Origin of the sequence: Candidatus Nitrosopumilus sp. (genome assembly GCF_040878665.1) — an archaeon.
Taxonomy (GTDB): Archaea; Thermoproteota; Nitrososphaeria; order Nitrososphaerales; family Nitrosopumilaceae; genus Nitrosopumilus.
Map to the genome: position 1 here is coordinate 218929 of NZ_JBBDLU010000008.1, position 40523 is coordinate 259451.

Consider the following 40523-nt stretch of genomic DNA (forward strand, 5'->3'; position numbering starts at 1 on the left):
AAATGAAATTTTTAAAGAATTGGCTGCTAGTTTAAAATCTCAATCAAAATATATCAATTTAGAATCTAATAAAACCCAATGAATATTGAAGAAATAATAGAAAAAATTGAAATTTCCCTAAAACAAATTAAACAATATGAGCCTGATCCATATTACGTAAATTATTTTTTTAACCAATTTATGAATGAAAGAAATAATATAATTTCAGGAATTTTTGAAGAAGCTAACAGAGATTTTGGGTTGTTTGTATCAGGGCAAATTACTGAAAAAAAATTTTATGAGAAAGCAAAATTGAAGAAAGATAAAAATGCCATAAGATTTTCAGAATGGTTTACAACGACATTCATCGAAGAGCACAAAAATTCATATCCAAATTTTATGAACAGTATAGACAGTTTTAGAAATAAATTTGAAAAGTTACCTGAAATTAAAGTTATGATTAGAGCATCAAATAGATACAAAGATGACATTAGTCAACAGATTAAAGTTAGTTTGAGTCAAGAGAAAATACGTTTTAAAGAAGAATTAGAAATTGAAATTAAAAGACAGACATCGATATTTTTAGAGATTATTAATCATAAAAGACGTGGAAAGAATGAGCCTAAAGTTAAAGAAAATCAAATTGTTGCTGCAACATTTCTAGATATTGAAAATCATGAGAATATCGAAATTGCCTACACTGCAGAAATTTACATTCCAGTAATGAAACGATTGGTTGAGGAATCAAGGAAAAAAATTAAAGAATTAACACAATGGAAATAATTGTTCTCAGAAATAGTTGTTTTATTAGTTATAATCACAGTATGAATACCAAATAATACAAATACAAAAAAGAAAAATTTGTTCTCAATTAGTTATTTAGTGAGATTTTGGCCACATTGAAGTCCAAGTTTCAGCAAATTTTTTCATCATTTCACCATAAGCATTCATTTGTTCTAATCCAGATGAACTAAGTGTTTTTTGCCAATTTTCAGCAAATTGTTTGAATGTAGATGCATTAGTATCATTGAGAGCTTTTTGCCAATTTTCTCCAAATTCCTTGAATGTTTTAATTCCTACTTCGTTGAGAGCCTTTTGCCAATTTTCTCCAAATAACTTCATTGTTTCAGTACTAGATTCAATAGTTGCTTTATCCCAAACTTCATTGAATTTTGATTGCATTTCATTACTTGCAGTTTGGATTTGTTGAAAAAGAGATTTCCAATTTTCAAGTGATCTAGTGTATTCTTGCCATAATGAATCCCATTCAGTATTTTTTCCTTGGTCAGACATTAACTAAAGATAATTTTCATTATTCTTAAATTGATCTATGAAAAGTAGGTGTTATTTTTGACGATTTTTTAATCGTCTATCCATTCTAAGTTTACCTTCTTCAAACTTTATTCGATCATCATCTGTTTTTAGGGCTAATTTAGGAACATGTATGGGTTTTCCATGTGTGTCAAGTGCTACAAAGGTGACAAAAGCAGTTCCAGTTACAGTTCTAATACCAGTTACGATATCTTCAGCTTCTGCTTTGACTTCAATTTCCATAGATGAGTTATGCACATAATTTATTCGTGCATTTAATGTGAGAACATTACCAACAAAAACAGGTTTTAAGAAATTAACACTATCCATACATACAGTAACAGCATTTGATTGAGAGTGACGTTGAGCAACAATTCCTGCAACCATGTCAATATGTTTTAAAATTTCACCACCAAACACATTTCCTGCAGGATTTGCATCTGAGGGAAACATTCTAACAATTACTTCAGCATGGGATTCAGCGGGGCTTTTTTCACGAATGCTAGAATTTTCCGAGGACATTTTTTATCTTATATCATTTTGTAAATCATCTAATTTAATTTAATCAGTTAGTTTTCGATTATTTGAAATATTTCTTTAGGTTAATCTTGTCAATTCTTGGAATTTTAGCTAATTCAAATCCTTCTGGTCGTTTGGAAAAAGACCTGGTTGCATCAATTCCAATTTTTGCCGTTTGTAATTTTTGTTGATCACTGGAAGGATCAAGACTAGAACCACGAACGTTTTTGAAAATAATAAGATCTTTATCCGCTTGAAATCTTGTAGCCATAGCATATTCGACTGATTCTGCACTATTAGGATTAATATCTTCATCTACAACTGTAACTTGTTTTAATGAACGATGTGATTCGAATGTTTTTTTGATTATTTTTTTAGGATCAGAGTTATTTTTCTTTTTAATTTGAACAACAGCATGTAACCAATTACATCCACCATTAGTCATTGATACTTGTTTTGTTTGAGGAAATGATTTCTTCAATTCTCCATTTAATTTAGATTCAATTGGCATGCCCATTAACAATCTATGTTCAGAATAACCAGATAGAACATCATGAAAAATAGGGTTATTTCTAAAATAGAGTTGGTCAAGTTCAAAAACAGGTTGAGATCTTTTATGATCATATGTTTGAAGCATTTCAACCATCCATTCTGGATGTGTTTGATCACGAAGAATTTTTCCTTCCATTACAATTTCTGAACTAGATGGTACATTCAATCCGGTAAATGGGAGTTTTGCTAAAGTTAGTTTTCCACCTAAAAGTGAATTTGCTATATCAATTTCATCTTTTCCCCAGTCTGCTTGATATGCTCCAGCAATTGAAATTGCAGGATGAACTCCCACAGTAATTGCAATTTTAAGATCTTCTCCATGTTCTTTTGCATCAACAAAACATCGGTGAAGATGTCGACCTTCTACCATTCTAATAGAAAAATGAGTTTTATCAATAGGCATTAATCTGTGAAAAGAAGAATTTTGTTTTCCAGTTTCAGGGTTTTTAGCATATGCGATAGATGATGTGATAAATGGGCCAGATTCTTTTTCAAAATGAGTAACGATAGGCATAGAAAGTAGATTTTTTGACTTGTTTTCCATGAATTTTCCTGATGAGATGATTTTTGGTTTTTTAGCTGTTTTAATTGCTGAAATAATTTTTTCATGTATATTAGATTCTGTACCACCTACTGCAATTCCAAATCGTTTTCTCGTTCCAACCAAATTAGAGATTAAACGAAAGTTACTTTCTTTGATATTTTCAAATAATACAGCATAAGAACCGTCAACCTTGGCAGTGATTCCAGCAATTTCAAATTTTGTAGAAACTTTAGTTTTGATAGTTTTAAGTTCTTTAGTTTTCATAATTTGTGAAATATAATTTCTTAAATCACTCATTCTCTATCATCTCCATAATCTCAGACATTAAGGCTTTTGCAGTATTTGGTTCCAAAGGTTTTTGAATGAATGTTGAGACTAGAGCAATTCCCCTCATCCTAGTGCTGATTCGTTCAGCAATTAATTTTAAAAAAAGAGATTCTGATCTAGATGGAATAATAGTAGTTGTAATTGGAGTAGGTCCAGTTGCTAAAGAAACAACCATTGAGCCTAGTTTGTTAGAACCTTCAGTGACAGAAATAAAATAGCCATTTTCAAATTTTTGAATTTGTAAAGAAAAACTACGACTCTCCAAATTTATCATTCTATGGAAAAATCCATTTGGAGAGGTCAACAAGCTATGAACGAGTCTTATGCTTTTATTGCTATTGATTCATTTGATTGAGAAGACATAACTTCAGTATTCTTCTTGCAATTTTTTTCATGTTTATCTGGATAGATAAACAGTTTTTCACAGTATTTGCATGGAGTTTTTTCCTTAGTCATTGTTTTGGATTTTGTTGTTTTAGCTTTAGCAGTTTTAGCTTTTGATTTGGTTTTTGTTTTAATTTTAACCTCTTGAACTTCTGATTCAATATCAGTAGCTGCTTTAGCTTCAATAGAATCAGCCTCAACTCTTGCTCGTAATTTTGCTTTGTATTTCAAATTACGTGGTTTTGTTCTTAATCTATATCCACAACATGGACACCAAAGTCCTTCCCATTTGATGAATATTTCGCAAATTTGGCATCGACGTTGTCCAGAAGCATATCTTCCAGTGCCAACAGGCTTTTGAGCCTTATATCTAACACAAATTCCTTTACAAGTCATCTTAGTGATTTTATATAGAATTCATAACTATATAAGCATGGATCGATTGAATTTATAAAAAATGATCATAAATCTTGTAAAAATTTCATATTTTATACCGATCAAAATTATAATTTTCAAATAAAATCTTGAAATCTTCAATAAATATGTATAGCTTATTCTAGGATATTATATTTTGAAAAAATAACATGTAACAATATAGTTGTTTGATAAATTATTTCATATTTTTTAAAAAAAATAATAAAAATTTATGAGAAATTATACTCTCATTGTTATACCAATTGAGGAAAATCAATGATGAATTTTTCTAAAAACTGTAAAACATGATTTTGATAGAAAATTTACAAAAATAGGTTTTGAAAAATAAATTTTCAACCTGTAATTGATAATGGTAATATGGATTGTCTGAATCCCTCTCTTTGAGAAATATATTTTGCTGAAAGCATATCTCGTTTTCCTCTTTGATTGAAATTTTTAATTTTTAAACTAGTTTTATGTTCATCCACAAATTCTAATTCAAATGAAGAACAAAATTTCAAATTAAGCATCGTTGCAATTTGTTGAGCAATTTTCATATTTCCATTTCCAATTTTTAGAATTTTTCGTTTTGCTCGTAGACCACCAAAAACTCCTATAATATAAGAAACTAATTCTTCGATTGAAGAATGAAATGAGCTCCCAATTTCTACACCATAGTAAAATATAGACAATCCAATTCGTTGTCCTGGATCAACTCCTAAAATTAATATCTCTTCTTCAAAATCTAGATTAAGTTTTTGCATCATCATGCCTCGAATTACTATAGGGTGTAGTTCTAAGATATCTTCATGCAGTAATAATTTTTCATAGGTCTTTGGAGCTTCTTCTCTAGTAGTAAGTATAAGATGATCAGAATAATTTAGAATTTCTTCAGGCAATATAGAATCAAAAGAAAGTTTCATTGTCTTCAAAAAAGTTGAAAATCTATAGTACGGTTTACCGTAGGTAGTTGCAATTCCAATACGAGTATATTGTAAAGGATCGATATTCTATAAAATGGAATACAAGATTTAGGTTTATGCCTTCAAAACAGTTGACACCACATGTTTGACTGCTTCATCAAAATTAGCATCTATTTTAGACTGAATTTCAGACAATTTAACATCACCATCTTGAATAATTTTTGCAGATTCCGATATTGCTTTAGCTTTTGAAGCATTGATTAGAATTTCAGCTTCTTTTGTAGCCATCTCTCTAGTTTTTTCTAATAAAATATCAATTTCAGAGAGTGCTTTTACAGATAATTGTTTTTTCATGTCACCCACTTTACTGTTAAGTGAGTCCAGATCATCTTCTAAAGCATTCAAAGATTTTATAATTCCAGTGATTTTTGATTCAGCCATACTGCTCATTATACTTCAAATTTGATAATTCCATTACTTAAATCATTCATTTTTAGGCACAGAAATGATAAAAACTAGATTTAGCCAGTAGTCAAAAGTAAGATTGCTCGTGCAAGATCGCCTTCAGCTTCCTCTAGAGCGCTTTTAGCCTTTTCTTCATCTACGCCAGCTTGTTGACTAACTAATTGAATATCTTCATCAGAGAAAATTGGTACTTCCAATTCTCTTTCTTCATAACTATCAGAGGTTACCGTAAAAATTGAATTGTCTTTTGCTTTCATTTCAGTAACAGAAGGTTTGGAAATAATAATCTCTTTTTTATCTGTCTTAATTATAACCTCTTGAACATTTGTCAGTTCATTCATATCAAGACCCATTTTGTCCATCATTCTACGCATTTCACGATTTCCACCACGCATCATGATGTTATTTCCTCATTACGACTTTTTAAACTATCTCTGACCTTGATTGCCACGCCTCTATTGAAATCAGAGATCATATCAGAAGACAAGATCGCTTTTCCAACAGCTATCACTTGATTTTCAAATAAGATTGGAGTATCTGCTGAGATACGTACTTCTTTGCCACACCATGTAACATGTTTACAAAATACGGATCTACCTTCCTGTACATATGGGGCAGCATCTTTACTGATTTCTACACAATTTTCTTTGAATTTTTTGTTTTTTAATAGAATTTGAGCAAAGTAAGGACTAATGGCTAAACCCCCATCAATTCTCAAAGTACACAGTAATTTTCCTTGATGTGAAACTGTTCTTATTCTACCAGTCTTTCTAGAAAAAGTCATTTCAAGATCTTTAGGCAGTTGTTTAGATACGCCATTACCAAATAATGCGTCAAGAGTATACTGAAGTTTCAGAACATGATCCATATACATAGTACAATTTTTTCTAAATATTAGTTCAATGTTAAACCATATTACAAGCATTAAACTATATAGAATGGTTTTTTCTCTTTAGATTATGGAAGATGAAGGAGAGACAAGGAAAATTCAATTTACAGGAAAATCATCATACATAGTTTCACTACCAAAACAATGGATAATGGAATTAGGTCTAAAACAAGGAGATCAAATTAGAATGGTTAGAAAAGGTTCTTCAACATTAGAACTTTATCCACCAAAATTTGAATCACGAGTTCAAAAAAAAGAAAATGCAGTAATAGAAATCGATGGTGAAGAAGAATCATCTTCAATTGTTAGAAAATTAATTTCATTGTATTTTTTGGGATACAAAACAATCAATGTTAAACCAAAAAATGGTAGGCTTAGTGGACATCAAAGGAATGCTGTAAAAGAAGCTGTTAAGCGAATGTTAATGGGCTCTGAGATAATTGCTGATTCAAGTGTAGGAATTACAGTTCAGGTTCTTGTTAATTTATTAGAATTATCAGTGGATGGTGCATTCAAACGAATGATTCACTTAGCAAAATCAATGTCAAATGATGCGCTTTTAGCAGTAAAAGAGAACAATTTAGAATTAGCACAAGAAGTAATCAACACAGATGACGAAGTAGATAGATTTGGATTTTATATTATTCGTCAGTTAAAGATTGCAATACAAAATGAACATATGCTAAAAGAGATGGGATTTAGAAACGCAAGAAATTGTTTAGGATATAGACTGGTTGTAAAAAATATAGAAAGAACAGGAGATCATGCAGCATTTATTGCAAAAGACCTTTTAGAATTTAAAAAACCAGTTAAAAAAGAAATTTTACAAAAGATACAAGAAATGAATGAATTTTGTTTATCTGTTTTGGATGATGCATGTCTAGCATTATTCAAAGAAGATTATAATCAAGCAGAAAAAATTATTACAAAGACAGATGAAGTTATCAAATTTGAGAGAAAAGTCAGAGACGCTTCAAAATTACTAAAAGATGACGAAGAAATCTACAGAATCAGAAGAATGACTGAGAATATTAGAAGGATTGCAGAATATGCAAGTGATATAGCGGAGATAGTTTTGAATATGAACGTAGAAAAAGTACTAAAAAAAATGTAATAATATGACAAAAATGAGGATGAGATGAATTCAGCGATTTTAATTACATATGACCAAGAAGACGCCATAAATGAGGCCAAAGGATTATGCAATACTGCAGGATATGAAGTAGTCCATGTTATTACTCAGAACTATCTTCAAAAGGCAAAATATGGAATTAGTGGTGGCGTATTAGAAAGGCTAGAAGAAATAGCTGAAAAATTAAGACCAGATGTAATCATATTTGATGAAATTTTAAAACCAAGTCAAAACTATAATCTTGCAACCGTACTGCACAGAGAAGTTTTAGATAGAGAAGCACTAATTCTAGAGATTTTTGAAAGTCGGGCATCAAGTGCAGAGTCAAAATTACAAGTAAAATTAGCTCAATTAAGATATGAGATGGTTAGAGCAAAAGAAAAAGTTCGTCTTGCAAATATGGGTGAACAACCAGGATTCATGGGAATAGGAAAATTTGAGGTCGATGTTTATTATAACGACATCAAACATAGAATGCAAACTATAAAATCTAAACTGGAAAAATCTGGAAAACAAAGAGATCTTCACAGACAAGGAAGAAAAAGAATGGGATTCAAGACAATATCACTTGCAGGGTATACATCAGCTGGAAAAACAACACTGTTCAATAAAACAACAGGAGAAACTAAAACTCAGAGTGATACTTTGTTTACAACTTTAACCACTACAACAAGAAGATTAACAATTAATCAAGAACCATTTTTAATTGCAGACACAGTGGGTTTTATCAGTAAACTACCTGCATATATGATTGATGCATTCAAATCAACATTAGAAGAACTAAAACACACGGATATTATCGTTTTAGTTATAGATATCAATGATTCAGTATCAGAATTAAAAAAGAAATTCTCAAGTTGTATGAGAACATTAAGTGAACTGGGAGTTGAACAAGACAAGATTGTGTATGCATTAAATAAATCAGATTTGTTATCAAAAGAAGAAATCAAACGAAAAATTAATTTTTTAAATTTAGCTGAAAATAAAAAAATAATTTCAGTCTCTGCTAAAACAGGAGAAAATATCACAGAGTTAAAAGAATTGATCAGAGGGATTATTGAAAGTCAAAGTAACAGTAAACCAAACAAAACATACGGAGTAGAAGAAGGATTTGGTAATTGAGGTAGTTAGAATTGGACAACGATTAGTAAGAGATGATAGAGTTACAACACATGTTGCTCTAGTTTCACGGGCTTTTGGTGCAAAGAGAATTTACATGACTGAAGTTAATCCTGAAATCAAAGATACAATAGAAAAAATCAATAAAACTTGGGGCAGTAATTTTGAGATTGAATTTATTGATAAATGGAAACAAATTATAAAAAAGAAAAAAGATGAAAAATTTAAAATTGTACATCTTTCGATGTATGGTGAAAATATCAATAACGTACAAGAGCATCTTCGAAATGAAAAAGATCTTGTTATTGTAGTTGGAGCTGAAAAAGTTCCAAGAGAAATTTATGAGTTAGCAGACTATAATGTGGGAATTGGAAGTCAACCTCATTCAGAAATTAGTGCACTAGCAATTCTTTTAGATCGTATACAAAAAGGCGAACAGTTTGAGAGTGAATTTCCAGGTGCAAATAGAAAGATCATACCCACCAAAAATGGTAAAAACGTGCAGGTAAAAGAAACAAGGGATTAATAGTAGAAAATCAGGAGTGTTTAGAGTTGGTAGACAAATACGAAGATCCTTTTGTTAGAATAGCCTCAATGATTGGAGGAGATGAATATCTCAAAGTAGCAAGATCTCTCTTAAAAGCTGAAGATGCTACAGATGAAGAAATTGCAAGTTCAACTGGACTGAGAATCAATATGGTAAGAAGAGTATTGTATGATCTATTTGGAAAATCTCTCATTACAGGAATTAGAGTTAAAGATGAAAGAAAAGGTTGGTTTGTTTACAGATGGAGAACAAGAAGAGAGGAAGTAGAACATTTTATTGAAAATCAAAAGAAGAAAATTGAAGAGAGATTACAACAAAGATTAGATTATGAAAATGCTTCAGACTTTTATCATTGTGGAAACGAAGATTGTCCAAGAGTGACATTTGAAAGTGCACTAGATGGAATGTTCAAATGCCCATCATGTCAAAATGTATTGAATTTAAAAAAGAATGATAAATCTAAAAAAGCATATTCAAAGAAAATTGACGAGATAAAAAAAGATATGCAACAAACGTTCTGACTGAGTTTCAAATAAGATTTAGATAAAAAGCAATTTTGTGTATATTTTGAAGTATTCACTTTATAGTTTCATAAAAAATATTGAAAAATAAGTTACTAGATTAAATAGGAGAAATGAGTGAGGAGATCCTTGAGTCAAATTACTACAACAAATCCATCAACAGGTGAAGAACTTGCAAAATATTCGCCAATGGATAAAGATCAAGTATTTGAATTAGTTAGAAAGGCAAAAAGAGCATATCCAGAATGGAAAAAAGAGTATGAAAAACGTAGAAGTTACATTTACAATTTAGTCGAATATTTGAAGAAGCATAAAACAGAACTTGCAAAGATAGCAACATCTGAGATGGGTAAACCACTCAAAGAATCAATTGGGGAAGTGGAAAAATGTGCATGGGCACTAGAGTTTTATGCAGATCATGGAGATAGTTTTCTTTCTGATGAAGTGTTGAATACAGATGCCAGAAAAAGTTTTCTAACTTTTGAACCACTTGGAGTAATTGGTTCTATTATGCCCTGGAATTTTCCTTATTGGCAGGCATTAAGGTTTGCAGCTCCTTGTTTGATGGCAGGAAATGTAATTGTGATGAAGCCTGCTAGAATAACTCTACAATCAGGGATAGAGATAGAAAAAGCATTCACTGAGTCAGGAATGCCAGATGGAATTTTTCAAACAGTAGTAGGAAGTGTAGAATCTGCAAATCATCTAATTGATTCAAGTGTAAGTGCTGTCACTTTCACTGGTAGTACAAACGCAGGAGCAAAAGTAGGTGAAAGAGCTGCAAGAAATTTGAAAAAATGTGTATTGGAATTAGGCGGTAGTGATCCTTTCATAGTATTAGATGATGCAATTATTGAAAAAGCTGCAGAGGGTGCAGTGAAAGGCAGATTCATTAATTGTGGTCAAAGTTGCGTAGCATCAAAAAGATTTTTTGTTGGTAAGAACATAGCAAAAGATTTCATTGAATTATTTGTTAAAAAAGCATCACAACTAAAGGTAGGAGATCCAATGTTAATTGAAACAGACATTGGACCATTATCAAGTAAAGATGGGTTAGATACCATATCTGGAATTGTTGAGGATGCAAAACAAAAAGGTGCGGAGATTCTTTTGGGAGGTTCTGAAATAGATGGAAAAGGATACTTTTACAAACCAACAATTCTCACAAACATAAAACAAGATATGAGAATTGCAAAAGAAGAAACATTTGGACCAGTAGCCCCAATTACAATAGTTGAAAATGAAAGTGAGGCAGTAAAATTAGCGAATGAGAGTGAATTTGGTTTGGGTGCAAGTATTTGGACACAAGATCTAGCGAAAGCAGATAAAATGTCTAGACGAATAGAATCAGGGATTGTTAGTGTCAACAACGTAGTAATTTCAGATCCTAGAATTCCATTTGGAGGAATAAAACATAGTGGATTTGGGAGAGAATTATCAAGATATGGGATGTTGGAATTTGTAAACTTGAAATCAGTTAGATTTTATGATAATTTAACACATCATCACTACGTAGAATGATCATAAAATCTATGAAAGAAGATTAATCATCTTCTATAGAGTCGTCGTCATTGGAATCTTCATCATCCTCAAAATCATCATCCTCATCATCACATTCTTCCAGTTCTATATAGGTAGGATTACCATCATTGTCAAAGAAAATTTCAATGCAGATATCTTTAGCTAGAGTAGATGCCATGGTTTCAATCAGTTCTTTAGGAAAATTGCTTAATCTACTTGAATCTGACGAATAACGATATGTAGTAATTTCATCGTCATGATAAAAATCAACTTCAATGTCCTGATTGATAAATTTACGAACTCCAAATATTTGACCAAATAAACTATGAGACAAATCTAGCTAACTCCGTTGAGAGACATTTTTTGTAAGATTTTCAGCTAATTGTTCGTAATATTCTCTAGTTTTGCCAAGTTCAATAAATTTTGATTTTTCAATTTCATTTAATTCTTTGTCAACTTTCTCTGAAACATATTGTAATCGTGCTTCTGCCATCATAAACAATTTGTTATTTTCTTTCCATAGATGTTCAGTAATGTGTTCAACATATTGTTGCATGTCATTAATTAATTTCTCAGAATTTCCAGATGAAAGATATTCTTGTGCAGATTCCTCCATTTGAGTTCCAATTTCTCGTGAGCGTTGGTGATCAATTAACATCATAGCAATTGGTCCCATATTACTAGGTAAACCAGCTTGTTCTAATGCAGGAAATAATGATTTTTCTTCTTTACTGTGATGACACACATCTGTAAAGTTTTTTGTAAAATCAATTACAGGTAGTAAAATAGATTCAGGAATTTGTTTACCATCACTTAGTAATTGAATGGTAGATTCCATTGCTTTGATAACTTTTTCTATTAATTCATGATCTCGTCTTAATGATACAGTTGACATAATTATTTCAAATAAAGTCTGATATCTATATCTTGTCGATTTTAAAAAATAATTAAAAGATAGAAATTAGTTAACGATTATTCGTTAACAAATAGTTTTAACGGTTAGAAAGGCTTTTTGCTTTTACAAATGCCCAAATCTTTTTGGTCATTTCACTTGGTGCAATTGGTTTATTCCCAAATATTTGTTCTGCAGTTTCTTTACGACCTGCAAAATTGATTGCATATCCACCAAATGCTGGTTTCCTAGATTTTGATTTAGTAACCTTCTTTTTTGGTGCTGCTTTCTTTTTTGGTGCTGCTTTCTTTTTTGTTGTGGTTTTTCTTTTGGTTGTAGTTTTCTTTTTTACTGCCAATTTCTTGTAATTTTATTTGAAATAAACTATAATAACTTACACTTTTACATAATTCAAAACAAGATGATTTTTGAGCCTCTTGAATGATTTAAGTCTTAGATTAGGTGATTTTGAAATTTTGGAAATCCCATCGCCCTGAACAAACGATATAGCGTCATTGCCACCAATCAGATAAGGAGATATTGTTAGGATCAATTCATCGAAAAGATTTTGCTTAATGAATTCCCAATTAACAGAACCTCCCCCTTCTACCAAAATTGTTGTGATTTTTTTCTTTGAAAGTTTTTTTAAAAGCGATTTGATGTTTACAGAATGTTCTCCCATAATGATCACTTCAACAGGAAAACTAGATAATTTTTTGAGATTAGATTTAGAAATTTTTTTTGAAACTGCAATAATTGTTGGAATGTCATAAGATGTTTGTAATATTTTAGATTTTGAGGATATTTCCCCTTTAGAATCTAAAATTATTCTGACAGGATTTTTTCCTTTAACGTAACGTACAGTCAACAAAGGATTATCTTTCATTACTGTATTTTTTCCAACAAGAATGCCATCAACAGTTGATCGTAGTTTATGAAGTCTAATGAAATCTTGATTTGAAGAAAGTTTTGAATCTCCTGTTTTAGTAGCGATTTTTCCATCAAGAGATATTGCGGCACTTAGAATTACATATGGTCTAGATTTTTCCATGTATGATTTTACCTCCTATCATTACTGCTTTAATTGAAGATTCTGACGCTCTATGAACAATTGATGCATATGGATCATGCATTGGTTCTAAATCTAATGAATGTTTATCTAGAAAAATACAATCAGCTAATTTTCCAGACTCTATTACTCCGATATTTTTTTTCAAAATTTTTCCACCATTTACAGTAGCCATCTTAAGAATTTCTTTGGGATCAATTCTTTTTTTATGAATTCCCATTGTTACTTTCCAGATAAAATCCATTTCTCTAAACATATCAGGAGAGTTGATCATTACGTTATCTGTGCCTAAGGCTATCGTACAACCAGATTTTTGCATTAATTCTATATCAGGAATTCCTTCAGCTAGAGATGAATTAGCTCTTGGGCAAATTACTATACCACATATTTGCTTAGATGCAATTTTGAGATCAGTTTGTGAAGCATGAGTCATGTGTACTAAAAAATCAGGTTTTAATGAAAGAGCCCTGATTGTTTCTGATTTTCCAGTAGTCTTTTTTGATTTGGTGATACTTTGTTTAGTTTCTGAAGAATGGATAGCTTTGAGTTTGGATATTTTTGAGTAATAATTCAACACTGAAGTGCTATTTTCATTAGCCCCACTAATACCAATTCCATCACATTTTTTGAGTAATGATGAAAGTTCTAATGATTTTTCTTTGGGAAATGGTAAATTTTTTTTAATTTCTGCAGTCCCTTGATAAAATTCTAAACGACCTAGAATAACTGAACGTAAAGGAATATCATTTAGCGCTTTTTTTAGCAAAAGAATCCCTTCTAATCCACCTTCTCTAAAATCAACAAAAGTTGTGATACCTTTACTAATCATTGAATGACATGTACTCTTCATAAAATCACTCAAATTTTCTTTGGGTGTATTTTTTAGAATTTTTGATTTCACACCAAATACGGGATGAATTTTTTCATCAACAGATCGATTTAAAGTGAAATCTTTGCCAATAGAATCTCCAATATGGGTATGAGCATTTATGAATCCAGGAATCATTAAAAGTCCTTCACAATCAATAGATTCATCTTTAATATTGGATTTTATTTTTGGTTGAATTGTTTTGAAAGTTTTATTTTCAATTTTGACATCAGTATTTGAGATAAAATCTAATTCAGTTCCTAATAATACACTGATATTTTTAATTAACATGATAATTCATAAACTTCAGGCTTTTCTTTTCCTGAATCTCGAATTTCCCGTATAGTATCAAGAGATTTTGTGGCTAATTTTACCGCCTCTCTACCTGTGCTAGCATTACCTATACCACAATTCAGTGAAATTTTATCATTACTTTTGATCATGCTAATAAAACTATGCACGGATTTTTTTGCTTCGTCATTTGATATCACCATAAAATTGTCACCACCCATAAAAAATGTAAGTGAATTCTTTTCTTTAAAAAAATTTAACATTTTAGAATACAATTCAAAAATTATTGCAGAAATTTCATAAGGAGAATTAGTTTGTCTACTTGAAGTAAGATTATCTACATCTAAATGCATGATTGAAACTTTTGAATCAAACTCTCCGTTAATAAAACCAAAAATATCATGTTCAGCATTTAGAATAATTTTATTTTTCTTTCCTTCATATGCTTTTAAGTTTGCTGCAAATGGAGAGTCTCCATAACCAATTGAAATTGTTAATCTAATATCAAATAATTTGTCAAGAGTTTTTTGAATTTGGATGTGATCTTCTAATGTTAAACCATTAGAAACTACAAAAAATTCATCGGCTCTGTTGAGAAAAACTATACAATTTTTTTCAGAAAATAGTTTTTGTACTTCTTTGTAAAGTGAGGCTTGAAGCATTTGAAGTTCATGTTCTCTATCACTGCCTAGAGTTAATGTCCAAGGACCATATCCAGTAATTTTTAAAATACTGAGTTGAATCATTTTTCAATCCTCTTTAGCTCATCAGAGATTTTTACTACTGCTTCTACGGCACGCTCTGCAACGGGTCTGATTCTAGCATATGCATGTCTTTCCTGCATTCCTGGACCAGATATTCCTAAAGAGACAGGTTTGTGGTATTTGAGTGATAATTCTGTAAGAGTTTTAGCAGTAGAATGAGATATTACTTCATCGTGTTTGGTTTGTCCCTTTATGATAGCACCTAATGTAACTACTGCATCTACATCTTTTTTCTTCAATAATGAATCAACAATTATGGGCATATCATAGGCTCCAGGAACCATACAGGTATATGATATTTTTAACTTCATCAAATTTGCTTTTTCTTGTGCTACAGAAAGCATTCTAGATGTCACTTCCTCATTAAATTCCGAAACTACTATAGCAATATTCAAAATTAATGCACCTTAGCGTATTCTAAAAGTTCTTTTCCATCAATTAATGGAATTCCATTTTGGTTTGCAAATTTAGTTGCTTTGTCTACTGATAATGCAGTATATGTTTCAGCATCCATCATTTCACATATAGCAGTTACAGGAGTTAGACCTGCAATCTGGGTTAAGTAAACAGACATCTCTGTATGTCCTTGACGTGCTGCTAACAAACCTTTGGATGCAATCAATAATGGAACATGGCCCGGAGTTTTAAATGACGATGCAAATTTTTTTTGTTTATTTTCAACTTTATAGATTTTAGCCATTTCGTTAATTGTTAATGCTCTATCTTTATCAGTAATTCCAGTGTAAGTTTGATAGTGATTTATTGATAATGAAAAAGTAGGGTGATCACCGTAAGGAGCTAATCCCATAATCATTTCTTTGTTTGAAATTAAAGCATCAGAAAGGATTTCGTGCATATATTGTAACTTAAGTGATGTTGCAAAATTATTATCAATTGCAATACATAATAACCCACCAGCATGTTGACGCATTCTGGCAACATGTTCAGGAGTAATGAACTCTGCAGCTACTACCATGTCAATTTCATTTTCTCTACCAGCAGAATCAAACAATAAAACAAATTCTCCACGTTTTAAAGATTGTAATGCAGATTCAAGTGACATTACAAAAAATCTTTTTAATCTAATTATAAAGTTTACTAAAAAATTGGTAATTACCACTAAAATTGTAATAGATTGGCTTTATTTTAGAATATATTTTCCAAGAATGTCAGTTTCAATATTAACTTTATCGCCTACTTTCTTAGTATGAAAATTTGTGACCTCAATAGTATGAGGAATCAATGAAACTGACGCAAGGGTATTTTTCACATCAACAAGAGTCAAGCTAATGCCATCAATTGCAATTGAGCCTTTTTTCACTACATATTTTGATAATTCTTTTGGAATTTCAAACCAAACTTGAACTTCCTTTGGTTTTTTTAGGATTTTTTTGATGATTGCTACTCCATCTACATGACCTAAAACAAAATGACCTTCTAGTCGCTCACCAGCTTTTAAACTTCGTTCAATATTTACAATTCCACCTACTTTTAAATTTCCAAGATCAGTTTTTTTTGTTGTTTCTTCAATCATTTCAAAAATACAACTTGACTTGGAAAGTTTGGTAGCAGTAAGACAAACTCCATTTAATGCAACGCTTTGTCCAATTTTTAGTCCCTTGGCATGTTTACCTAAATTCACAGTCATTTGTATCGCACTTCTGTTCTTTGTATTTTTTGAAATTTTTTCTACTTTACCAATACCTTCAACAATTCCAGTAAACATTAAATTAATTATAGACGATATGTATAAAATTCTTCAGATCATCCATTGTTAGTTTTTTTAAATTCATCTTCACAAAACTGGTGAAAAACAGAACATTTGTTTTCTTTAGCATCGTTTTTGATTTTTTCCATATCTTTGTTAAGAACACCCTGAGCAGATAAGAAGGCATCATCTTTCATATCTAATTTTTCATATAATCTAGATTTAGCCAACGATAATTCTTTTAATGTAGAATCAATGGTTTGAGCTTTATCGTAAAAGATAATTGAATCTTTATAATTTCCCAAATGACTAAGAGAAATGGCTTTGTTCATCAAAGCCGTTACATCAGTTGGATCTATCAAAAGAGCAGCATTATAACATTCCAAGGCTTCATGATGACGATCTAATTCATTTAAGGATAATCCCATACTGTTTATCGTCCAAATATCTTTTGGATTAACTGAAAGTATTTGTTTACATAATTCTAATACTTGTTCATATTGTTTTAGACTTTCAAGAGCATAAATCTTATTTTTAAGAGCATAAGTATCAGAATTTTTTATTTTTAAAACTTGATCACAATAAACAATTACATCATCATATTTTTTTAAATAAATCAATGCTAGTGAAATATTCTGTAATGCGACCATATCATTAGGAGTTTTTTCTAACAGTTTTTTACAATAGTTATACATATCTTCATATTTTGCTGCATTAAACATTCTAGTAATTACGTTTGAGGGTTCAAGTAGATCAATCATTTTATTGCAAATTAATTAAAAATCGTCATATCTTAATCTATTTGGATTAAAAGATGAAAATAGCAATCTAATTTATTTTAAAACTTTACGAAGTGTTTCGTTTAATACCTTAGAATAGCTATATGATGTCTGTTCTTGTTGAATTAGTTTTGCTTGTCGCAATCTAAGTTTCTTATCAAGATCTTCATCAATCATGATTGTAACACGTTTACTCATTTGTATCACAATACTTTATGAAGTTTACAATATAACATTATATGAAAAGTTCCAAAAATGGGAAAAAATTAGCCCTTGATAATTGAGATTATTTGATCCATTTTAAATGGTTTTTGAATAAGAGGAATGTTTAACTTCTCTAATTTTTCTTCAGTTGCAAAACTTCCATCTGCGGTGACAGCAATTATGCGTGCTTTTGGATTAATATCTTGAATTTTTTTAATAGCATAAAATCCGCTGCCATTTGGCATATTAAGATCAATTAATACAACATCAGGTTTAGTTTCTTTGAATAATTTAACAGCAGTAACTCCATCAAATCCATTACCAATTACATTGATATCATGTTCTTCAAGAAATTCACTGAATAATCTGACTGTGTCTTCATCATCATCTATGACTATCACTGATTTATACATACTAGCCATAGTACAGATAGCAGTGCTTTAATATTTTCCATCATTTACATCTATTACATGGGTGGTATTGATAGAATGATTGCATCTGCATTATCATCAGAAATCAAAAAACAGCTTCCTTTGGATGTTTTAAAAAAAATTGAACGTGAATTATTTTTAGAGCATGGAATGTCAATAAAATTATCAATAGAACATTTCCATAGGTTTTCAAGTATTCTTAGAAAAAATTCTACATTAGACGTTAAAAAATTTGAGAAAGATTGTATCAATAAAATCATCAAAGTAAAGAAAAAAGATGGTAAATATTTAGTAACTATAATCAATTCAGAATTAAGCGATTTAATTTTAGAACTATTTGGAGAAGTTGAAACAAGAAAACTAATTTCTTCTCTTTTAGAAAAAGAATATACCATTCCGCAAATTCTTAAAGAATCCAAAGTTCCTAAAACATCAGGATACCGAAAAATAGAAAATTTGATTCTTAATGGATTAATTATTGAGTCAGGAAAAGTACTCAGTGAAAGTAAAAAAATATCTAAGTTACAGTGTGTTTTTCATGAAATAAAACTAGAAGTAAAGAAAGAAAATGTTACAGTGACTGGAATTGTAACGGAAAAAATGATTGAAAAAAGTACCAGTATGAAAACAATTCTAGACGTATAAGATTAATCAGAAAAGAATTATTTCACAAGTTCTAAAAGTGCTTTTGCCTGTTTAAAGTGCACCTCATCTATCATTTTTCCATCAACTGTAGTAGCACCTTTTCCTTTCTTAGTTGATTCACTATAGATTTTACAAACTTTTTCTGCCCATAAAATTTCACTTTTATTTGGATGGAATAATTTGTGGACAACAGAAATTTGATCTGGATGTATGATACTTTTTCCTGAATAGCCTAAACTTTTACCAATTTTACAATCTCTTTCCAATCCTTTAGAGTCTTTAAGATCCTGCCAAATTGCATCTATTACAGGTATTCCAGCTGCACGTCCATCAACAGGTATTTTTCTTCGTGAATATTTTGCTCCTTCAGAATCTTTTGTGTATTCTACTCCAAGATCATTTAACAAATCAAAAACACCAAAGACCATAGCAGAGATTCGTTTTCCAAATGACGCAATGCTATACGCGTTTACTACTCCTTCTGTGGATTCAATAGAAGGAATGATCTGAATGGGTTTTAACTTTCGTATTTTTTCTAATTTTGATAAAATTTTTTCAATCTCTTTCATTTCTTGAATATTGTTTACTTTGGGAATAACAATGCCGTCAATACCATGCTGAATGATTTCTTTAAGATCTGAAGGAATTTTTCCTGAAGAAGGAGAATTCGTACGTACAAAAATGGAAGATGTGTAAGTCTTTCTGGATTTTAGTGCAGATTTGATTAGTTTTCGTGCATTAATTTTTTCATTATCAGGTACTGAATCTTCCAAGTCAAAACAAACAATATCGGCTTGTAGATTCTTTGCTTTTTCTAGAAATCTTTGATTATTTCCTGGAACAAAAATGAGACTACGGAAAAGCTGTGTCATTAAATGACTAGACGCCCTCTGGCTTCATTAAGATTTTGCCAAAGAGACCTTTTCCGGTTAACATCTTTGTGTGGGCTTCTGCAGCTTGTTCAAATGTATATGTTGAATCAATTGCAGCTTTGATTTTACCTTGACCCATCCAATAGAGAGCTTGATCTAATTCTGCTTTAGTTCCTTGTGTAGAACCTAAAATGTTAGTTCCTTTGAAGAATACGTGTCTAAGATCAGTTTGTGCATTATAACCAGTTGTTGCACCACATGAAACTAGTGTTGCACCATACTTTAACAACTGTAATTGTTGATTCCAGTGTGTTTCACCAATATGATCAAATGATAAATCAATTCCTGGTGCTTCACCTTTTTTCTTTGCAAGTTCTTTTGAAATCTTAAAGACTTCTTTACTCCAATCGTCTTTTCTATGATCTACTGCGTAGTCAGCTCCAAGTTCTAAACATTTGTCTAGTTTATCTAGACTTGCAGTTGCAATAACATCACAATTGTATAATTTTGCGATTTGAATTCCAAAGCTTCCAACTCCAGAACCACCTCCCATAATTAGAACAGTTTGTCCAGGAGTAATTTTTGCTCTACCTACGAGCATATGCCATGACGTCAACAATGTCATTGATGCAGCTGCTGCTTCATCATATGATACACCTTCTGGGATTTTTGAAATATTAACTTCAGGAAGATGAGTTACTTCTTGAAATGCTCCCCAAGTTGGACCAGTTTGGAATCCCCAAATGGTTCTCTTAATACAATCAAATTCTCTGCCGTCAGTACATGCTTTACAAACTCTACATGACATGTTAGAGTGAGATACAACTCTGTCCCCTACTTTGATATTTTTAACATCTTCACCAACTGCTATAACATCTCCAGCAGCATCAGAACCTGATACATGTGGTAATGGAACTGCAACTGGAACTCCCCTCATTCCCCAAATATCATTATAATTAAGAGCGGCAGCTTTTACTTTGAAAACTACTTCATCGGATTTTGGTTTTGGATCATCTATATCCTGGACTTTGAGGATTTTAGCATAATTATCATCTGGTGCGTATTCATTGTAAACAACTGCTTTCATGAATAAACGGAATTTCTTTCTAAATTTATATTTTTTCTGTATTAGATTCGATTTATCTTAAAATCACGCTTTGGCTGCTGTGTAGAGAGCAATATTTGCTTTAATTGCTCATCACTGATTTTACCAGGAAGTTTTCCTTGAGTAGCCATTCCGATCAGATATTGTTCAACCATGTCAGATAATTCTGGTTTGACCATCTTGATATTGTTGAGTCTCATTCTAGCTTCTGGTGAAAGAACTTGTTTTAGGATTTGTTCTTTTTGTACTGATAACTCATGATTAGTGTTATCATAAGGTGAGTCGTTAGATTCTGGAAAACTCATTTTAAATCTAAGAATATATTTTTAATTGTGGGTTTTCAACAATTAGTTCTTTAAGAATTTCTGTTGATAATCTATCAAGTTTTTGCATTCCTTGTTTGGATACAATACGTCCTTTCTTCTCAACTTTTTCTAAATAGCCGAGTTTTTCTAATCCTTGAATTGCATTACGAATAATTGCACCACCAGCATCTTTATGATGGGCAGCTCCGTATCCAGATGGTCTACCACCACCATAATCATTTCTTAAAGCATTAATCCCAATAGGACCATAAAGGTAAATTTTTCTCATGATTGAAGCACATCTAGTATGCCACCAGTCTCGATCTTGTGGTGGTTTATCTGCATGAGCACCAGTTTTGACAAATGGAATCCAAGAAGGCGCAGGAATATCTTCACTTTTTAGAGAAGCTGCTAGTCTTCCAATCAATACATCTGCTGGTACATCGTATACCTTTGCCATAGAGTCAAAAAATCGATAATCGTCTTATAAATCATTGAGGTATTGTGTATAGTTTATTCAACATATTTTAGCATAAAAATCTCAGATCCGTATCATATTTTTATGAAAATCAAATAAAATGAGATTAAATTCAGTGGTAAGAATATTCTGTTCATTAATTATATTCAAGAATGTATACGCTCATACATAGACATTTATGCTAAATTCTTAGTCATGTATTTTAAAAGTGATAAGTAAAATGAAACCAAACAAAACCATTCTTTATCATTTAGGTATACTTGATCCGGATTTAGATGAAGTGTCAGGTGAGGATTTTGATTAATTTATGGATCTAATAAGTATAATTCAATGTTAATAGTAGATCAGAAACACTATTGAGGCATTAGTTTGTTCAACATAAATTCTTAGATGATAATTTCATTTTGCTATAGTTAAAATAATTTAAAAGTGAATCATTTTCGTATCTTCAAATAAATCAAGATGGCAGATCCCGCAATACTTCCAAAAATCATACCCAATCCAATTAACCATTCTTGAGAAAACCAGTTAGAATTTGTCATTATAATAACTCCAATTAAAATAGCAATTACTATTACAAGTACAGAAATTAGTATATTCTTAGACATCTTCAAATCCTCTGTGTTTTTCTGTAGATATTTTTCTTTTGAGAAACATTGAGTTGTTTTGACACGGAGAAGATAAGTCAATCTGTGTTAATAATATATTGATTACAACTATTGAGAGATGATTTTGCGATAAGTATGCCCGCACAGGTTACAAGAAATTCTGATTGACTTGACGGATGCTCTACCTAGACGAATCCTAGAATTAATTCCTGGTGCAATAAAAGATTTACATTTTTTGCAGAAAACCATTCTAAGATTGTAAGGTAATCTAATTTTATGCCTAGTACTGATTCTTCTAGCAATAGATGCTTGACGTTGAGATAATTCAGGATTGGTTCTTGCATTAGTAATCGCATTTTCAATAAGTATATGCATTCTTTCCATTGCAATTTTTCTTGCAGCAGAGTTCACAGTATTATCTAAAACTACACCTAAAAATTGGTTCTCATTAGGATTAAGAGATGCAGTCAGCGGGATTCGAACCCGCGTCACAGGGTTGGAAACCCCGAATACTAACCAGGCTATACTATGACTGCAATAAAATGAAAATTTTATTTCCTACATAAAAATGGTTTTTTCATACTCATATAGGATTCTTGCAACTACAACATGTCCTTCAAATGATTCGTCACCAACAGAATAAAGATCAGTTATCTTAGTTTCTATAAAATCAGAAAAATGTCCTTTTTGGAATCCTCCAATGACAACACAAGTATCATCTGCAATCTCTTTTGCAATTTCTTCATACGTACTTTTATGACCTTTTGTGGAGAACCCAAGCACTTTTGACGGATTAATCTCATCAAGTAATTCATGGAATGTCTTTTCTTTAATTTCCAATAAGACATCATTATTTGTCGTAATTGTTTTTTCTTGATATAATTTTTCTATGACTCCTTCGAACCTGTGATATGATTTAGGAATATGGACGTTTTCTCCAAAAGAAATTACTTTGTCATCTATAGTATGAACATAAAGTTTCATCTTATTTTTAAGATATAATGGAATGGTTGTAGCCTCAAGTATTGAAAAATGTATTAGATCAGGTCGTCCTCGCTTCATTTCATTTTCAATTCCTTTCATAGCTGCAAAATGCCATGAATTATCCAATAAAATTTCTGATGGGTTTTTTCCAAGTTTTCTTGCATGTGAAATCACTGATGGATGATGTTTCAATTCAGATGGAACAAGCTCTAATGAAGACTCGGCCAAGATTAAAGAAATCATTAGTTGATCATTTTAATTTGCTTCTTAAATTCATTCCAACTAGATTTAGGATTACCATCATTGTTGATCATTCCTGCACTACAAATGTAATTGCTTAGTCTTTCAGCTACATGTTCACTGCTTCCAAAACCAGAACCTTCTATTGTAAGAGTATCATCTCCAATTACTGGTGCTTCAACTATACAAGTTCCTTCAGGTCGATCATATTGCCTGTACCAAGTAAAAAATTCGATTTGAGATTCATTTTCAGTGTAAAATTCAAAGGATTTTTCTAGAAATTCTCTTTGATCTATTTCACTGCCACCTACAAAATCAGATGTACTCCAACTAATTTCAAAAATTCCTACTTTTTTGTCACCTGCCAAATCAAAAACTTGTTGTAATTCCTCTTTTGCCTGCTCTGGAGTTTTTACAATATCATTTAAAGTATCTACAGGAGAATAAGAGAATGCGACAAAATCTCCAATTGCTAAATCAGTGACGATGTATTGTAGATTTTTATTTAAAACCTGATCTAAAGCAAATGCATTTCCTATTTTTACATTAGGATGTTTTTCTTTGATTTTGTCATAAATTCCATTGAAGAGTTCTTTGTAGACAGGAATGTTTTGCTCATAGAATCTAAAATGAGATTCTGTTTGTCCAGCAAGAATTACAGTGTCTACAACATCATATCTTGATAATATTGCATCAAGGATGCTAACAACTCTATCTTCACCTATAGAATTTAGAGGTGGTTTTCCAATCCAATTTGGGAAAGGTCCAAGTGTTTGACCATTAATGATTGAAAAGTATAGAGTAGTTTTTAGATTATTTTTTTTGTTAAAGCTCATTAACACATCAGATTGTTGCCAATCATATTCTCCTCGTACTGGTTCAATAAGATTCCAAAAAAGATAGACATTGCTTCGTCCAATTCCAGTACTTGATGCTTCAGAATAGATTTCATCCAAGTTTTGTAATGTAATTGAGTTACTTGGAGTGTTAATTACAAGACCAATTTTTTCATTAGTTTGAATTGGAATATCTAAAGTTGGTATAAGTAAAGCTGAGGATATGACGGCAATGCCCACTACCACGCCTATAATCACGCCTAAAATTTTCTTATCCATGATAATTGGAAAATAAAAGAAAGTAAAAAAGTTGTGATTCTGTTATTTATCCAGAAGTACAACCACTATATCCACATTCAATGCAGATACTACACCCTTCAACAAAGACTAGATTGTTTTTACATGTTGGACAAAGACGATCTTCTGAAACCTCTTCATGTTTTGGAGATTCGATTGTGATTTCTTCATCATGCATCTTTAATGCAAGAGATGCACCAACTTGAGTTTTGATATAGGGGTTTGTTATATTTGCAGCGATGTAAGAAGTCATGTATTCACTTGGTCGTACCTCAAATGTCTTTGTTGCATTATCACTTGTCATGTGAAGAACTTGTTTGTGTCTAGAACCATCACGGTAAACAGTCATTCCTTTTAGTCCTATTTCATGTGCTAATAGATATGCAGATTTTACATCTTCTACTGTTACATCATATGGCATGTTGATTGTTTTTGCAATTGCATTTCCAATCCAATCTTGCCATACACCTTGAGCCATAAGATGATCAGCCCAATGAATATCCATTGCTGTAACAAAGACATCTTGCATCCATTGTGGAATTTCTGTCAATCCTTTCAATGAACCGTAGTTGTCTGCAATCTTTTCAAGAATTTCATCAGTGTAGAGACCTTCTTCTTTGAGAGCTTCTTCAAGAATCTTGTTTGTATAGAAGAATCTTCCAACAGTAACTCTCTTCTCAAACACTAAAGCAAATGCAGGTTCCATTCCGTTTGAACAATCTGCAATCATAGATAGTGTTCCAGTTGGTGCTACTGTGGTAGTCAAGACATTTCTAATACCATATTTTTTAATTTCCTCAATTAATGAATCCCATTCATAGGAATGTGATTCTTTTGGTTTCTCATAGTATCCAGATACGGGAATCTTTCCTTCAGGATATTCTGTCTTTGAGCAAAGTGGAAATTCTCCACGAGATCTTGCAAGAGATACACTTTCTTCCATAGAATAGTATGTTAGTGCTTCAGATAGTTTTGATTGTAGTTCATAACCTTCTTTAGAGTTGTATGGAATTTTTAATCTGTATAACAGATCAGCTACTCCCATAACTCCAAGTCCAATTCTTCTAGATTCTTTTGAAGCTACACTAATTTCTGGAACTGGATAAGTATTTACATCAATGATGTTATCCAAGAATCTTGTTGTCTTTCTGATTATCTCTTCATATCCTTGCCAATCAAATTCGTAAGATCCATCCGCTTGTCTTTTTGCAAGATTTACCAAATTGATAGAACCCAAGTTACATGATTCGTATGGATAGAGACTTTGTTCACCACATGGATTTGTAGCTCTAAGTGGGGCTTTTCTTGCTTTAGCAAATACATTGTATTTGTTAATTTGATCAAAGAAGATCAAGCCAGGTTCTGCGCTCTTCCATGCAGATAATGCAATTAGGTCAATTAGTTGATGTGCATTAATTTCTTTTACAGGTTTTTTGTCACGTGGACTACGTAAAACATAGTTACCATCAGTAGTGTTAACAAGTGCGTGCCAAAAGTCTTCCCAGATTCCAACACTCACATTAAAATTTTCTAAGACACCTGCTTCTGTTTTGTTTGTAATGAATTTTTCAACATCAGGATGCCATGCCTCAATGATTCCCATGTTTGCACCACGTCTTTTTCCACCTTGTTTTACAACTTCAGTGACAGTATTGATGATATTCATGAAAGATACAGGGCCTGATGCAACGCCAGATGTTGATGCAACAATGTCACCTTCTTCACGAAGATTAGAGTAGTTAATTCCAACCCCACCACCAGACTTGAAGATTAATGCAGCATCAGAAGTAGATTTCATGATTTCTTCCATACCATCTTCCATTCCAAGTACAAAGCATGCTGAGAGTTGTCCTAATCTTCCACCAGCATTCATCATTGTTGGTGAATTCGGTAGGAAATCTTGTGCAGTCATCATTTTAAAGTACTCTGTGATTTTGTCTGAATAACTATCAAGTTTTTTTCCTGCTAGTAATGTCAATAGATCTTTGAAACTTACTTTCATCTGACCTTTGTTTGCAAGTGTCACATAGTGAGTAATTAGAGATCTAAAATGCCATTTGTTGAAGAAATAATCTCCTACTTTGAATTTATAATCAAAGGCATCTAGTTTTTCAAGATAAGATTTTGCTTCATCTATATCTTGTTTGGAATTTCCTGATTTATCAAATATTTGTGCATCATATAGAATATCTCCAATTCCAACTAGAATTGCAACTCTTTCAAACATTTGAGTTGGTGATTCTATAATTTCATTTTTTGAATTTCTGAAAAGATATCTTGAAGCTAGTACTCTAAGACAATTCAAATCAAATTTCTTAGAAACCGGATCAAGGGCTTTAAGATTTAAGACCTTCATTTTTTCTTCTCTTAATTTTCTTCTTTCGTGTCTGTAAACGATGTAAGCTTTTGCAATATCACTATTACCACTATCAATCAAAGTTGATTCTACAATATCTTGAATATCTTCAACTGTAGGTGCTTTAGATCTTGTAAATCCTTGTTCAACTAGCTTGTTAACTACATCATCTGCTAGTTTGTCGGCTACACCACGATCGGCTTTAGAGGTGGCTGCCAATGCCCTGTATATGGCATTTGAAATTTTATTTTTATTGAAAGCCGTTACTGCGCCACTGCGCTTACGGATCTCATTGATCGTATTTTCTATTTGTGAATTGTCCATTATAATCTCCCCGCAATGCTTAGAATCAATGATGATAAAAACTGTTTGTCCGTTTTTCCTAAAACTTCAGTGGAATAAAATTGACAATGCTCCAATCTATGTTGTAGGAGTGAATTTTGCGACTATGAAATTCATACTGACATGTATTGATTGAAAACAACGATGATCGCTATGTGTGAAAAATGATCGTAACTAGTTTTTCACTTGCGAATTTCAGACAACATATGGTGACTTGCATTTTGGACACTTGTCTTCAAATGGTTCATCTTTGAATCCACACTCACCACAGATTGAAGTGTGTCTTACAGGTCTAAAGGTAGGAGTGAGTTCTGCAGTTTTCTCAATTGATTTTTTGATTTCCTCAACCTTTGCATTTTTATCAATTTCTAATGTTACAAGTAATCCACCATTAAGTAATTTTGAGAGTTTATTACATTCAACGATAGGCTCGCTCTTGGCAGTATAGTCAGAAATTTCAGATGCATTAAGCACTATACCTTGAGAATAGAAATCAGCCTCCATTGAGTTTAGAGACGAGTTTTTACCGTATTTTTCGCCATCTAGAGTTGCAAAACGAGGAGACCCTTCAGTTTCAGTCATGGAAATAGCCACAGTATCACCTAATTCTTTGCCTTTTTTGGCTCCAACATCAACTGCAGTTTCGATGACTTTGTGAAGAATATCTCGTCCTTCTTTATTGTCTTGGAATCCAAGTATATTGAAAACTGCTTCTTTGAGTCCAACTAGATTTACAACTAGAGAAACAGAACTTCTTTGCATGTATTGAGTATTCTTTGCAAGAATTGGATTCAATCCCCTTCTTGTAAGATCTGAGATCTCTTTCTTCCTTAATGCCATTGAAGCTAATGCAGGTTTCATTAGTAATGCCAATCTTGCTCTAAAGTAAGTTTCATCTTTGTTTGATTCAAATGCCAATCTTGGAAGATTTATTGAAACAGATTGTAGTGTAATTGAAAGTGGACCCAAGATCTTTGTAGATCCATTTGTAATACCATAGCTAGATGTTTGACCTTTAGCAAACATTACTTTACCACCGATAGAAATTATTTCAGATACTGCTTGAGATACATCAGTTATCTTACCTTTATCAACATCTATTATTAGACCAACTTTTGGAATTGGTGTAATTTTTGTGTAATTTTTGTATGCATTAATAATTGAATTAATAATTTTTGGTTCTGTTCCTAATTGTAAACGAATTGAGATGTTGGTACTGTTTCTGTGATATTTTGAAGTTGTTGATGCAGTTGCAAATGCATCTGTTAATTTTTGTTCAAGTTCTGGTAGAGACTTTACATGTTTTACAAACAATGGAACTAATCCATCAAGTACAATTTCTTGTGAAGCTTCTTTAGAGAGTAACGCAATGATTACAGATAATGAACTTGTTATCTCATCAAGTTGTTTTGATGCAGGAATTCTTGATACATCAAGATATTTTCCGCCAAGATCAATTCCATCTTCAATCAGTTCTTTAACATTTACAAATATTGTGTCAGGAATCATAGACCAAATTCCAGGATTACTAATATGTAAATCTCCGGAAAGATGTGAGTCTGCTACATCTTTAGGTAAGATGTTTGTTAGTAGATGTTCAGCAAATACTCTTTGTCCAGTGTTAAACAAAAGTCCTTCAGCGCCATTATCCACATTATCTAAATTAGAAATCATTTGCTGCACATCATATACAGGCAGGCCTAGGCGTGCCAACTTGTTACGATATTCTTCATGACCGTGCTCTAAAAGAACCGAATTTACCATTTCTCGAATTAGTGCGCCCGTTAGATAGGTCGTTTGATACTTGTAAATCCTATTTTCAACTTCTTCGGTTATTTTTTGTGCTAGTTCTAGTGGCAGGCTTCCTTCTCTTACTAGTGACTGAATAATTTTATGTGAGTTGAATTCCTCAATTGATTCAGATGATGTTCTGACATACATTTTTCCACTTTCAATAATTGATCTTTCTTCGATTTGTCTTGCCAAACTCAAAACAAGTTTTCCAAGATTTGTTATAGTATAACGTCTTTCAGATTTGTTCAGTGCAACAAGTGATTGTCTAAGTAATTTTCGCAAGTGGTATGCAAATTTTCCACTTTCTTTTTTGGACTTGAATCCAGCTAGAGATTTTAATTCGGAATAAGTTAAGGGTCCTTTAGAGTTTAAGATTCTAAGAATATCAATTCTGTTTGGACTTGCCATGACAGAAAAGATCATTCGTACGCGTTTTGAGGTAGATTGTAAAATTCCGCCCCTTTTTGGTTCAGAGTCAGAATCTAGATCGTCGTCTAGATCTATATCATCTGAATCTAGATCGTTATCTAGATCAGCATCCAAGTCAGGGTCTACATCTGAATCTAAGTCTAATTCTAATTTCTCCTTACTTAGTTTCATTATTGTCTCTAAAATTAAAGGAGTAAATAAGACTTATGACTAGATTATTTCTTACATTTTTTGATCAGTTTTTTAGAAATGTAAAAATAATCTTGTTATAGATCTTTTGAAAGTTTAATTTTCTTGAACATCAAGTGAAAATTCTGATGTAGAAAGTTTCTGTCCACATGATGGACATTTTCCATTAGATGAATTTAGTACGTCTTTTAGGGATTTCAGCATTTTCATGTTTGCGATCTTTTCTCCACATTTACCACAAGTAATTTCTACTGACATGAAAGTGATCAGATATACAAAATAATTAAGAAAAGATTTTGATTTTTTTTAATAATTCAAGCAAATAATTTTACTGTTTTTTAATGATGATTCCACAACCATCTTCAAAACCAGTTATTTTGGCTCTAGTTCCAATTGGAAGATCTGCTGGAGTAGCAATTCCTGCCATAAATCCAGAAATTCTCAATTCTACATTGTCTAGTTGGAGTACAACAAAGGCGTATGGAGTGTATTTTTCAAAGCCTGCAGGAGCCACAGTGATTATAGTATAAGTCGCAATTGAGCCCATACCATCTAAAACAACATCTTCAAATCCCTGACTGCCACATTTTAGGCAATAATATGCTGTAGACAAATGAAGATAACCACATTTTGTACATTTGTGAGTTAAGAGTTTACCCTGTTTTGCATATTCAATTAGTTGTTCTTCAATAGTCATTTTACACACTTTGGAATATATGAACAGCACAACTTGCACCAGTTGCACCAAAGTTATGAGTTAAACCAATTTTAGCATCTTTAACAGTTCTTGCACCAGCTTTTCCAGTTAGTTGATCAAATACTTCTACTACTTGTCCAACACCTGTAGCTCCGATTGGATGTCCTTTTGATTTAAGACCACCTGATGGGTTAATAGAAATATCAGAATTTAATTTTGTTCTACCTTCACGAACAGCTTGAATACCTTTTCCTTTCTCAAAGAATCCCAAGTCTTCAGTGTCAACTACTTCTGCAATGGTAAAGCAATCATGTACTTCTGCAAAGTCAATATCTTTTGCAGTTATTCCTGCCATTTTGTATGCATCTGCTACTGCAATCTTTGTACTAGGGATTGTTGTCATATGTTCACGTCCTTGTAATGCAGCTGGTGATCCACCTCTGCCAGAACCAATTACTTCAATATAATCACCACCATGTTCTTTTGCAAACTTTTCAGAGCAAAGAATAACAGAACTTGCACCATCAGAGAACGGACAGCAATCATAAAGTTTTAGAGGACTAGCAACTACTGCAGAATTCATTACATCATCAATTGTAATTTTCTTTTGCATGTGAGCTTTTGGATTAAGAAAACCATTATCATGATTCTTTACTGCAACTGCTGCAAAGTCTTCTTCAGTTGCATCAAACTCATTCAAGTAAGCTCTTGCCATTGATGCGAATAAACCTGGAAATGATGCACCTGCTTGGCCTTCATAAAAAAAGTCAGAACAATATGCAAAATAAGTTGTTGTCCATTCAGTTCCTGTGTGAGTTACTTTTTCAACACCAGTGACGACTAGACAATCATAAAATCCTGCTGCGACATTGGCATATGCTTCTCTAAATGATACAGAGCCACTTCCACATGCAGATTCTATTGTTAATGATGGTTTATCTGGAATTCCCAATCTACTCATTAAGACAGGACCTATGTGGACCTGTTTGTCAGCAACACCAAAGACGTTTGAAATGTAAGATGCTTTGATGTCTTTTGGAGAAATACCTGCACTTTCTATAGCTGCAACAGATGCCTGAGTAGTAATATCTGCGATACTTTCACTTAATTTTCCATATTTTGTGCTACCTGCACCAAGAACACAAACCTTTTCCACAAATGTCACTGACCCATTTCCCTATAAAAATTGTTTTAGTAAATCCATCATAGAAAATGCCATCAAAGAAAACAAGCCTCAAAGCTGTTCAGATCAAAAAGCCCATACTAAGACATGTAGTGAAAACTTCAAAGTCAAAAAGTGAGATCTTCAAAAAAGAAATCATACAATATTTTGATAGTAACGGATTTCTTTCTTGGTCCTCAAAAGAAAAAAAATATCTCATTCTTGGAACTAACTCTCCAAAAAATGGACTAGTACCATGTCCTGAATGTAAACTAGGGGAGTTGATGGTGATTAAATCAAAAGCAACAAGAAAGCGATTCATGGGTTGTTCAAACTTTTATGGTGGTTGCAAAGCATCATCACCGTTATTACAAAAAGCAAGGTTAAGGGCTACAAAGATGCCATGTGATGTATGTAAATGGCCAATGATAATTTTTCGTTATTCACGAAAACAAAAATGGACAAAACAATGTGGAAACTTTAATTGTGAAAGCAGAAAAGTCAAGCCTTCAAAGTAGGATAAACATCAGTTCTTCGATTTTTTAATAGCGGTAAAACTTTACGTGTTTGTTTTACTTTGTTTAGATCAATATTTACAAAACTTATTCCTTGCTTCTTTTTCATGTCAAGTAAAATTTTTCCATACGGATCAACTACCAAACTTCGTCCACAGTAGATATTTCCAACCTGATCTGGTGCAATTACATAACATCCATTTTCAATCGCTCGTGTTTTGTTAATTGTAATCCAATGTTCTTCTTTCATCTTACCCTTAACCCAAGCAGATGGCGCTACTAAAACTTCAGAGCCTGCAGCTGCAAGTGATCTTGACATTTCAGGGAATCTTAAATCATAGCAGATCATCATGCCGAGTTTTCCAATAGATGTTTTGACTGGCTTTGAAATTTTTGAGCCTGAGATCATTTTGTCAGATTCTTTGAATCCTAATGCATCATAGAGATGAATTTTTCTGTATGTAGAGATTACCTTGCCTGACTTGTCAATTACAAATGCTGTATCATAAACTCGATCTTTTTTTCTGCTCTTCTCATAAAATGAGCCTATAACTTGGATTTTATTTTCCTTTGCAGCTTTTGCAATTGTTGTAACAAAATTTCCGTTAATTGTTTCAGATAAATCTGATAATTGTTTTGCAGTTTGAGACGAATTTGTATAAAACATCATAAATTCTGGAAATGCACATAGAGTTGCATTTTTTGCAGCTGCTTTAGAAATGAGCGAGATTATTTTTTTTAGATTGATTTCTTTGTTAGTTGATGCCGTGAATTGAACTACGCCAACCTTCATGAAACTAATTAATAACATGACAATAAAAGGATAAACTCTTGGTACAAACATAAAATGTACCATTTTCTTATTATGCAAATTTGATTAATAGAAATCAAACCGACCATAGTGTGTATGTCAACCCTTGACTGGAGGGAATCATCCAGTCAATTATTTTTAAAAATAATTAAAGTTGGTTTCCTGCTAAAAACCAATTTTCTTTAGGATTGTCTTCAAAAACAACAATGACATGACTTTCTTTTGTCTTTAGAATTTCAACTGCTGATTTTGTGATTGCTTTTGCATATTCGTCTTTTTGTTCCTGTGTTCTACCAGGATACATTGATACTGTAATCAAAGGCATGAAAATTTTAAACAAAATCAGTGATTTATTCTTTCAATAGTCTGGTCTGTAACCATATCTGGTACCATATGTAAAGTCAGAACTGTGCATTTTTTTGTAGATATAACCAGTTCCTAGACCAACAACAAATCCACCAATATGTGCAAGATATGCCACACCACCACCTGCAACACCAAATCCTCCAATGAAAAATGGAAGTAAATTTTGGAAGATTAACCAAAATGGTAAGAACCAACGAGCCTGAATGTGCATCATTCTCCAAATGAAACCAAGCATCAAAAAAGTTTGAATTCTTGTTCTTGGAAACATTATAAGATATGCACCCAACACTCCTGAAATTGCACCAGATGCTCCAACTGCAGGAACTGCACTACTAACATCTCCAAGTATGTGAATTAATCCTGCAGATATACCCCACATTAAATAAATTCCAAGATATTTTATTTTACCAAATTTCAGTTCAATGTTGTCACCAAAAATCCATAGAAACAACAGATTACCACCAAGATGAAGTAATCCACCGTGCATGAAAGTAGATGTTAACAATGAAATTTCTGGAAATGTTGGACATTGTAGTATTCCATTGCCGGTATCTATTCCACTAGATTCTCCTGTAATACAAGCTGGAACCGCACCCCAATTGTAAAACATCACATATGCATTTTGATTTGAAAAATCAAAAAATTGTCCTGTATATGCAACTTGCATAAAAAATACAATTACATTTACAATGATTAGTGCGATGGTAACTTTTGGTTTGAATCCAGGCGGATGTGGATTCTCATCTCGTAATGGAAGCATTTGATAATTTAAGTGGGTAAAATTTGTATAATAAGATTATTCAAGACTTGTTAAAAGGAAAAACTAGATCATAATTGTAAAAACAACTACGATCCCATAATGGGATTAGGATTATTTGTTTATCTATATCACAATCAACTAACATTAATCACAGATAGTTTTACATCATTACCTTCAATCCATGATATTGTGATCTTATCACCTGTACTAGAAGTAAATGGATAATGTTTTGTTATATCACCTTTTGCAAAGGGACCGTTCCTTATGACATCTCCATTTTTATCAACTACTGCAAGATGGATGCTTCCATTTCCAACATATTTGTAATCTTCTGCATAAGTTGGACCTTTCTTCATGCCTTCAGAGTTTACAAACACAATCCATGCGTTATCATCATTGTCAGTTACAACATATTGGCTGGTTGGAGGTATCCATTTTTCAGACAGCAGATGAATTGGTGTAGGATTGTTAAATGATGCGCCTTTGTCATCAGAATAGGCATAGTAAAATCCTTGACCATCCGGCGCCGTTTCACTTCCAGTGAACCATGCTATATGCAATCGTTCTCTGCTATCAAAAGCCATTCCAGGACCAGCATCAGGACAACCGTTCATAAACCATTTATCGTTTCCAACTTTAACAGGATCAGTAAACTGTTTTGCTAAACCACTATCTGTTGAATGAGATACAGTGATGTCACGAATGACTATTTTATCAAATGAACCTTGATAATCGGTTCTTGTTTCATTGATAAGAGGTTGTACAGTATTTAGAAAAGTAGAACGAGATGAAGAATACACCTCATTGTTTGGTCCAATTGTATTTACGGTGGCACAGCATTGACACGCTGAATGATCAGTTATAGTGCTTTTTTCAAATGTTTTACCACCATCCATAGAGCTTACCATTTTAAGTACAGTTGGTGTACCAGAATCATCTTTGCCTTTTGAATAATCCAAATTAAGATATGAAATGTAAACATGATTGTCATCAGAAACTGTAACGTATGGGTATGACTGTTCGCCTCTAGGATCATCAGGTGATGGATTTTTAGAAGATTCGAATGTTTTTCCGCCATCAAGTGATCTTGAATATAGTAAGGTTATTTCTCCCCAAGGGAATTTATCAGGATCAGAATAATCCGCATTGTACCAAACCACATTTACTTCACCATTTGGGCCAATTGCCAGTCCGGGAGCACTCCATTGTGCATCAAGAACAACGTCACCTTCATTTTCATTTACTCGTATAGGTTCTGAAAAGGTTTTTCCGTCATCATCTGAACGTATTGCAAATAAATTACCACCTTGATTTTCAGATTCTTTAAAATAAACTGAGTAAATAGAGCCAGAATTTTTATCAATTGTTATAGATGGGGTTGTAGCATTATAAACTGTAAAATATACTGCTTGGTTTATTTCTTTTTCAATTTTGTTTTTTGTATTTTGTACCGTTTCAGGAATTACAGAAGAGGATGAGGGTGTTACAGAATCCATATTCTCAGATGGGTTATTGGAAATCTCAGAAACAGAATTGGTTGTTTCTTGTGTAGACAATAAAGCCACAACGGATATGCTTGCTACAACAATTGCTCCAATTATACCAAAGAGTATTTTTTTGTTCATTTTGACTCCTATGTCAGTTGCATCGATACAAGTTCAAGGCCGTCGTGATCTGCATATCCAAGAAGCATTTTATCATTGAAATACACCATGGTTGGAAGCGCGTGTGAACTTCCAATGTTAAATTCTTGTTTATCTATAAGATTTCCTGTCTTGTCATATGCAAAGATGTGTATCACTCGTTCGGGGTTTAGCAGAGCCCAGCTTTTTTCGGTAACTGTTGGATCATTAAGCATTATAAATGAAAACCATACGTTATCATTTTTGTCAACTGCAACTTGAATTTTGTGATGATTTAATGCTACAAAATCTGCGGAGAATAAAGCGATGGGTTTGCTAAATGTCTTTCCTCTATCATCAGAATATACATAATAAAAGCCAATTTTTCCATCCTCTCCAGCTCCTGTATAGTATGCAATGTATAGTCGTCCATTGTCATCAAATGCCATACCTGCTCCGAGAGAGGGGCATCCTTTGTAATTCCATTTTGCGTCCTGAATGCGGATTGGTTCTGTCCATTCCAGACCAATTCCGCCATCTGTGGTATGTGAAAAGAGCATATCTCGTGCAGTAGTATACTCTGTAGGTGGAGCAATTAGTCCTTCCTCGTATGCCTTGCGTTCCGATTCTGAAAGTCCTTCTATCCATTCCTCTTGACTTGAATAATAATTAGAATACTTGTCTGATGAGCTGACTGGACTCGTGTATTGTTTGTCGCTTGTCCTCCATACCACATAGACTTCACCATCAGGTCCGGTCGTGGTAGATATAGGACAGCATTGACATGATTGAGCATCCATCATTATCTGTTGGAATGTTTTGCCACCATCATCTGATCTCATTATTGGAGTTTGAGTTACATAGTCAATAGTCTGTGTGTTATATGTGACTCCGCCACCATCAAGAAAGACCAAGTCGTTGTTAACATATGGCATCAACAATACACCTTCTTTAGTGACCTCAAGTTCAGGATAGAGTTTTTCACTTTTTGGTAGAGCAGATGCCGGATCTATACTAGGTTCAAATGTGTGGCCATAATCCATGGACTTTGTACTCCTCAAATTCATAATACCACCCCAAAAATCAGGATGTTCACCAGGATGGTTCCAAACTACATACATCTCACCATCTGGGCCAAATCTGATTGGCATTACAGTTCCCTGATCGGGATCTACATCCACATCGTTTACTTTTACAGGAGGGGAGAAAGATTTCAAGTCAGAAGATGTGGTCATGTATAGATTTGTCATGTTATTTTGGGATTGGGCGTAAGCTAGATGCATAGAACCAGTATTAGGGTTAATTGCTAATGCAGGAGAAGATGCATTAGATATTGACATTGTATGTGATACTACAATGTCTTTTGTGACAGTTGAAATCATAGAGGAAGTTGTTATGTTGGTATCAGATATCTGAGATTGATCATCATATAAGTAGAAAAAAGACGTCATCGCAACTGCAGTTATAACAATTATAAACACTGCAATTGCAGACGGAATTAGAATTTTTTTGTTCATATTACATCATTGATTATTTATTCCATGTATTTTCAGGCAATACTTGAGATACGGAAGCTTGTTTTTGTTTGTTGGCTATGTGTTCGTCACTAGTTTTTTGTGTATTTTGTTTCATTAGTTTTGTGTGGATATTGGTTTTAGCATCTGCGATGGATTTTTCATTTAATGGTTTGAATCCATCACATTCGTATGTGAATATATCGACAAATGCTCTTGCGCCACCACCATTTGGATCATATGTAAAGACACCATCATACAATGTATCTACTTTGTAATCAATTATCTTACAATCAGTGTATTTAAAAACACGTACCGGAACATTATCTTGTACTAATCCAATGTAAAAATCACTTTGTCCGTACTTCATCTTATATCCAACATCTTGCATTTCCCAGACATAATCAACCATATCATACAACATATGATGATTTGGAGTAACTAGACCTTCTAGAACAAACGTAGGCTTGTCTGAGTTTACCTTATCACCACTTTTAGTTCTGTCAAAGCCAGATACCTGTGAATAGTATGTGAAATCCTTGCTATGCATTATTCCTTGTGTTGACTCGTAAACAACAACAAGACCTATGTCATGTACTGTTGCATATGTCATCATTGTTTTATCCTTAGGTGGTGCGGGATTTGCGTCAGTGAAATAAGAATCAAGAGATGTATCGTCTTCATGCATGTCATGGTTAGAATCTTCTTCTGTCCCGTGTATTGCATAGATGTCATTTGCAGATAATGCAAAGAGTATGGATACGCCAGCAATCAAAAGCATAACCCATGTGTTTTTGTTAGTCATTGTGCTATGCTAAAATTATATTATAATTAAAACAATTGGTACATTGTTAAGATGTTCTATAGTACAATCGATAAATGAACCAATTTCATTATCAATGATTTAGAACTTAGAAAACCAGAATTAAAATTGAAATCACATAACAATAGAGAAACAACTATAATAACAAAAATAAAAAACAATCCAGGCATAAGATATAGGGAGCTTTCAAAGATAACAAAAATACCAAACAGTACAATTGGATATTATATAAAAAAACTAGAAAGAAATCAAAACATAGTGACATCCAGAATTGATAATTCATGTAGGTTTTTCATGCCTGAATTTAACGAAAGTCAGTGTCGTATCATAACTATGTTGAGAGGTAAAAACACAAGAAAGATTATGATTGCATTAGAAAACGATATGCTGACGTTTTCTTTACTTGTTGAACAATTAAAAATTAATCCATCAACCATTTCCATTAACCTAAAAAAATTAATTAGTTTTAGAATTGTAGAAAAAAATAAAAAGAATAAATTTACATTAAAGACAAAAGATATTACAAAAATGATCAACAAATACAAATCAATGACAGCTATTTTTGGTACTGTGTTATTTTATAATATTTTACAGAATCAGAATAATTTTATGTTGATTAATTTAAGTGGGTTTGTCTAATTGAAATATAAACATTGTTTACAAAATGCATATAGTGTTAAGACAAATAATATTTCTAAAGTTTTATTTGCATCATTATTTTTGTTTTTCTTGTTTGCAATAAGTCAACCAGTTTTTGCTGAAACTATACAATACCAAGCTACAGATACAGAAGGAACCGTGGTCAATATTTCAGATTACAAAGGAAAAGCAGTGATGTTAAACGGTTGGGCTACATGGTGCACAGAATGTAAAAAAGAGATGCCATATCTTGAGTCACTCTATCAAGAATTTTCAGCTGATGGATTCACTGTAATAGGTGTAAGTACAGATAACAAATTTAGTGATGATAAAGTATTAGCATTTGCAGAACAGTTAGGCGTCACATATACCATATGGAGAGATCCTGATGATCGTTTTACACCAACATTTAGAGCAATAGGACTTCCACATACTGTTTTATTTGACAGAGATGGAAATGTCGTACAAGTTTGGAAAGGAGCATTTGATCCGTTATCAGATGAAACAAAATATTATGTCAATATCGCATTAGGAAATATAAAAGAAGATTCTAAACAAGAACAAATTCAAACGGTCAGTTTAGTAGTGGCATTTGCAGCAGGATTGTTAAGTTTCCTATCACCATGTGTACTTCCTTTAGTTCCGGTTTATGCCACATTCATTTCTGGATTAAACATCAAAGAGAGTACAGCTGAAAATAACGTGGTCTCAGGAAAGACTACACTAAACCAGTACAAGACAATTACTAACGGAATATTATTTGTAACAGGATTTTCCCTAGTTTTTATTATTCTTGGAACATCAGTGGCATACGTAAGTTCATTTTTTACAGACTCATCATTTTGGATTGAAAAGATTGGAGGAGTTGTTGTTATTGTTTTTGGATTACATATAGCAGGATTGCTTAAAATTCCTAGACTAGAACGACAGATGAAGTTTAACGTGATGCAAAAGGGCAAGAGAGTAGGACCATTAATTGTTGGAATGTCTTTTGGTGCAGGTTGGACTCCATGTATTGGACCTATTCTTGCAACAATTTTGACACTTGCTGCATCCAGTTCATCTGCAATTACTGGAACCACATTACTTTTAGTTTATTCTCTAGGTCTTGCGATTCCATTTATCATCTGTGCAGTTGCAATAGACAGAGTAATGTTTATTCTAAAAAAACTACAAAAACGTATGAATTTAATTGAAAAGATTAGTGGCGGTCTTTTAATCGGTGTTGGTATACTATTGTTAAGTGGTTCATTTTCTATACTAAATTCTGCATTTAGTAAAGACATTACAACGAGCATTATTCAAAATGATTTGTAAGTTATTCAATTTTTTACTTTTAAATGTTATCAAGGTTGTAATCACATGAAAGAGTGAATGAAATTTACAAATTAATATCATGATACAGTTAACAAATAGTTCAAGTTTTTTCAATTATTTTTTTATTTTTTCAAATAACAAAAATCATAAAATTAAGCATTATTTGAAATGAATGTTTTCATATTATTAAAAAAATTAGAAATAAATTAAAAATTACCGAGACGATGAATAAACAATTCGGAAGCACGTGTATTTCACAATCGGCGTTAACAATAATACTAGTAACCTAAAAAGAAATTTGGTCTATTTGACAAATGTACCAAAATCATTAACATATGTAGTCCAAAATAATGATTTATGCACTCCAAAATAGTATTTCTTTTTGTATTTGCTATAGCAATTGGTTCAGTTAGTAGTGCATATGCACACAAGTATCAAGTTATAGACGAATACAAAGTTGAGATCGGATGGGATAAAGAACCGCCAATTCAAGGAATTACTAATTCTATTGAATTGACAGTTACTCACGCTACTGAAGCAGAAAAACAAAAAGCTGCTATGGATTCCAGCGATCCTATGGATCATGATGAAATGAAACATGATGAAGGCATGGATCATGATGAAATGAAACATGATGAAGGCATGGATCATGATGAAATGAAAC

The 40523-nt window shown here is 32.4% G+C and carries 51 protein-coding genes, 1 tRNA gene and 2 pseudogenes (1 of these 54 running past the window's edge); 13 read left to right on the forward strand and 41 right to left on the reverse strand.

The features are described 5' to 3' along the window. Both WDZ98_RS09245 and WDZ98_RS09250 read left to right on the forward strand, forming a co-directional pair. A protein-coding gene (locus WDZ98_RS09245) for a hypothetical protein (RefSeq protein WP_368060269.1) crosses the window boundary here: on the forward strand, positions 1-82 show its 3' portion. It extends 302 nt beyond the left edge of the window; 82 of the gene's 384 nt are visible here — the last part of the coding sequence; the start codon falls outside the window, past its left edge; the stop codon is at positions 80-82. Then, positions 79-762 (forward strand): hypothetical protein, encoded by a 684-nt coding sequence (locus WDZ98_RS09250; RefSeq protein ID WP_368060267.1) that lies wholly within the window; start codon positions 79-81, stop codon positions 760-762. Before WDZ98_RS09245 ends, WDZ98_RS09250 begins: the two co-directional genes overlap by 4 nt. Positions 763-858: 96 nt before the next feature. Here WDZ98_RS09250 and WDZ98_RS09255 read toward each other — a convergent pair whose 3' ends face one another. The 9 genes from WDZ98_RS09255 to WDZ98_RS09295 all read right to left on the reverse strand — a co-directional run bounded on the left by WDZ98_RS09255 (position 859) and on the right by WDZ98_RS09295 (position 6286). After that, positions 859-1272, reverse strand: a complete 414-nt coding sequence (locus WDZ98_RS09255; RefSeq protein ID WP_368060265.1) for a hypothetical protein — start codon at positions 1270-1272, stop codon at positions 859-861. 51 nt (positions 1273-1323) lie between these two features. After that, positions 1324-1812 (reverse strand): acyl-CoA thioesterase, encoded by a 489-nt coding sequence (locus tag WDZ98_RS09260; RefSeq protein WP_368060263.1) that lies wholly within the window; start codon positions 1810-1812, stop codon positions 1324-1326. A 58-nt stretch (positions 1813-1870) separates the two neighbouring features. Then, entirely contained in the window at positions 1871-3202 is a 1332-nt protein-coding gene (locus WDZ98_RS09265; protein WP_368060261.1) for a UbiD family decarboxylase, read from the reverse strand. Beyond that, complete coding sequence (locus WDZ98_RS09270; protein ID WP_368060259.1) at positions 3195-3536, reverse strand: proteasome assembly chaperone 4; 342 nt, start codon at positions 3534-3536, stop codon at positions 3195-3197. Before WDZ98_RS09270 ends, WDZ98_RS09265 begins: the two co-directional genes overlap by 8 nt. 17 nt (positions 3537-3553) lie before the next feature. Beyond that, positions 3554-4012, reverse strand: a complete 459-nt coding sequence (locus WDZ98_RS09275; RefSeq protein WP_368060257.1) for a hypothetical protein — start codon at positions 4010-4012, stop codon at positions 3554-3556. Between the two features lie 371 nt (positions 4013-4383). Further along, the gene (locus tag WDZ98_RS09280) at positions 4384-4953 is read right to left on the reverse strand and encodes a hypothetical protein (protein WP_368060255.1); all 570 of its coding nucleotides are present in this window, start codon (positions 4951-4953) and stop codon (positions 4384-4386) included. A gap of 114 nt (positions 4954-5067) precedes the next feature. Beyond that, entirely contained in the window at positions 5068-5394 is a 327-nt protein-coding gene (locus tag WDZ98_RS09285) for a hypothetical protein (protein ID WP_368060253.1), read from the reverse strand. 80 nt (positions 5395-5474) lie between these two features. After that, positions 5475-5816 (reverse strand): nascent polypeptide-associated complex protein, encoded by a 342-nt coding sequence (locus WDZ98_RS09290; protein ID WP_368060251.1) that lies wholly within the window; start codon positions 5814-5816, stop codon positions 5475-5477. Then, entirely contained in the window at positions 5813-6286 is a 474-nt protein-coding gene (locus WDZ98_RS09295) for a PUA domain-containing protein (RefSeq protein ID WP_368060249.1), read from the reverse strand. The genes WDZ98_RS09290 and WDZ98_RS09295 overlap by 4 nt, the downstream gene beginning before the upstream one ends. Before the next feature lie 91 nt (positions 6287-6377). Here WDZ98_RS09295 and WDZ98_RS09300 point away from each other — a divergent pair, with 91 nt between their 5' ends. From WDZ98_RS09300 to WDZ98_RS09320, 5 genes are all read left to right on the forward strand, one after another. Further along, on the forward strand, positions 6378-7421 hold the full coding sequence (locus tag WDZ98_RS09300; protein ID WP_368060247.1) for a PhoU domain-containing protein: 1044 nt from the start codon (positions 6378-6380) through the stop codon (positions 7419-7421). A 24-nt stretch (positions 7422-7445) separates the two neighbouring features. Further along, a complete protein-coding gene (hflX, locus tag WDZ98_RS09305) occupies positions 7446-8561 on the forward strand; it encodes a GTPase HflX (protein ID WP_368060245.1) in 1116 nt (371 codons plus the stop codon). Then, a complete protein-coding gene (locus WDZ98_RS09310) occupies positions 8551-9084 on the forward strand; it encodes a TrmH family RNA methyltransferase (RefSeq protein WP_368060243.1) in 534 nt (177 codons plus the stop codon). The genes hflX and WDZ98_RS09310 overlap by 11 nt, the downstream gene beginning before the upstream one ends. A 26-nt stretch (positions 9085-9110) precedes the next feature. Further along, positions 9111-9626 carry a transcription factor gene (locus tag WDZ98_RS09315; RefSeq protein ID WP_368060241.1) on the forward strand — a complete coding sequence of 172 codons (516 nt, stop codon included), beginning with the start codon at positions 9111-9113 and terminating at the stop codon, positions 9624-9626. A gap of 129 nt (positions 9627-9755) precedes the next feature. Continuing rightward, positions 9756-11147, forward strand: a complete 1392-nt coding sequence (locus WDZ98_RS09320) for an NAD-dependent succinate-semialdehyde dehydrogenase (protein ID WP_368060239.1) — start codon at positions 9756-9758, stop codon at positions 11145-11147. A 22-nt stretch (positions 11148-11169) separates the two neighbouring features. Here WDZ98_RS09320 and WDZ98_RS09325 read toward each other — a convergent pair whose 3' ends face one another. From WDZ98_RS09325 to WDZ98_RS09380, 12 genes are all read right to left on the reverse strand, one after another. Next, on the reverse strand, positions 11170-11481 hold the full coding sequence (locus WDZ98_RS09325; RefSeq protein ID WP_368060237.1) for a hypothetical protein: 312 nt from the start codon (positions 11479-11481) through the stop codon (positions 11170-11172). A gap of 6 nt (positions 11482-11487) precedes the next feature. Next, positions 11488-12042 (reverse strand): hemerythrin domain-containing protein, encoded by a 555-nt coding sequence (locus WDZ98_RS09330; RefSeq protein ID WP_368060235.1) that lies wholly within the window; start codon positions 12040-12042, stop codon positions 11488-11490. Positions 12043-12139: 97 nt separating this feature from the next. Next, positions 12140-12397 carry a hypothetical protein gene (locus tag WDZ98_RS09335; protein WP_368060233.1) on the reverse strand — a complete coding sequence of 86 codons (258 nt, stop codon included), beginning with the start codon at positions 12395-12397 and terminating at the stop codon, positions 12140-12142. A 36-nt stretch (positions 12398-12433) separates the two neighbouring features. Next, a complete protein-coding gene (locus WDZ98_RS09340) occupies positions 12434-13090 on the reverse strand; it encodes a 2,5-diamino-6-(ribosylamino)-4(3H)-pyrimidinone 5'-phosphate reductase (RefSeq protein WP_368060231.1) in 657 nt (218 codons plus the stop codon). Beyond that, a complete protein-coding gene (locus WDZ98_RS09345) occupies positions 13077-14267 on the reverse strand; it encodes an amidohydrolase family protein (protein WP_368060229.1) in 1191 nt (396 codons plus the stop codon). Before WDZ98_RS09345 ends, WDZ98_RS09340 begins: the two co-directional genes overlap by 14 nt. Then, entirely contained in the window at positions 14261-15013 is a 753-nt protein-coding gene (locus WDZ98_RS09350) for a GTP cyclohydrolase IIa (protein WP_368060227.1), read from the reverse strand. Before WDZ98_RS09350 ends, WDZ98_RS09345 begins: the two co-directional genes overlap by 7 nt. Further along, positions 15010-15426: a 6,7-dimethyl-8-ribityllumazine synthase gene (gene ribH / locus WDZ98_RS09355; RefSeq protein WP_368060225.1), complete on the reverse strand. Its 417-nt coding sequence runs from the start codon at positions 15424-15426 to the stop codon at positions 15010-15012. The genes WDZ98_RS09350 and ribH overlap by 4 nt, the downstream gene beginning before the upstream one ends. 2 nt (positions 15427-15428) lie before the next feature. Further along, entirely contained in the window at positions 15429-16094 is a 666-nt protein-coding gene (gene ribB / locus WDZ98_RS09360; RefSeq protein ID WP_368060223.1) for a 3,4-dihydroxy-2-butanone-4-phosphate synthase, read from the reverse strand. 78 nt (positions 16095-16172) lie between these two features. Further along, the gene (locus WDZ98_RS09365; protein WP_368060221.1) at positions 16173-16757 is read right to left on the reverse strand and encodes a riboflavin synthase; all 585 of its coding nucleotides are present in this window, start codon (positions 16755-16757) and stop codon (positions 16173-16175) included. Positions 16758-16795: 38 nt separating this feature from the next. Then, positions 16796-17500: a tetratricopeptide repeat protein gene (locus WDZ98_RS09370; protein ID WP_368060219.1), complete on the reverse strand. Its 705-nt coding sequence runs from the start codon at positions 17498-17500 to the stop codon at positions 16796-16798. A gap of 72 nt (positions 17501-17572) precedes the next feature. Continuing rightward, positions 17573-17716 (reverse strand): hypothetical protein, encoded by a 144-nt coding sequence (locus WDZ98_RS09375; RefSeq protein ID WP_368060217.1) that lies wholly within the window; start codon positions 17714-17716, stop codon positions 17573-17575. Positions 17717-17784: 68 nt separating this feature from the next. After that, entirely contained in the window at positions 17785-18135 is a 351-nt protein-coding gene (locus WDZ98_RS09380) for a response regulator (protein ID WP_368060215.1), read from the reverse strand. Between the two features lie 57 nt (positions 18136-18192). Between WDZ98_RS09380 and WDZ98_RS09385 the strand changes: the two genes are divergently transcribed. After that, complete coding sequence (locus tag WDZ98_RS09385; RefSeq protein WP_368060213.1) at positions 18193-18798, forward strand: transcriptional regulator; 606 nt, start codon at positions 18193-18195, stop codon at positions 18796-18798. Positions 18799-18815: 17 nt separating this feature from the next. Here the strand turns inward: WDZ98_RS09385 and WDZ98_RS09390 are convergent, their stop codons facing one another. The 14 genes from WDZ98_RS09390 to WDZ98_RS09455 all read right to left on the reverse strand — a co-directional run bounded on the left by WDZ98_RS09390 (position 18816) and on the right by WDZ98_RS09455 (position 31495). Further along, positions 18816-19670, reverse strand: coding sequence for a CoA ester lyase (locus WDZ98_RS09390; RefSeq protein ID WP_368060211.1), 855 nt, complete (start codon positions 19668-19670; stop codon positions 18816-18818). Between the two features lie 7 nt (positions 19671-19677). Then, entirely contained in the window at positions 19678-20757 is a 1080-nt protein-coding gene (locus WDZ98_RS09395; RefSeq protein ID WP_368060209.1) for a zinc-binding dehydrogenase, read from the reverse strand. A 41-nt stretch (positions 20758-20798) separates the two neighbouring features. Continuing rightward, positions 20799-21080, reverse strand: a complete 282-nt coding sequence (locus tag WDZ98_RS09400; RefSeq protein ID WP_368060207.1) for a DNA-binding protein — start codon at positions 21078-21080, stop codon at positions 20799-20801. Between the two features lie 7 nt (positions 21081-21087). Beyond that, positions 21088-21540: a 30S ribosomal protein S19e gene (locus WDZ98_RS09405; protein ID WP_368060205.1), complete on the reverse strand. Its 453-nt coding sequence runs from the start codon at positions 21538-21540 to the stop codon at positions 21088-21090. Positions 21541-21992: 452 nt separating this feature from the next. Beyond that, entirely contained in the window at positions 21993-22166 is a 174-nt protein-coding gene (locus WDZ98_RS09410) for a hypothetical protein (RefSeq protein WP_368060203.1), read from the reverse strand. Between the two features lie 108 nt (positions 22167-22274). Continuing rightward, complete coding sequence (locus WDZ98_RS09415) at positions 22275-22541, reverse strand: ribonuclease P protein component 4 (protein ID WP_368060743.1); 267 nt, start codon at positions 22539-22541, stop codon at positions 22275-22277. An 87-nt stretch (positions 22542-22628) separates the two neighbouring features. Beyond that, a tRNA-Gly gene (locus tag WDZ98_RS09420) sits at positions 22629-22702 on the reverse strand. Between the two features lie 22 nt (positions 22703-22724). Further along, complete coding sequence (locus tag WDZ98_RS09425; RefSeq protein ID WP_368060201.1) at positions 22725-23393, reverse strand: ribosome biogenesis protein; 669 nt, start codon at positions 23391-23393, stop codon at positions 22725-22727. Continuing rightward, positions 23393-24505, reverse strand: a complete 1113-nt coding sequence (locus tag WDZ98_RS09430) for a hypothetical protein (RefSeq protein ID WP_368060199.1) — start codon at positions 24503-24505, stop codon at positions 23393-23395. Before WDZ98_RS09430 ends, WDZ98_RS09425 begins: the two co-directional genes overlap by 1 nt. Before the next feature lie 46 nt (positions 24506-24551). Next, positions 24552-27203, reverse strand: a complete 2652-nt coding sequence (locus tag WDZ98_RS09435; protein ID WP_368060197.1) for an adenosylcobalamin-dependent ribonucleoside-diphosphate reductase — start codon at positions 27201-27203, stop codon at positions 24552-24554. 213 nt (positions 27204-27416) lie between these two features. Beyond that, entirely contained in the window at positions 27417-29615 is a 2199-nt protein-coding gene (nrdD, locus tag WDZ98_RS09440) for an anaerobic ribonucleoside-triphosphate reductase (RefSeq protein ID WP_368060195.1), read from the reverse strand. A gap of 114 nt (positions 29616-29729) precedes the next feature. Next, entirely contained in the window at positions 29730-29891 is a 162-nt protein-coding gene (locus WDZ98_RS09445) for a hypothetical protein (RefSeq protein WP_368060193.1), read from the reverse strand. Between the two features lie 70 nt (positions 29892-29961). Continuing rightward, complete coding sequence (locus WDZ98_RS09450) at positions 29962-30330, reverse strand: Zn-ribbon domain-containing OB-fold protein (RefSeq protein ID WP_368060191.1); 369 nt, start codon at positions 30328-30330, stop codon at positions 29962-29964. Between the two features lies 1 nt (position 30331). Then, positions 30332-31495: a thiolase domain-containing protein gene (locus tag WDZ98_RS09455; protein WP_368060189.1), complete on the reverse strand. Its 1164-nt coding sequence runs from the start codon at positions 31493-31495 to the stop codon at positions 30332-30334. Between the two features lie 47 nt (positions 31496-31542). Between WDZ98_RS09455 and WDZ98_RS09460 the strand changes: the two genes are divergently transcribed. Beyond that, entirely contained in the window at positions 31543-32010 is a 468-nt protein-coding gene (locus WDZ98_RS09460) for a DNA topoisomerase (protein ID WP_368060187.1), read from the forward strand. Here the strand turns inward: WDZ98_RS09460 and WDZ98_RS09465 are convergent. The 6 genes from WDZ98_RS09465 to WDZ98_RS09490 all read right to left on the reverse strand — a co-directional run bounded on the left by WDZ98_RS09465 (position 31994) and on the right by WDZ98_RS09490 (position 37885). Continuing rightward, complete coding sequence (locus tag WDZ98_RS09465) at positions 31994-32800, reverse strand: carbon-nitrogen hydrolase family protein (protein WP_368060185.1); 807 nt, start codon at positions 32798-32800, stop codon at positions 31994-31996. The genes WDZ98_RS09460 and WDZ98_RS09465 overlap by 17 nt on opposite strands. Before the next feature lie 166 nt (positions 32801-32966). Then, positions 32967-33143: a 4-oxalocrotonate tautomerase family protein gene (locus tag WDZ98_RS09470; RefSeq protein ID WP_048114848.1), complete on the reverse strand. Its 177-nt coding sequence runs from the start codon at positions 33141-33143 to the stop codon at positions 32967-32969. 33 nt (positions 33144-33176) lie between these two features. Continuing rightward, on the reverse strand, positions 33177-33944 hold the full coding sequence (locus tag WDZ98_RS09475) for a rhomboid family intramembrane serine protease (protein WP_368060183.1): 768 nt from the start codon (positions 33942-33944) through the stop codon (positions 33177-33179). Between the two features lie 134 nt (positions 33945-34078). Next, the gene (locus WDZ98_RS09480; RefSeq protein ID WP_368060181.1) at positions 34079-35569 is read right to left on the reverse strand and encodes a sialidase family protein; all 1491 of its coding nucleotides are present in this window, start codon (positions 35567-35569) and stop codon (positions 34079-34081) included. Positions 35570-35577: 8 nt separating this feature from the next. Beyond that, positions 35578-37083: a hypothetical protein gene (locus WDZ98_RS09485; protein ID WP_368060179.1), complete on the reverse strand. Its 1506-nt coding sequence runs from the start codon at positions 37081-37083 to the stop codon at positions 35578-35580. A 13-nt stretch (positions 37084-37096) separates the two neighbouring features. Next, positions 37097-37885 carry a hypothetical protein gene (locus WDZ98_RS09490; protein WP_368060177.1) on the reverse strand — a complete coding sequence of 263 codons (789 nt, stop codon included), beginning with the start codon at positions 37883-37885 and terminating at the stop codon, positions 37097-37099. A gap of 126 nt (positions 37886-38011) precedes the next feature. Between WDZ98_RS09490 and WDZ98_RS09495 the strand changes: the two are divergent. From WDZ98_RS09495 to WDZ98_RS09510, 4 genes and pseudogenes are all read left to right on the forward strand, one after another. Beyond that, positions 38012-38140, forward strand: a pseudogene (locus tag WDZ98_RS09495) (winged helix-turn-helix transcriptional regulator); the annotation flags it as partial. Between the two features lie 57 nt (positions 38141-38197). Further along, on the forward strand, positions 38198-38542 hold the full coding sequence (locus WDZ98_RS09500) for an ArsR family transcriptional regulator (protein WP_368060741.1): 345 nt from the start codon (positions 38198-38200) through the stop codon (positions 38540-38542). Next, on the forward strand, positions 38543-39859 hold the full coding sequence (locus WDZ98_RS09505) for a cytochrome c biogenesis protein CcdA (RefSeq protein WP_368060175.1): 1317 nt from the start codon (positions 38543-38545) through the stop codon (positions 39857-39859). Between the two features lie 357 nt (positions 39860-40216). Then, positions 40217-40523: pseudogene (locus tag WDZ98_RS09510) on the forward strand (hypothetical protein); the annotation flags it as partial.

Bases quoted from the DNA above. Each gene is read 5' to 3' on its own strand.
- WDZ98_RS09250 (WP_368060267.1), top strand. From the start codon at position 79: ATGAATATTGAAGAAATAATAGAAAAAATTGAAATTTCCCTAAAACAA.
- WDZ98_RS09255 (WP_368060265.1), bottom strand. From the start codon at position 1,272: ATGTCTGACCAAGGAAAAAATACTGAATGGGATTCATTATGGCAAGAA.
- WDZ98_RS09260 (WP_368060263.1), bottom strand. From the start codon at position 1,812: ATGTCCTCGGAAAATTCTAGCATTCGTGAAAAAAGCCCCGCTGAATCC.
- WDZ98_RS09265 (WP_368060261.1), bottom strand. From the start codon at position 3,202: ATGAGTGATTTAAGAAATTATATTTCACAAATTATGAAAACTAAAGAA.
- WDZ98_RS09275 (WP_368060257.1), bottom strand. From the start codon at position 4,012: ATGACTTGTAAAGGAATTTGTGTTAGATATAAGGCTCAAAAGCCTGTT.
- WDZ98_RS09280 (WP_368060255.1), bottom strand. From the start codon at position 4,953: ATGAAACTTTCTTTTGATTCTATATTGCCTGAAGAAATTCTAAATTAT.
- WDZ98_RS09285 (WP_368060253.1), bottom strand. From the start codon at position 5,394: ATGGCTGAATCAAAAATCACTGGAATTATAAAATCTTTGAATGCTTTA.
- WDZ98_RS09290 (WP_368060251.1), bottom strand. From the start codon at position 5,816: ATGATGCGTGGTGGAAATCGTGAAATGCGTAGAATGATGGACAAAATG.
- WDZ98_RS09295 (WP_368060249.1), bottom strand. From the start codon at position 6,286: ATGGATCATGTTCTGAAACTTCAGTATACTCTTGACGCATTATTTGGT.
- WDZ98_RS09300 (WP_368060247.1), top strand. From the start codon at position 6,378: ATGGAAGATGAAGGAGAGACAAGGAAAATTCAATTTACAGGAAAATCA.
- hflX (WP_368060245.1), top strand. From the start codon at position 7,446: ATGAATTCAGCGATTTTAATTACATATGACCAAGAAGACGCCATAAAT.
- WDZ98_RS09330 (WP_368060235.1), bottom strand. From the start codon at position 12,042: ATGTCAACTGTATCATTAAGACGAGATCATGAATTAATAGAAAAAGTT.
- WDZ98_RS09340 (WP_368060231.1), bottom strand. From the start codon at position 13,090: ATGGAAAAATCTAGACCATATGTAATTCTAAGTGCCGCAATATCTCTT.
- WDZ98_RS09345 (WP_368060229.1), bottom strand. From the start codon at position 14,267: ATGTTAATTAAAAATATCAGTGTATTATTAGGAACTGAATTAGATTTT.
- WDZ98_RS09350 (WP_368060227.1), bottom strand. From the start codon at position 15,013: ATGATTCAACTCAGTATTTTAAAAATTACTGGATATGGTCCTTGGACA.
- ribB (WP_368060223.1), bottom strand. From the start codon at position 16,094: ATGTCACTTGAATCTGCATTACAATCTTTAAAACGTGGAGAATTTGTT.
- WDZ98_RS09365 (WP_368060221.1), bottom strand. From the start codon at position 16,757: ATGTTTACTGGAATTGTTGAAGGTATTGGTAAAGTAGAAAAAATTTCA.
- WDZ98_RS09370 (WP_368060219.1), bottom strand. From the start codon at position 17,500: ATGATTGATCTACTTGAACCCTCAAACGTAATTACTAGAATGTTTAAT.
- WDZ98_RS09375 (WP_368060217.1), bottom strand. From the start codon at position 17,716: ATGAGTAAACGTGTTACAATCATGATTGATGAAGATCTTGATAAGAAA.
- WDZ98_RS09380 (WP_368060215.1), bottom strand. From the start codon at position 18,135: ATGTATAAATCAGTGATAGTCATAGATGATGATGAAGACACAGTCAGA.
- WDZ98_RS09385 (WP_368060213.1), top strand. From the start codon at position 18,193: ATGGGTGGTATTGATAGAATGATTGCATCTGCATTATCATCAGAAATC.
- WDZ98_RS09390 (WP_368060211.1), bottom strand. From the start codon at position 19,670: ATGACACAGCTTTTCCGTAGTCTCATTTTTGTTCCAGGAAATAATCAA.
- WDZ98_RS09395 (WP_368060209.1), bottom strand. From the start codon at position 20,757: ATGAAAGCAGTTGTTTACAATGAATACGCACCAGATGATAATTATGCT.
- WDZ98_RS09400 (WP_368060207.1), bottom strand. From the start codon at position 21,080: ATGAGTTTTCCAGAATCTAACGACTCACCTTATGATAACACTAATCAT.
- WDZ98_RS09405 (WP_368060205.1), bottom strand. From the start codon at position 21,540: ATGGCAAAGGTATACGATGTACCAGCAGATGTATTGATTGGAAGACTA.
- WDZ98_RS09410 (WP_368060203.1), bottom strand. From the start codon at position 22,166: ATGTCTAAGAATATACTAATTTCTGTACTTGTAATAGTAATTGCTATT.
- WDZ98_RS09415 (WP_368060743.1), bottom strand. From the start codon at position 22,541: ATGCATATACTTATTGAAAATGCGATTACTAATGCAAGAACCAATCCT.
- WDZ98_RS09425 (WP_368060201.1), bottom strand. From the start codon at position 23,393: ATGATTTCTTTAATCTTGGCCGAGTCTTCATTAGAGCTTGTTCCATCT.
- WDZ98_RS09430 (WP_368060199.1), bottom strand. From the start codon at position 24,505: ATGGATAAGAAAATTTTAGGCGTGATTATAGGCGTGGTAGTGGGCATT.
- WDZ98_RS09435 (WP_368060197.1), bottom strand. From the start codon at position 27,203: ATGGACAATTCACAAATAGAAAATACGATCAATGAGATCCGTAAGCGC.
- nrdD (WP_368060195.1), bottom strand. From the start codon at position 29,615: ATGAAACTAAGTAAGGAGAAATTAGAATTAGACTTAGATTCAGATGTA.
- WDZ98_RS09445 (WP_368060193.1), bottom strand. From the start codon at position 29,891: ATGTCAGTAGAAATTACTTGTGGTAAATGTGGAGAAAAGATCGCAAAC.
- WDZ98_RS09450 (WP_368060191.1), bottom strand. From the start codon at position 30,330: ATGACTATTGAAGAACAACTAATTGAATATGCAAAACAGGGTAAACTC.
- WDZ98_RS09460 (WP_368060187.1), top strand. From the start codon at position 31,543: ATGCCATCAAAGAAAACAAGCCTCAAAGCTGTTCAGATCAAAAAGCCC.
- WDZ98_RS09465 (WP_368060185.1), bottom strand. From the start codon at position 32,800: ATGAAGGTTGGCGTAGTTCAATTCACGGCATCAACTAACAAAGAAATC.
- WDZ98_RS09470 (WP_048114848.1), bottom strand. From the start codon at position 33,143: ATGCCTTTGATTACAGTATCAATGTATCCTGGTAGAACACAGGAACAA.
- WDZ98_RS09475 (WP_368060183.1), bottom strand. From the start codon at position 33,944: ATGCTTCCATTACGAGATGAGAATCCACATCCGCCTGGATTCAAACCA.
- WDZ98_RS09480 (WP_368060181.1), bottom strand. From the start codon at position 35,569: ATGAACAAAAAAATACTCTTTGGTATAATTGGAGCAATTGTTGTAGCA.
- WDZ98_RS09485 (WP_368060179.1), bottom strand. From the start codon at position 37,083: ATGAACAAAAAAATTCTAATTCCGTCTGCAATTGCAGTGTTTATAATT.
- WDZ98_RS09490 (WP_368060177.1), bottom strand. From the start codon at position 37,885: ATGACTAACAAAAACACATGGGTTATGCTTTTGATTGCTGGCGTATCC.
- WDZ98_RS09500 (WP_368060741.1), top strand. From the start codon at position 38,198: ATGCCTGAATTTAACGAAAGTCAGTGTCGTATCATAACTATGTTGAGA.